Below are 54,504 nucleotides of genomic sequence, written 5' to 3'. Positions count from 1 at the left end.
CCGACGCCGACGCGTGCCGAGCGCGAAGCGGCGCGCCGTCGCCCGCTCGTCCCCGACACCAAGGAGGCGCGTGCCGCCGCCCGCGCCGACCTGCAGGCCAAGCGCGAGCGCGCCCGCGTGGGCATGGCCAACGGCGAGGAGAAGTTCCTGCCGACGCGGGACCGGGGCCCGCAGCGCCGCTGGGTGCGCGACCGCGTCGACGCCGGCTGGCACATGTCCGAGTTCGTGATGCCGTTCATGCTCGTCGTCGTGATCGTCTCCCTGTTCCCGAACCCGACCATCGCCTATTACGGCTTCGTCGCGCTCTGGCTCTTCGTGATCATCGCGGTCATCGACATGGTGATCCTGTCCGCGCGGACCAAGAAGAAGGCGGCCGAGAAGTTCGGCGAGGAGCGGATGGAGAAGGGGCTCGGCTGGTACGCGGCGATGCGCTCCCTGCAGATGCGCTTCATGCGCCTGCCCAAGCCGCAGGTCAAGCGCGGCGAGTATCCGGAATAAGGGCCTTCGGATGTGACCACGTTTCGACTCGGTCAGGCTTCGCCCGTCCTCGCTCCACGTTGAGTCGATCTCGCATCAACGCCGCGGAGCGGCATTGCTCCGAGCCAACTCAAGGTTGATCTGCCGGGCCCAGAGCGGACCGCGATAGAGGAAGGCCGTGTAGCCCTGCACGAGCGTGGCTCCGGCATCCGTGCGCTCGCGCACATCGGATGCCGTCTCCACGCCCCCGACGGAGATCACGCAGAAGTCTGCGGGGACGTGCGCGCGGATGGTGCGCAGAACCTCGAGGGATCGTTCCTTGAGCGGCGCCCCGGAGAGACCGCCGGCGCCGATGTTCTCGACGACGGATGCCGGTGCGCGCAGACCTTCGCGACTGACCGTCGTGTTCGTTGCGATGATCCCCGCCAGCCCTTCGGCCACGGCCAGCTGTGCGATCGCGATGATCTCGTCGTCCGGGAGGTCCGGGGCGATCTTGACCAGCAGCGGGGTGTCGTCGGCCGCGACCTTCACCGCGCGCAGCAGCGGCGCGAGCGTCTCGACGGCCTGCAGCCCACGGAGTCCGGGCGTGTTGGGAGAGGAGACGTTGACGGCCAGGTAGTCGGCCAGCGGCGCGAGTCGGACGGCCGAGGCGACGTAGTCGCCGGTCGCGTTCTCGACGTCGACGACGCGGCTCTTGCCGATGTTGACGCCGATGACGGCATCCGAGGCCCGCCTCCGCAGTTTCCGCAGGCGCCGCTCGGCGGCCTCGGCGCCGGCGTTGTTGAAGCCCATCCGGTTGATCACGGCGCGGTCGGCGACGAGCCGGAACAGGCGCGGCTTGGGGTTTCCCGCCTGGGCGAGCGCGGTGACGGTCCCGACCTCGATGTGCCCGAAGCCGAGCGCCGCCAGTCCGCGGACCCCGACCGCGTTCTTGTCGAAGCCGGCGGCGACGCCGAATGGCGAGGGGAAGTCCAGCCCGAGCGCGTGCACGCGCTGGTCCGGGGCGGGAGCCGTCAGGCCGCGCGCGATCCAGGCGAACGGTCGGATGCCGCACACGCGGATCACGGCCATGCCGAGGTGGTGCGCGAACTCGGGGTCCAGTCGCGACAGGACGGTGCGGAAGAAGAAGGGATACATCCCCTTCAGATTAGCGCTCGGCGGGCTCCGTCTCGGACGCGGCCACGCGCTCCTGGTCGGCACGCAGCTCGGAGATCGCGCTCTCGAAATCCTCCAGCGTGTCGAACGCCTGGTAGACGCTCGCGAAGCGCAGGTAGGCGATCTCGTCGAGCGCGCGCAGCGGGCCGAGGATCGCCAGGCCGATCTCGTTCGTGTCGAGCTGGGAGACGCCCGTCTGCCGCACCGCCTCCTCGACGTCCTGCGCGAGGACGGCGAGGTCGGCCTCGGTCACCGGCCGGCCCTGACAGGCCTTGCGGACGCCGGAGATCACCTTGTCGCGGCTGAACGGCTCCATGACGCCGGAGCGCTTGATGACGCTGAGGCTCGCCGTCTCGATCGTCGAGAAACGGCCGCCGCACTCCGGGCACTGCCGTCGCCGACGGATGGAGAGGCCGTCGTCGCTCGTGCGCGAATCGATGACGCGGGAGTCGGGATGGCGGCAGAACGGGCAATGCATGGTTGATAAGACTACGCGCTCGGCACGTCGCCGGCACCGGTGAACCGCGCCTCGATCGCCTCGCCGTGCGCGGGCAGCGCCTCGGCCGCGGCCAGCGCGACGATCTGGGAGCGCACGGCCGCGAGGGCGTCGCGGTCGTAGGCCACGATCTGCTGCGGACGCAGGAAGGTGTACGCGCCCAGTCCTGCGCCGTACCTCGCCTGCCCGCCCGTGGGCAGGACATGATTGCTGCCGGCCAGGTAGTCGCCGAGGCTGACGGGGGTGTGCGATCCGAGGAAGACCGCACCGGCACTCGTGAAGTCCGCGACGGCGGTCTCGGCATCCGCCAGGTGCAGTTCCAGATGCTCGGGCGCATAGGCGTTGCTGAACGCCGCCGCCGTGGCTCGGTCGTCCACGAGCACGAGAGCGGACTGAGGACCGTCCAGCGCTGCTCGCACCCGCTCGCTGTGCCGGGTCCGCGCAGCGCTCGCGGCGACCTCCTCGGCCACGCGCTCGGCGAGAGCCGGGGAGTCGGTCACGAGCACCGCGGAGGCCTGCTCGTCGTGCTCCGCCTGGCTCACGAGATCGACGGCGACGAGGCGCGGATCGGCGCTGTCGTCGGCGACGACCAGGATCTCGGTGGCCCCGGCCTCGGAGTCGATGCCGACGATGCCCGAGACGGCGCGCTTGGCGGAGGCTACAAAGTTGTTCCCCGGCCCGGAGACGACGTCGACGGGATCCAGACCGAGCGCATCCACGCCCCAGGCGAAGGCGCCGATCGCCCCGCTCCCCGATCGCGTACACCTCGGAGACGCCGAGGAGGCCGGCGGCGGCGAGGATCGTCGGGTGGATCCGCCCCCGTGCTCGGCCTGCGGCGGGGACGCCAGAGCGATCTCGGAGACACCGGCCACCTGCGCGGGCACGACGTTCATGATCACGCTCGAGGGGTACACGGCCTTGCCGCCGGGGATGTACACCCCGACGCGGCGCACCGGCTGCCAGCGCTGGACGATGCGCGCGCCGGGGCCGAGCAGCGTCACCTGCTCTTCGGGGACCTGCGCGGCCGAGCCTGCGCGCACCCGCACGATCGCCTCCTCCAGCGCGGATCGGATGCGGGCGTCCAGCCCCTCCAGCGCCTCCTGGAGGTGCGCGGTGGGCACACGGATGGCGTGACCGCTCACGCCGTCGAAACGCTCCGCCTGCTCCCGCAGCGAGTCCTCGCCGCGGGCACGCACGTCATCGACGATGCGCTGAGCGGTGGCCAGCGCCTCGGCACGGGCCTGCGTGGCCCGAGGCACGGCCGCGAGCATCTGCGCCGACGTCAGGGCACGCCCGCGCAGGTCGATGGTCCTCATGCGGTCACCCCTTCGTGAGATCGTCGATCTCGTGCAGCAGTCCTGTGCGGCCGTCCTCGTGACGGACGACATAGGCGCCGTCGCGCTCATCGATCACGAGCGCCCAGGCGGTCGGTCCGATGCCGAAGACCGCGAGGCCCAGCTCGTCGACGACGTCGCGCTCGGTGGGTGCGAGCACCCAGAACGGCTGGGGCACGGCATCCGAGGTCGTGGGACGGTCGTCCGTGGCGGAGCGGTCGTTCGTCTGCTCGTCGACCTCGCCGTCTGCCGCGTCGTCGTCTTCGCCCGTCGGCGCCTCGAGCCATTCCTCGCCGCTCTGTTCGGCGTTCTCCGCCTCGACGAACGCCGGCGCCACGACCGCGGGCCGCGGGTGCGCCACGACCGGCCGGATCGGGTTCGCCGCCCGGTGCGCCGGGCTCTCCGGGCGCCCCTCGAAGTCCTCGCGCAGCCCGGGATGAGCGGGGCGAAGACCGTCGCCGCGACGAGCACGAGCATGAGCACGGACTCGACCCAGAACACCCACGAGGAGCCGCGGCCGTGCGCGATCATCGCCGCGACCGAGTCCCAGAGGACGGGGATCCAGTAGGCCAGCGCGACCGTGAAGGCGACGGAGGCGAACTGATCGATGCTCAGGGAGCCGACTCGGCGGATGCCCTGCGGCGAGAGACGGCGCAGCACGAGCAGGAACACGGCCACGGTGGGCACGCCGATCGGCACGATCCACTGCAGACCCAGGCCCCAGATCGAGGGCTGGGAGCCCCAGTACAGCGGGAAGAACGACACGACGAAGGCGAGGAGCCACACTCCGACGATGATGAGCTCACGCAGCGTGAACCCGAGATAGCCGTACTGCGCGGCGGATGCGGCATCCGGCTCCGTGACCTCGTCCGCGACCGCCGTCTCCGCACTCTGCTCGCGGGGGTTTCGTCGTCGATGGTCATCTCATCCTCTCCGGCCACGGCGATTGCCGACGACCTGTGTGTGCGTCCTGATCCTACCTGCGGCAGGCTTCGCGACCGGTGCCCATGAGAAAACCCTCACGGTGCGCACAGGCGCGTTCAGCCGAGGCAGTTGGGTCCCAGCAGGGACTTGAGCTCCCCGAAGAGGTCGGCCGTCACCGACACCGGCATCGGGACCTCGAAGACCTTCGCGGCGCTGCCGCGGTGCACGCGAAGGAGCACCTCGGTATCACCGGTGTGGCGGCGCAGCACCTCGGCGAGCTCGGTCATGAGGCGTTCGGTGGCGCGCTGCTCGGCCACGACGAGCGAGAGGGGACCCGCCGCGTCGAAGCTTCCGATGTCGGGGGCGAACGCCGACTGCGCGTGCAGATTCAGCCCGTCGTCGCGCCGCGAGACACGCCCGCGGATCGCGAGGATCGCGTCGGACTGCAGCAGCGGTTGGAACTCCGTGTAGGTCTTGCCCATGAACATCACGGTGACCTCGCCGTTGAAGTCCTCGACGGTGACCATGCCGTAGGGTTGCCGCTGGCCTTGGCCACCCGGTGCTGCACGCTCGTCAGAAGTCCGGCCACGGTGACCTGCTCGCCGTCCTGGAGGTCGTCGGAGGCGAGGAGGTCATGGATCGAGATCGTTGCATGCTTCGCCAGCGGCACCTCGAGCCCGGCGAGCGGGTGGTCGGACACGTAGAGGCCGAGCATCTCGCGTTCGAAGGCGAGCTTGTCCTTCTTGATCCACTCCGGCCGCTCGGGCACCTTCTGGTCGTGCTGAGGCTCGTCCCACAGGCTGTCGAAGTCGAATCCGACCTCTCCGTGCGCTTCACGCCGTTTGTCGAGCACCGCCTGCTCGGTCGCGTCCTCGTGGATCTCCATGAGCGCCCGGCGCGTGCTTCCGAGCGAGTCGAACGCCCCGCTTTGATGAGCGACTCGACGGTCCGCTTGTTCGCCACGTGCAGCGGCACCTTGCCGAGGAAGTCGTGGAACGAGGTGAAGGGCTCCTTTTGTCGTGCCTTGATGATCCCGTCGACCACGTTCGCCCGACGTTGCGCACGGCGCCCAGTCCGAAACGGATGTCTTCGCCGACGGCGGCGAAGAAGTTGATCGACTCTCCCACATCGGGCGGAAGCACCTTGATGCCCATGCGGCGGCACTCGTTGAGGTAGACGGCGAGCTTGTCCTTCGAGTCGCCGACGCTCGTCAGCAGCGCCGCCATGTACTCGGCCGGGTAGTGGGCCTTGAGGTACGCCGTCCAATAGGAGATGAGGCCGTAGGCCGCCGTGTGCGCCTTGTTGAAGGCGTAGTCCGCGAAGGACTCGAGAACCTTCCACAGGGCGTTCTGCGCATCCGTGGAGTAGCCGTTGGCCGTCATCCCCGCGAAGAAGTCCGCCTGCTGCTTGTCGAGCTCGGACTTCTTCTTCTTGCCCATCGCCCGGCGCAGGATGTCGGCCTGTCCGAGGGAGAAGCCGGCGAGCTTCTGCGCCGCCTCCATGACCTGCTCCTGATAGACGATGAGCCCGTAGGTCCCGCCCAGGATGTCGCGCAGAGGCTCTTCGAGCTCCGGATGGATCGGCACGATCTCCTGCTGCTTGTTCTTGCGCAGCGCATAGTTCGTGTGCGAGTTGACGCCCATGGGTCCGGGGCGGTACAGGGCGAGCACCGCGGAGATGTCTTCGAAGTTGTCGGGCCTCATGAGCCTCAGCAGCGACCGCATCGGCCCGCCGTCGAGCTGGAAGACGCCGAGCGTGTCGCCGCGCGCGAGCAGCTCGTAGGAGGGCCCGTCGTCGAGGGTCAGCTCCTCCAGGACGAGGTCTTCCCCGCGGTTGGCCTTGATGTTGTCGAGGGCGTCGTCGATGATCGTGAGGTTGCGCAGCCCCAGGAAGTCCATCTTGATGAGTCCGAGGGACTCACATGCCGGGTAGTCGAACTGCGTGACGATCTGGCCGTCCTGCTCGCGCTTCATGATCGGGATGATGTCGATCAACGGCTCGGACGACATGATCACGCCCGCCGCGTGCACGCCCCACTGACGCTTGAGGTTCTCGAGTCCGAGGGCCGTGTCGAAGACGGTCTTGGCCTCGGGATCGGTCTCGATGAGCGTGCGGAACTCCGACGCCTCCTTGAAACGGGGGTGGTCCTTGTCGAACATCCCGTCCAGCGGCATGTCCTTGCCCATGACGGCCGGCGGCATGGCCTTGGTGAGCTTCTCACCCATGCTGAAGGGGAAGCCGAGCACGCGCCCGGCGTCTTTCAGAGCCTGCTTCGCCTTGATCGTTCCATAGGTGACGATCTGGGCGACGCGCTCGTCGCCGTACTTCTCGGTGACGTACTGGATCACCTCGCCGCGGCGACGGTCGTCGAAGTCGACGTCGAAGTCGGGCATGGACACGCGGTCGGGGTTGAGGAAGCGCTCGAAGATGAGACCGTGCTCGAGAGGGTCGAGGTCGGTGATCTTCATCGCGTAGGCCGCCATGGAGCCGGCACCGGAGCCGCGACCCGGACCCACCCGGATGCCGTTATCCTTGGCCCAGTTGATGAAGTCGGCGACGACGAGGAAGTAGCCGGGGAAGCCCATCTGCACGATGACGCCGGTCTCGTACTCGGCCTGCTTCCGCACGGCGTCCGGGATCCCCTGCGGGTAGCGGTCGTGCAGGCCCTTCTCGACCTCCTTGACGAACCAGCTCTCCTCGGTCTCGCCGTCGGGCACCGGGAAGCGCGGCATGAAGTTCGCGCTCTCGTCGAAGGCGACGTCGCAGCGCTCGGCGATCAGCAGCGTGTTGTCGCACGCCTCGGGGTGGTCGGCGAAGAGCTGGCGCATCTCGGCGGCCGACTTCACGTAGTAGCCGTCGCCGTCGAATTTGAAGCGGTTCGGGTCGTCGAGGGTCGAGCCGGACTGCACGCACAGTAGGGCCGCATGACTGGTGGCGTCGTGCTGGTGCGTGTAGTGGAGGTCGTTCGTGCCGACGAGCGGGATGTCGAGGTCCTTCGCGATCTTCAGCAGATCGGGCATGACCCGCCGCTCGATCGACAGGCCGTGATCCATGATCTCGGCGAAGTAGTTCTCCTTGCCGAAGATGTCTTGGAACTCGGCGGCGGCGGCGCGCGCCGCATCGTACTGGCCGAGGCGCAGTCGCGTCTGGATCTCACCCGAGGGCAGCCCGTCGTCGCGATGAGCCCCTTGCTGTACTTCTGCAGCAGCTCGCGGTCCATGCGCGGCTTGAAGTAGTAGCCCTCCAGGCTCGCATAGGAGGACAGCCGGAAGAGGTTGTGCATCCCCTGGGTCGTCTCGCTCAGCAGCGTCATGTGCGTATAGGCGCCGGATCCCGAGACGTCGTCGCCGTTCTGCTCCGCGGTGCCCCAGCGCACACGTGTCTTGTCGCTGCGGTGGGTGCCGGGCGTGACATAGGCCTCGATGCCGATGATCGGCTTGATGCCGGCGGCCTTGGCCGTGCGGTAGAACTCGAAGGCGGCGAAGGTGTTGCCGTGGTCGGTGACGGCCACCGCCGGCATCCCCTGCTTCACGGCCTCTTGGATGAGCGGTCCGACGCGCGCGGCGCCGTCCAGCATCGAGTACTCGCTGTGCACATGGAGGTGGACGAAGGAGTCGGATGCCATGCCTTCGAGTCTACGTTCGGCCGCCGACATGCGATCGCTGATTTCGGGGAGTCGCGCTCCGCCGACCACGCCGCATCAGATGCTGTCCTCCAGGACGTAGGTGCGGACCCAGGAGTCGGGAACCGGGAGCGGCAGTGCGTAGAAGTAGCGGATGAGCTGGCCGTGGTGCTGGGTCTCGTGCTCGAGCAGACGCACGGCGAGTCTGCGCGCCTCGTCGTCGGGCATGGGGGCGCTCAGCCAGTCGGAGATCTCGGCGCCGGTGCGCAGGAGAGCCGCCCGCACGGCGGCCGGATCCTCGTCCTCGTCGCCCTGGAGAGAGCAGGAGAAGCCCTGCCACGAGCCGGCAAGCGCCGCGCGCCGATAGCTCTCGCGGGCACCGACGACGCACCAGAAGTGGTTCGACACCGGGCTCGATCGCACTCTCGGCAGCCGGGAGCGGAGCACCTCGGGCGTGAGCGTGCCGATCAGGTCGAGGTACAGCTCGTTCGCGGCGGCATGCCGCTCGCGCAGCAGCCCTGTCCAATCGATCATCGCCTCGCCCCTTCCGCACGTCGTCGCTCCGGAAATCCTGCCCACCAGGGTACGCCCGCCCCTGCGTTCCCGGATGCCGCGGCGAGAGCCGGATGCGCCCGGGTTCCGGGCCGCATCCGGCTCTGCCTCTTCGCGCCCTGGCCCGTCAGGGCGCCTCATCGACGATCGACACCGTCACGCCGCGTCGCTCGTCCGGGACATCGTCCGGGACGAGCGACCCGTCCGCGGGGATCGACGCATCCGTGACCGCGGTCACGAGCGCGTTCGCGGTGTCGACCGTGAATGTCGTCGTGCGTGTCCACCCGTCGAAGGCCGCCTCATAGGAGAACTCGGTGACATCGCCGGCCCGCTCCGCGATCTCCACGCCGTCGATGAGCGCGAGGGTGCGGAACATCGCCGCCCGCAGATCCGCGGGAGCCAGGTTCATGCTCAGCGTGCTGCTGAGCGTCCAGACGATCCAGCCATCGGTGAGGTCCTCGGCGGTCTCCGAGCGATCGCGGTACCACTGCAGCAGCTCCTGCGGATCCCGCGGCATCTGGGCGAACTCCTCACGATTGTCCAGCGTCGCGGACCCACCCTCGGGTGCCCGGCCGCCGGGAAGCCGCCAGAGCTCGGGCGTGTCGCCGCCGGACATCCGTTCCCAGACCTCGACCGCTTCATCCGCGCGATCCCCGAAGGTGTCCGTCACGCTCCACGGCCCGCGGAGATCCCACACCCATTCGTCCTCGCGGTCGGCCGGCACGTACAGCTTCGTCGTGCGCTCGATCGCGAACGCCGCCTCGGCGTTTCCGCGATTGCCCATCGGGGCGAGCTCGCCGGTGGCCGCATCCTCGATGGCGAACTCCAGGAAGCCCTGCGTCTCCTCGATCAGCAGGAACTGTCCGGCCCGGATGCCGGCATCCACCGAGCCCTCGCTCTGCTCCGCTGTCTGCTCGAGCAGTTCCGCCGCGGAGGCGGCGCCAGGGCCGAAGTGCGGGGCGAGCCCGGATCCGACGGCCCACCGGGAGGATGCTCCCACCACGAACACCGCGGCGGCCACGGCGGCCGCTGAAGCGCTGATCACTCCGACCCGGAACCACGGCCCGCGGCGGCGGGACACCGCTGCCCTGCCCGTCGCCGGCCGGCCTGCGATCTCGCTCATCAGCGCATGCCGCGCGCCGGCGACCTGCGCCTCTGTGGGCGCCGCGTCGTGCGCGATCTCACGAACCCGATCCAGAACGTCCATGGTCATCCCCTTCCCCTGCCTTCGGCTTCCTCTGCCATCCATGTCAACCGGCCCGCCCCGCGCGAGTCGGGTGGGCGAGCTTGCGACGCACGCGGTTCAATCTCGAGCGCACCGTCCCGACGGGAACTCCGAGCACACCGGCGATCTGCTCGTAGGTGAGATCGCCCCAGGCGTACAGCAGGAGCGTGTCGCGGTCCTTGGCCGACAGCGCGGCGATCCTCGGGCCCAGCTCCCGCAGCGCGAGCGCGGCGTCCATCCGGGAGTCCACGGAGGACTGCGGCTCCCCGTCCGGCACGATCGCATCGGCCTGCGCCTGGAGAGACCGCCATTGCCGGGCCTCGTCGGCACGGTGCCGCGCGATCAGCCGGGTCGCGATGCCCAGAAGCCACGGCCGCGCGCTGTCGAAGGCGTGATCGAACGAGCCCCGGCGTCGGAACGCGACGAGGAAGGTCTCGCTGAGGACGTCGTCGACGGCGTCCGGCCCAGGCGTCGCCGGATGTAGGCGCCCACCGGCCGCACGTGCCGCTCGAAGATGCCGGAGAACGCCTCCGGCTCCTCGATCGCCCGCGCGATGATCTCGCTGTCTGTGCTCACATCAGGTGTTGCCCGATTCCGGGCATCCGGTTCACGCTTCGCTCCGGCATCCGGAATCGGATGCCGGAGCGCGGATGCCGTGCGTCCGAGTCTAGAGCGATGATCGCGCTCACTCGCCGCGCAGGATCTCCAGCGCGTTCTCGAAGTCCGCGGGGTAGGGAGAGGCGAACTCGACCCGCTCCCCGTCGCAGGGTGCGCGAAGGCCAGCCTGTGGGCGTGGAGCCACTGCCGGGTCAGCCCGAGCCGGGCGGACATCGTCGGGTCGGCGCCGTACAGCGGATCGCCGACGCAGGGATGCCGGTGGGCGGCCATGTGCACGCGGATCTGATGCGTCCGGCCCGTCTCCAGGTGGATCTCCAGCAGCGACGCGCCCCGGAAGGCCTCGAGCGTCTCGTAGTGGGTCACCGACGGCTTCCCGCTCGGCGTGACGGCGAACTTCCAGGAGTGGTTCGGATGCCGGCCGATGGGTGCGTCGATCGTCCCGGCCAGGGGTCGGGGTGCCCTGCACGACCGCGTGGTAGATCTTCTCGACCTCGCGCTCCTTGAAGGCGCGTTTGAGCGCCGTGTAGGCGTGCTCGGACTTCGCGACGACCATGAGGCCGCTCGTTCCGACATCAAGCCGGTGCACGATGCCCTGCCGCTCTGCGGCACCCGTCGTGGCAATGCGGAAGCCGGCGGCGGCGAGGGCGCCCAGCACCGTCGGCCCTTCCCAGCCCAGCGAAGGGTGGGCTGCCACGCCGGAGGGCTTGTCGACCACGACGATGTCGTCATCGTCGTGCACGATCCCGAGATCGGGAACCGCGGTCGGCACGACCCTCGGCTCCTCCTTCGGCGTCCATTCGACATCGAGGAGGCCGCCCGCGTGCAGTCGGTCGGACTTGCCGAGCACCGCCCCGTCCAGCCGCACCCCGCCGGCCTCGGCGACCTCCGCCGCGAAGGTGCGCGAGAAGCCGAGCATCTTCGCCAGCGCCGCATCGACGCGCACGCCCTCGAGCCCGTCGGGCACGATGAGACTCCGCGAGTCCACCGTCAGGCCTCGCTCGGGCCGGGCGTCCCGGGTTCCGTGGCGGCGGCATCCGAGGCGTGATCGCGCTCACGAGTTCCGTCGAGCCGGATGCCGAGCACGATCAGGAGGGCGACGGAGATCATGCCGGAGACGATGAAGATGTCGGCGACGTTGAAGACCGCGGGCATCATCCAGGGCATCGAGATCATGTCGACGACATGGCCGACCGGAAACCCGGGTCGCGGAAGAGACGGTCACCGAGGTTGCCGAGGACACCGCCAGCAGTCCACCCAGCACGACCGCCCAGAGACGGGAGTGCACGCCCAGCGCCTTCCAGGCGATGACGACGGCCACCGTGGCCAGGGCGATCGTGAACACCCAGGTCACGCTCTCGCCCAGTGAGAAGGCGGCTCCGGGATTGGTCGTGTGGTACAGCTGCAGGAAGCTCCCCACACCGGAACGACCTCCTGCCAAGGAAGCCGGGTCACGGTGAGGTGCTTGACGAACTGATCGGCGGCCAGCACGACCACCGCGAGAACCGCGATGATCGCACCGGCCGCCGACCGACGAAGGGGGCGACGTCTCAAGTGGACGCCTTACTGACCGAGTGAGGGCACGGAGTCCGCCTGCGGCTGCTCCGAGTTGAGCTGACGCAACTGACCCTCGAAGTATCCGCGCAGCTGCGAGCGGTAGGAGTTCTCGAACTCGCGCAGCTCGCCGATCTTCTGCTCGAGGCCCGAGCGCTCGGTGTTGAGCCGGTCGAGCTCCTCGCGCTGGCGCACCTCGGCCTGCGAGATGATCTGCTGTGCGCGGGACTCGGCCTCGGCGAGGATCTGGTTGCTCTTGGCCTGGCCCTCGGCGACGTACTCGTCGTGGACGCGCTGCGCCACGGCGATGATGCCGGTCGAGGCGTCGAGCGGCGACTCGCCGCCGGCTGCGGGCGCGGCCGTGACGACCGGGGCCGGGGCAGCGGGACGGGAGCCGGCGCGGCGGCGGCCTCGCCGGACTCGAGCGCGGCGATCTTCGCCTTGAGCTCGTTGTTCTCGTCGATGGTCTTGCGCCACTCGACGACGATCTCGTCGAGGTAGTCATCGACCTCGTCCGGGTCGAACCCGTCCTTGAAGCGAACGTGCTGGAACTGCTTGTGGACGACGTCATCCGGGTCAATGCCATGAGTGGCTCCTTTTTCGATGATTTCTCGGTCGGTGGCCAGGTGTTCTATGGGCGCGTACCCGGGGCGCGCACCGCTCGTTCTGTGCAAGCATAGCCGCCGCCGCGAAGAGTGCTTACCCCGGAGAGGTTTGTCCCGATTCCGTGGCGATGTCAGATGGGGGTGTCAGATGAAGGCCCTCGTGATCGACATGAGCACGAACACGAGGAGCATCGTGAGCATGAAGCCGAAGTCCAGTGAGAGCTCGCCGATCCGCAGCGGCGGGATGATCCGCCGGAAGAACTTCACGGGAGGGTCGGTCACGATGTACACCACCTCGGCGGCGACCAGGCCCGCACCTTTCGGCCGCCACTGAGGGTTGAACATCGGGATGTACTCGAGCACGAGACGGGCGAGAAGCACGAACACGTACAGGAGCAGCAGCAGATTGAGGATCGCTGCGATCGTCGAGATGAGAGGTGCCACGCCGATCTAGTGGTCGAAGCCCGCCGACTCCGGGTCGGCGCTGGCGATGCCACCGTGACCCGAGACCGCGATGTTCTCCGGCGAGAGCAGGAAGACCTTGCTCGTCACGCGCTCGATGCGTCCGTAGAGGCCGAGGGAGAGACCGCTGGCGAAGTCGATGAGACGTCGCGCATCGGCGTCGCTCATCTGCGTCAGATTGATGATGACCGGAACGCCTTCGCGGAAGTTCTCGGCGATGATCTGCGCGTCGCGGTACTGCTTGGGATGCACCGTGAGGATCTCGTTCACGGCGCCGGCAGCGGGCTGGCGCACTGCGGTAGGACGGCGCAACGGTGTCACAGGAGCCGCCACCTCCTCACGATCGCGGTCGCGCGAGACGCGCGCAGGCGTCTGCGCAGCGGGCTCGTCGTAGACCTCTTCTTCATCGGCGAGGCCGAGGTAGACCATGGTCTTCTTCAGCGGGTTTCCCATGCTTTCCTCCGGATCGGTGCGGGATCGGCTGTTTCGAGGTTAACCCCGGTCGGGGCGCGGACCGGTGATTGCCGAGCCGATCCGCAGGTGTGTCGCACCCGCGGCGATCGCCTCGCGGAAGTCGGCGGTCATCCCCATCGAGATCCACCCGGCGTCGGGGACGATGCTCCGGATCCGTTCGGAGTAGCCTCCCACCCGGGCGAAGGCGCGCGCAGGCTCCTCGTCCAGCGGGGCGACGGCCATGACGCCGCGCAGACGCAGGGTGTCGAGTCCGGCGATGTGCTCGGCGAGCTGCTCGATCTCGCCCGGAGCCGCGCCGCCCCGACCGGGATCGTCGGTGAGGTTGACCTGGAGGAGCACGTCCAAGACGTCGTCGGATGCCGCGGCGCGCTCGAGCGCGTCGGCGAGCCTCATCCGGTCGACCGAGTGCACCGCCGTGGCGACCCTGCGGATGGCTCCGGCCTTCTTCGTCTGCGCCTGGCCGATGAAGTGCCAGCGAAGCCCCTCCAGGTCTCCGGTCTCGGGGACCTTGGCCGTCAGCTCCTGCTGGCGGTTCTCGCCGACGTCGCCCACCCGAGTGCGTGCAGCTCGCGGACGAGCGCAGCCGGATGGAACTTCGTCACGACGATGCGCGTGATGCCGGCCGGGTCGCGCCCCGCGGCCCGCGCGGCTTCCGCTATCCGCGCATCGACCGCCGCCAGTCTCTCCGGAAGAGTGGACAACTCGGTCCCTGAGCCTGTCGAAGGGTTACTTGAGGAACTCGGGGATGTCGATCTCGTCGTCCTCGAGCGCGGGCTCCAGGCTCGTGGGAGCCAGGATCGGTGCGCGTTCCTCCGTCGCTTCGGGAGCTGCGTCGTCGGATCCCCTGCCACCACGTCTCCCGGATACGGCGGCAGCTCGGGAGCGGATTCTCCCGCTTCGTCGGAGCGGCTGCTGATGAGCAGGTTCTCCGCGGAGCGCGGCAGGGGCTCGCCGCCGTCGAAGCCGGCGGCGATGACCGTGACGCGCACCTCGTCGCCGAGGGTGTCGTCGATGACGGTGCCGAAGATGATGTTGGCCTCGGGGTGCGCGGCCTCCTTGACGAGGTCGGCGGCGTCGTGGATCTCGAAGATGCCGAGGTTCGAGCCGCCCTGGATCGAGAGGAGGACGCCGTGCGCACCCTCGATCGAGGCCTCCAGCAGCGGGGACTCGACCGCGAGCTCGGCGGCCTTGATCGCCCGGTCGGCGCCGCGCGCCGAGCCGATGCCCATGAGCGCGGAGCCGGCCCCCTGCATGACCGACTTGACGTCGGCGAAGTCGAGGTTGATCAGGCCCGGCGTCGTGATGAGGTCGGTGATGCCCTGCACACCGGCCAGGAGCACCTGGTCGGCGGTCGCGAAGGCCTCGATCATCGAGATGCCGCGGTCGCTGATCTCCAGGAGACGGTCGTTGGGCACGACGATGAGCGTGTCGACCTCCTCCTTGAGCTTGGTAACCCGACCTCGGCCTGGGTCTGACGGCGACGGCCCTCGAAGGAGAAGGGCTTCGTGACGACGCCGATGGTGAGGGCGCCGATGGACTTGGCGATGCGGGCGACCACGGGGGCGCCGCCGGTGCCGGTCCCTCCGCCCTCGCCGGCGGTCACGAACACCATGTCGGCGCCGGTGAGCGCCTGCTCGATCTCCTCCGCGTGGTCTTCGGCGGCGCGACGACCCACCTCGGGGTCGGCGCCGGCGCCGAGGCCCGGGTGAGTTCGCGCCCGACGTCGAGCTTGACGTCGGCATCGCTCATGAGGAGCGCCTGCGCATCGGTGTTGATCGCGATGAACTCGACTCCGCGGAGGCCGAGCTCGATCATGCGGTTGACGGCGTTGACGCCGCCACCACCGACGCCGACGACCTTGATCACGGCGAGGTAGTTCTGGTTGTGGCTCATGCCGGCCTCCGTTGTTCGAGCCTGCACCGGCGAAACCTTAAACTTCAACTAGAAGTAGAAAGAATTTCCCGGTATTGTTTTCCTGCTCTCGACGGTAAGCGCCACCCGCTCCCCGCCGCAGGAGCGACACGCGCGTGTCGGACAAACACACGGCATCCGGTACCCGGACACGCGGTCAGCGGACGACCACGGCCTCCGGCGAGGAGACGTCGTAGTTGCGCGCATCCGGGCGGCCTGCATCGTGCGATCGAGCACGACCGCCTTCAACGCCGACTGCTCCGCGCTCCCCACACGACGGTCGTGCGAGAGCCCAGGTGCAGCGTCACGTCGTCGGGCGAGGAGGCGGTCACGCGGGTGAGTTTCTCGCGGACGCCTTCCGGTACCGAGCGGACCACCAGACCGGCCGCGGTGAACGCCGCCGAGTCCACTCCGCCGTCGATGTCGAGCAGCGGCTCGCCCTTCGGCCTGTTCTGCGTGGTCGCGAGCGCGACCCCGGCCGCATCGACGATCGTGAACCCCGCGCCGGACTCGATGACACCGACCGGCGTGCGCTCGACGATGCGCACGGTCAAATCGTGCGGCGGACGCGCCTCGAGCGCGTAGGTCTCGATGAGGGGGAACGGCATCAGCGCCGCCTTGATCTCGCTCTCGTCCACGAGCGCGAGCGGCGTGCCCAACTGCCCGGACAGCGCCGCCTCCACGGTGGCGGCGTCCAGCGCCGACGTGCCCACGACGGTGATCCTCTCCAGCGCGAACAGCGGGCTGTAGGCCGCGACGACGCAGCCGAGGATGAGCGTGACGACCGCGCCGATTCCGCCGAGCCAGGCGAGGCGACGACGACGCGAGGCCTTCGTGAACCGCCGGATCTCAGCGCGCAGCGCCTTACGGCGCGCCCGGGCCGCCCGCCAGACGTCGCGGGACGAGACAGGCGCGGGCGCGTCCGGCTCCGGCGCGCCCTCCGGCGTCGGTGCCACCGGATCGGAGACGGGATCCGCCATGGGCTGCTCCTCGGCGGCGCCCCGCTCTTCCGTGCGGGGCGCCGGTGCACGCGTTCGCGAGGGCCGCGGCGTCTCCGGCACGACGGGAAGGGGCGTGGGCCGACGCATCCGCTACTCCTCGGCGGTCCCCGCAGCGCCTCGAGCACCTGCGGGATCATCAGGTACACGTTGCCGCAGCCGAGGGTGATGACGAAGTCGCCCTCTCGGGCGATGCCGGCGGTGTACTCCGCCGCCTCCTGCCAGTCCGGGACGTAGTGCACGCGCGCCGGGTCGGCGAAGGCATCGCTGACGAGCTCCCCCGTCACCCCGGGCACGGGATCCTCGCGCGCGCCGTAGACGTCGAGCATGACGGTGTGGTCGGCCAGCTCCTCGAGGACCTCGGCGAACTCGCGGTACATGTGCTGGGTGCGCGAATATGTGTGCGGCTGCTGGATCGCGATGATCCGGCCGTTCCCGACGACCGTGCGCGCCCCTCCAGGGCGGCCCGCACCTCGGTCGGGTGGTGCGCGTAGTCGTCGTAGACGTGCACGCCACGCTCGATGCCGTGCAGCTCGAAGCGGCGCACCGTGCCGGCGAAGGACTCGACCGCCCGCGCGGCATCCGGCAGCACGAAGCCCAGCGTGAGGAGCACGCCGACCGCGCCCGCGGCGTTGATCGCGTTGTGCGCGCCGGGGACGGCCAGGCGCAGCCGCACGGTCTCACCGCGATGGCTCAGCGTGGCCGAGACCGGACCGTCGGTGACGATGTCGCCCACGCGCAGGTCCGCACCCTCGGAGACCCCGAAGGTCAGCACGTTCGGATGCCGCAGATCCGCGCGCACGCGCCGGGCGCCCGGATCGTCGGCGGAGATGACGACCGCTTCGCGGGAGGCGTCGGCGAAACGGACGAAGGCGTCGTGGAAGGCGTCTTCGGTGCCGTAGTGGTCGAGGTGGTCGGGGTCGACGTTGGTGATGAGCGAGACCGAGGTGTCGTACAGCTCGAACGTGCCGTCGGACTCGTCGGCCTCGATCACGAACAGGTCGTCGCGGCCCGAGGCGCTCGAGGCGTCGAGGCCGGCGATCACGCCGCCGTTGACGAAGTGCGGATCGGCGCCGAGCGCCCGCAGGCCGGTGACGATCATGCCCGTCGAGGTCGTCTTGCCGTGGGCGCCCGCGACCGAGACGAGCCGACGACCGCGGATCAGCCAGAAGAGCGCCTGCGAGCGGTGGATGACGTGCAGTCTGCGCTCCTTCGCCGTGACGTACTCCGGGTTCTCCGGCCAGATCGCCCCCGTGTGCACGACCGTGTCGGCATCCCCCAGGTGCGCCGCGTCATGGCCGACGTGCACGGTCGCCCCGAGCGCCTCCAGGGTGCGCAGCGCCTCGCTGTCGGCACGGTCGGATCCGGAGACGCGGATGCCGGCGTCCAGGAACATCCTCGCCAGCCCGCTCATGCCGGATCCACCGATGCCGATGAAGTGCGCAGCGGTGATCGATTCGGGGATCGGCAGGGTGAGGTCGGGTCTGATCATGACCCGTCAATCTTAGATCGGCGGAGGGATGCCGCGGCCCAGGGCGCGCGGGCTTGCGCCGCGCGGTCACCGCTCTCCGCCCTTTTGTATTGACACATTGGCGCAGAGGGCGAACAATGGCCGCATGCCCTTCTGGTCCTTCGAGATGTCCGTCACGGTCTTCAACACGATGCTGCTGCTCGCCTCCGCGGCCGTGCCCATCGGATTCCTGATCGCGACGAGGAAGGCGGACTGGGGAGACGCGCGGGCGCACGAGACGTCGATGCGCGCGCGACTGCCCTTCGGCACCGACGCCGTCCACCGCGGCGTCCGTGTGCGCCTGCGGACGATCACGCGTGTCAACATGTGGGCGCTCCTCGGAGCGATCCTCCTGATGGGCGGGCTCTTCCTCTGGACGCCGCTCGTCTCCAGCTCTTACGCGATGTGGATCCTGACGCTCGTGATCGTCGTCGCCGTGGTCACCGCCGGGAGCGTCGTCGCCCAGGTGCGCGAACGCCTCTTCTCGCCCACCCCCGCCGCGCCACGCATCGCTCGGGCGACGGTTCTGCGCACGCCCGACTACCTCGGCGCCTGGCGTCGCCTCACCCCGTCGTGCTGCTGGGCGGCGCCACCGCGTCGACGGCGGTGCTGCTCTTCGCGCCCGGCCGCACGAGTGGCCGGGCCGTCTTCGCCACAGTCGCCGCGCTCGCGCTGGCGCTCGTGGTCACCGTTGCCACCCGCCTCGCCGAACGCCGCATCCTCGACCAGCCCAGCCCGCCTCCGACACGCTCGAGCTCGCCTGGGACGACCTCTTCCGCGCCGATGCCCTCGGGTCGCTGCGGATGAGCGCCGCGATGGTGTGCTGGCTGCCCTTCGGGATGGCGGCCACGCTTCTGCTGTCCGCGTGGTTGTCGCCGCGGACGTCCGATCTCCCGGCGCTCATGGATCTCTTCCCCTGGTGGGGCATCCCGCTCCTGCTCGTGCTGTACTCGCTCGGCAGCGGGAAGCTCCCCGCCGCGCTGCATCCGCTCTCCGTGCGGGCGACGCCGGTCGGGAGCCCGTCATGATCGTCATCGATCCCTCCTCGCCCGTCCCTCCGTTCGAGCAGCTGCGCGCACAGATGGTGGACGCCGTGTCGTCGGGCGCGCTCACACCGGGCGAGCGGCTTCCCCCGTGCGGCGCCTCGCCGACGACCTCGGCCTCGCGCCCGGCACCGTGGCCCGCGCCTATCGGGAGCTCGAGGCGGCGGGCTTCATCGAGACGCGAGGACGCCACGGCAGCTTCATCGCGCCGCAGGGCGACCCCGCACGTCAAGAGGCGCAGCGCGCCGCGACGGCGTTCGCCGAGCGGATGCGGACGCTGCGCGTCGATGCAGACGAAGCACTCGCCCTCGTCGCGTCCGCCCTGCGCGCGGGCGACGCCCGTCCCGGTGGCGCGGAGCTCCCTGAAGGTCCGGCCGCAGGCGAGGAACGCGCCGCTGTTCAGTCCCGCGCGGCGAGTGCCCGGTCGAGCTGCGCGATGACGTTCTCGGAGCCCGTCCGGATGCCGGTGCGTTCGGCGGCCGCGGCCATCTCCGCGATCTTTGTCCGATCGGCCAGCAGCGGCACCACGACGCGGCGGATCACGTCGCCGTCGAAGCCGGCGTCGTCGAGGAGGAGGGCCGCCCCCGCGTCGACGGACGGCGCGGCGTTCAGCCGCTGCTCGCCGTTGCCGACGGCGTAGGGCACGTACACGGCGGGAAGCCCCAGCGCGGCGATCTCGCTCACCGTCGCCGCGCCGGCGCGCGAGAGCACGAGGTCGGCCAGCGCGAAGGCCAGATCCATGCGGTCCACGTAGCGGCGCAGGGCGTATCCCTCGGCACCGGGGTCGGCGAGATCGCTGCGCTCGCCCGTCACGTGCAGGAGCTGCCAGCCGGCGGCGAGGACGTCCTGCCAGGAGCCGGCGAGGGCCTCGTTGAGGCGCTGGGCGCCCAGCGAGCCCCGAAGACGAGCAGCACCGGCCGCGCCGGGTCCAGGCCGAAGGCCGCTGCCGCCTCCTGTCGCAGCGCCGCACGATCCAGTTCCACGATCTCGCGGCGCAGCGGCATCCCCACCACCTCGGCGCCCGGCAGCGGGGTGCCGGGAAGGTGACGCCGACAGCGGCGGCGCGGCGGGCGCCGAACTTGTTCGCGAGCCCAGGAAGCGCATTCGCCTCGTGCACGACGAAGGGCACGCGCTCGCGACGGGCGGCGACGTACGCGGGCGCCGAGGCGTATCCGCCGAAGCCGACGACCGCGTCCACCCCGTGCGTGCGGATGTGGTCCCGCACCTGCGCGACCGCGCGACGGAACCGTGCCGGGAAGCGGAGCGCATCCGCGTTCGGACGACGCGGGAAGGGCACCTTGTCGACGACGAGCAGCTCGTAGCCGCGCTCGGGACCAGACGTGCCTCCAGCCCTTCCTTCGTGCCCAGGACCCGCACCTGCGCGGCGTCGTCCCTGGCCCGGAGGGCGTCGGCGACGGCGAGCAGGGGTTCACATGACCGGCGGTGCCGCCGCCGGCGAGGAGGTAGGTGGTCACCTGGCGACTTTACCCGGTTCCTCGGGCGCGGTGAGCGTGCGCGCGAACGCCAGGAGCACCCCGCTGGCCATGAGGACGGCCAGGAGCGCCGTGCCGCCCTGCGACATGAACGGGAGCGGGATGCCGAGCACCGGCACCAGACGCAGGACGACGCCGATGTTGATGAGCGCCTGCCCGATGATCCAGACCGTGATCCCGCCCGCGGCGACCCGGATGAACGGATCCCGCGTCTTGCGGATGATGTGGAAGGCGCCCACCGCGTAGAGGGTGAACAGCGCCAGGACTACGAGGCATCCGATCAGTCCCAGCTCCTCTCCCACTATCGCGAAGATGTAGTCGTTCTCGGCGTGCGGCAGCCAGCCGTACTTCTCCTTGGAGTTGCCGAGCCCCAGCCCGAAGATCCCGCCGCTGGCCAGCCCCACACCCCGTGCGTGGCCTGGTAGCACTCCCTCTGGATGTCGCACTCGTCGCTGAAGAGGTCCATGATGCGCCGCATCCGGTTCTCGCTCGTGTACGCGTAGGCGGCGACGACGGCCACGCCGATGAGCATCGGCAGGATGAAGATGCGCAGCTTGGCCCCGGAGAAGAACAGGCAACCCAGCACGATGAGCACGAGCACCATCGCCGTGCCGAGGTCGTCGCCACCCATGACCGTGGCGATCACGAGCGCCGAGACCGGCACGACCGGGATGAAGACGTGATGCCAGATCGCCAGCCGCGTGCGCTTGCGGAGGAGGACGAAGGCGATCCACAGGGCGAGCGAGAGCTTGAGGAACTCGGACGGCTGCATCGTGAAGCCGGCGATCCTGATCCAGTTCTGGTTTCCGCTGGAGGACACGCCGAGTCCGGGGACGAACACCAGCATCTGCATCATGACCGAGCCGATCAGGGCCGGCCAGGCGAGCCGGTGCAGGAATCGCAGGGGAAGCGGCTGATGAGGAACATCAGCGGCACGCCCACGACGGCGAACATCCCCTGACGGAGCGCGGCGTCCAGAGGACCGTTCGACGATGCGCTCGTCGCCGAGAGCACCATGATGATGCCGAAGATCGTCAGCAGCAGGGCCGTGGAGGCGATGAGGAGGAACTCGGTCGAGACCGGAGTGAAGAACCGGCCCAGCGAGACACGGGCCGCGAGCCCGCGCGTCTTGCCCTCAGAGGCCTCGGGAGGGCGATCCACCTGCGTCATGTGCGCTCCCCCGCCCGATCCAGTCACGCACCGCCTCGGCGAAGCGGTGGCCACGATCCTCGTAGCTGCGGAACTGGTCGAAGGATGCCGCGGCGGGGCCAGCAGAACCGTCCCGCCTCCGCGCGCAATCCCCGCGGCGAGTTCCACGACACGGATCATGACGTCTTCAGTGTCGCCAGAGTCGACCTCGAACACCGGCACCGACGGCGCGTGTCGTTCGAATGCCGCGACGACCGCGGTTCGCTCGACGCCGATCACGAGGGCCGCCTGCGCCCTGCTTCCGGGACCGGCGATGAGATCGGAGAGGTCCACGCCCTTCAGGTCGCCGCCGACGACCCAGACGGCACCGGGATGCGCGCGCAGCGACGAGGCCGCCGCATGCGGGTTGGTCGCCTTGGAGTCGTCGACCCAGACGATGCCCGCGTGCCTGGCCACGACCTCCGCACGGTGCGGGTCGAGCCGGAAGGTCTTCAGCGACGCGCTGATCGCCTCGGGCGCCACGCCCAGCGAGCGGGCGAGGGCGCCGGCGGCCAGGATGTTCTGCACCAGATGCGGGCGGCCAGGCCCACCGCGTCGAGCTCGTCGACCGTGGTCAGCTCCAGCGCCGTCCGCGCCCGGTCGTCGAGGAACGCCCGGTCGACGAGGATCCCGTCGACGACGCCCAGGTCGCTCGGACCGGGGTGCCGAGATCGAACCCGATCGCGCGCGCCCCCTCGACGACGTCGGCCTCCTCCACCATGTGCATGGTCGCGGCATCCGACTTGTTGTACACACAGGCGACGCGCGTGTTGCGGTACACCGTCGCCTTCGCGGCCCGATAGGCCTCCGCGCTCCCGTGCCAGACGAGGTGGTCGTCGGCGATGTTCAGACAGACCGAGGCGTGCGGGACGAGCTGTCCGGCGGGCTCGCTCAGCGAGAGATACCAGAGCTGATGGCTGGAGAGCTCGACGACGAGTGCGTCGAAGCCCTCCGGGTCGCGCACGGCGTCCAGGACCGGCACGCCGATGTTCCCGCAGGGCGCGGCGCGCAGTCCCGCCTCGACGAGCATCGACGCGGCCAGGCGCGTCGTCGTCGTCTTGCCGTTGGTCCCGGTGACCAGCACCCAGGGGCCGGTTCGCCGTCCTCGCGCACGACCTTGTCGCGCACGCGCCAGGCCAGTTCCACATCGCCCCAGAGCGCGGCATCCGACTCCTGCGCCCAGCGGATCACCGGATGACTCGGAGGGAAGCCCGGCGAGGCCACGACGACCTCGGGGCGAAGTCGGTCAGCACCTCGGGCACGGGATCCAGCGGCCCAATGTGCAGTCCTGCGCCGATCACGGGCACGAGGCGCCGATACTCCTCCGAGGCGGACTCCGTCAGCACGAGCACCTCCGCACCGAGCTCGGTCAGGGTGTCGGCGACGGAGAAGCCGGTGACCGAGAGGCCGAGCACGGCCACGCGCAGACCCGCCCAGTCCGCATGCCAGCTCGTGAGCGCATCGAGACGGACGTTCACAGCCTGGTCAGCCATTCGACGTAGAACAGTCCGACGCCGGAGATCGCCAGGAGCCCTGCGATGATCCAGAGGCGCACGACGATGGTGATCTCGGGCCAGCCGCGCATCTCCAGATGGTGATGGAACGGGCTCATCAGGAACAGGCGCTTGCCGCGCGTGATCTTGAAGTAGAGCCGCTGCAGGATCACCGACCCGGGAGCGATGATGAAGACGCCCGCGACGATGATGAGCAGCAGCTCGGTGCGGGTCAGGATGGCCATCGCCGCGATGACGCCGCCGATGGACATCGAGCCGACATCCCCCATGAACACCTTGGCCTTGGGCGCGTTCCACCACAGGTAGCCGATCAGGCTCGCCGCGAACGCCGCCGAGATCGTCGCGAGCGACAGCGGGTCGCGCACCTCGTAGCAGGCGGAGAGCACCGAGGGATCCACACCGATGCAGGACTGCTTGAACTTCCAGAAGGAGATCAGGCTGAAGGCGCTGACGACGAACACGCCCGCACCGGCGGCGAGACCGTCGAGGCCGTCGGTGAGGTTGACCGCGTTGGAGACGGCGACGCCGATGAGTGAGAGCCACAGCAGGTACAGGGCCCAGGCGAGCACGGGAGTGAGCGCGAAGAACCAGAGTGCGGGGATGTCGCGGAAGAGGGAGATGTACTCGCCGGCGGGGTCGTGCCCCACTGATTCGGGAACTTCAGCGCGACGATGCCGAAGGGGATGATCACGAGGATCTGGCCGACGATCTTCCAGCGACCCGACAGCCCGCCGCTGCGCTGGCTGCGCACCTTCATGTAGTCGTCGATGAACCCGACGATGCCGAAGCCGACCATGAGCCAGATCACCAGAAGAGCCGACAGCGACGGCGTCGCACCCCCGGCGAGCACGCCTGCGAAGTAGCCGACGATCGTCCCGGCGATGAAGATCGTCCCGCCCATCGTGGGCGTGCCGCGCTTGGCGCCGTGACTGGGGTTGGTGATGTCCTCGGGGTGCGGATGACCTGCCCCAGCCCCACTTGCGGAACAGCCGCAGGAACGCGGGAGTCAGGAAGAGGGTGAAGGCCAGCGATATCGCCGACGACATCAAGAGTGCTCTCACGAGAACGATTCTCCCAGACGATCGCCGAGGAACCGGAGTCCGGCGGCATTGGATGATTTGACGAGCACGCGGTCCCCGGGACGCAGCTCGTCACGGAGATACTCGAAGGCGGCATCGGCATCGGGCAGGTGCACGGCCTCGCCGTCCCAGGAGCCCTCGCCGACGGCCGCCAGATACAGGCGACGCGCCTCGGCGCCCACGACGACGATGCGCTGGATGTTCAGCCGCACGGCGAGCAGCCCGATGCGGTCGTGCTCCTCGCCGTGGACCTCGCCCAGCTCGCTCATGGCACCGAGCACCGCGACCGTGCGCTCCTCGGGACCGGTGATCTGCGCGAGCGTGCGCAGGGCTCCGGCCATGGAGTCGGGGCTGGCATTGTAGGCGTCGTTGTAGATGCGCACCTCGTCGCCGCCCATCGGCTGCATCCGCCAGCGCTCGGCCAGCTCCACCCCTTCGAGGCGGGCGATCGCATCCGCGGGGTCGACGCCGACCGCGCGGGTGAGGGCGATCGCGGCGAGGGCGTTGGACACGTGGTGAGCGCCGAGCACCTGCAGCCGCAACGGCAGCTCGCGCTCCCCGATGTGCACGGTGCAGGTGGTGCCGCTCGCCGTGACCTCGATGTCCGAGGCGCGGATGTCGGATGCCGGCGACTGCCCGAACGCGACGACCTCGAGACCGCGCTCCTCGGCCCGACCGCGCATGGCGGCCACTCGTGGGTCGTCGGCGTTGAGCACGGCGACGCCGCCCGGGCGCGTGACGTCGATGAGCTCGGCCTTGGTCGCGGCGGTCTGCTCGATGCTGCCGAAGCCGCCGGCGTGGGCGAGGCCGACCATGAGCACGGCCGAGACATCGGGTCCGACGAGTCCGCCGAGGCGCGCGATGGCGCCCGGCGCGCTCGCCCCGAGCTCGCTGACGAGGAAGCGCGTGCTCTCGGTGACCCGCAGCATCGTCACCGGCGCGCCGACGGCGTTGTTGTAGGAGCCGATGGGGCGATCGTCTCGCCCTCGGGCTCGAGGATGGCGCGCACGAAGGACTTCGTCGTGGTCTTGCCGTTGGAGCCCGTGATGCCGATGACCGTGAGTCCGCCTGCGGCACGGGCCTTCGCGACCACGGCGCTGCCCAGCGCGGCGAGAGCCTCGAGGACGTCGGCGACGACGATCTGCGTGACGGCGTCGTCCACGGGCCGCTCCACGACGGCCAGCACCGCGCCGTTCTCCACGGCCGCGCCGACGAAGAGGTGCCCGTCGGTGACCTCGCCCGGCTTGGCGAAGAAGACGCCCCCGGGGTCATCTTCCGCGAGTCCGTGTCGACGACGCCGTCCACCGTCGTCTCGGTCGTGTGGTCCCCCGCGAGCCGCAGTTCGCCACCGGTCAGGGCGGCGATCTCGGCCAGCGACAATGCGATCATGACTACTCCGGGTCGGCCTGCGCCGGCTACTTGGTCTTGGGAAGCGAGGTGTCCGTCGGGGTGTCCGAGGGGAACACCCGGTACGTCTTGAGCACCTGCGTCATGGCCTTCTGGAAGGCGGGCGCGGTGGCCGCAGACGATCTTACCTTTCTCGGCTCGTCGAGCGTCACCACGACCACGTACTCCGGATCGTCGGCGGGAGCGAAGCCGACGATGCTCGTGAAGCGCTCGACCGCCTTGTACCGGCCGTCGGCGCCCGGCTTCTGCGCGGTGCCGGTCTTGGCCGCGATCCGGTAGCCGGGGACCGCGGTCTGCTTCGCGAGGCTTCCCTGCGAGGCGACGTTCTCGAGCATGAGGGCGAGCTGGTCGGCCGTCTTCTTCTTGATCACCCGGGTCGGCTCGCCGGCATCCGGCTCGACGACGGTGCCGTCGGCGCCGGTGCAGGATTCGACCAGGCGCAGCGGCACCTTCACCCCACCGTTGGCGATCGTCTGGTAGACGCCGGCGAGCTGCGGCGTGGTCACCGTGAAGTACTGCCCGAACGTCGTCGTGTACCGGGACTGGTTGTCCCAGGCGCTGACCGGATGCAGCAGCCCCGAGCGCTCGCCGATGAAGCCGACCGCGGTGGGCTCCCCCACACCGAAGGCGGCGAGGTAGTCGTGCCGCGTCTGCATCGAGACCTTGTCGCCGAACTTCGACATCGCCACGTTCGAGGAGTCGATGAGCGCGCCCGCCAGCGTGTACTCGAGCGTGCCGTGGGGAGTGAAGTCGGTGATCACGGCGCCGTTGGGGAAGACCTCGCGTCCGGCGGCCGACACGGTCGACAGCGGCGTGACGCCACCGGCTTCCATCACGGCCGCGGCGGTGACGATCTTGTAAGTGGACCCGGGCTCGAAGGCGTCGGTGAACATCCGCGAGGTGCGGTCCGAGACGCGGGACGCGGCGGGTTCGTTGGGATCGACGACCGGGTACTCGGCCGCGGCGCGGATCTTGCCCGTGGCGACCTCGACGACCAGCACGGAGCCGGAGAGCGCACGCTGGGTCTTGACCTCTTCGGCGATCATCTGCTGCAGGTACCAGTTCAACTCGCTGTTGATCGTCAGCTGGAGGGTACCGCCGTCGATCGGCTCTGTGACCTCCTCGCTTCCGGGGATCGCCACGCCGGTCGTGCCGCGCAGGTAGGTCTGCTGGCCATCGATCGGAGCGAGGCACTCCTCGGCCATGAGCTCGTATCCCGCGAGGGGCACGCCGTCCGAGCCGACGAAGCCGATGATGTTCCCCGCCACAGCCCCGTTCGGGTAGATCCGCGTATTCTGCGCAGGCATGTGCAGGTAGGGCAGCGAGAGGTCGCGCAGTGCGAGGAACTGATCGGTCGTGAGCGACTTCGCCAGGGCAGGTACTGCGAGTCCGGGTTCGTCTCGATGGCCTCGGCGACCTTGGCGCGGATCTCCTCGCCCGGCACGCCGATGATCTCGGCGATCTGCTCGGAGGCCTCCGCCCAGGGGACCTTCGGCGGACGCTTCGTGTCCGTCTCCAGCCCGTGGATGAGCGAGGGATCCAGCTGTGCGTCGTAGACCAGCACGGAGGAGGCGAGCGTCGTGCCGTTCTCGTCGACGATCGGCCCTCGCGTCCCCGGGAGCGTCCGCTCCACCCCGAGCCGTCCGGTCTGCTGCGCGTCGGCGACGTGACCGCTGGCGTTGACGACCTGGATGTCGACGAGGCGCACCACGAAGGCAGCGAAGACGGCGAGCACGACGGCGAGAGCCACGACCGTGCGACGGCGCGGACTGCGTGTGGCCCTGGTCGTCATGTCTCCCCCGTGTCGTTGTTCATGTTCAGTGCGTGTTCGGGCTGGGCAGCCCATCGGTGATCGCCGGCGGCAGATCTATGACAGGCTCCTCCACGACGGTCGGGCCCGCCCCGGCGACCGGCACCGCGCCCTGGATCGTGGCCCTCGGATTCGTGATCAGCGGCGTGTCGGCGACCAGTGCGTTGCTCACGTTCGTGCGGCTGTTGGGCCGGACCGTCGATTTCCCGGTCGCCGAGGCGCCCGGGCCGAGGATCGTCGCATCGCTCAGCCGCAGATAGCCCGGCGTGCCGGCGACGACCATGCCGAGCGCGTCGGCGTTGGCGGCCAGGTACTGCGGCGAGCTGAGGCCGGTCAGCTGCGCCTGTACGGACTGCGTCTGCAGCGTCAGTTCGCGCTGCTCGGCACGGAGGCCCGCGAGCACGAACGAGTCCTGGGTCGTCGCGATCGACAGGGTCATCTGCGCAGCGGCGACGAGGCCGGCGAACAGCACCGCGATGAGAGCGGAGGCGAGCGTGGGCCGGCGCCGTCGGGCAGGTCGATCGACGACCCGCAGCCGAAGCCCGGGCGCCTCTGCCGGAGCCTCCCGCTCGGGCAGGTTCACGAAGGCGAGTTCGGCGCTCATGCGGCATCCCTCAGCTTCTCTGCGGCACGCAGGCGCACCGGGATCGCCCGGGGGTTGCGCGCGCGCTCCGCCTCGTCCGCGAGCTCGGCACCCTTGGTGAGCGCGCGGAAACGCGGTGCGTGCTCCGGGAGCTCCATGGGCAGCCCGGCAGGGGCCGTCGAGGAGGAGGCCGCGGCGAACGCCTGCTTGACGAGGCGGTCCTCCAGCGACTGATACGACATCACGACGATGCGCCCGCCGACGCGGAGGGAGTCCATGGCGGCGGGAATCGCGTCGGCGAGGACGCTCAGCTCGGAGTTGACCTCGATGCGCAGAGCCTGGAAGACCCGCTTCGCGGGGTGCCCGGCGCGCTGGGCGGCAGCGGGCGTCGCGGCGACCAGGACGTCGACGAGCTGACCGGAGCGCTCCAGCGGCGCCTCCCGACGCGCGGCCAGGATGGCGCGCGCATAGCGGCCGGCCAGCTTCTCCTCGCCGAAGCGCTCGAAGATGCGGCGCAGCTGCCCCTCGCTGTAGGTCGCCAGCACGTCGGCGGCCGTGATGCCGCCGGTCTGGTCCATGCGCATGTCCAAGGGTGCGTCCTTGGAGTAGGCGAATCCGCGACCGGCCTCGTCGAGCTGGAGCGAGGAGACGCCGAGGTCGAACAGGATCGCCGAGGCGCCGGCGGCGTGCCGTCCGATCGCGTCGTACACCGTGTGCACGAGAGCGGTGCGATCCGAGAAGCGCGCCAGTCGCTCCCCCGCGATGCGCAGGGCGTCGGTGTCGCGGTCGAGTCCGATGAGGCGGATGCCGTCGAAGCGCTCGAGGAAGGCCTCGGCGTGGCCGCCCATGCCGAGGGTGGCGTCGACGAGGATCGCGCCGGGCTCGGAGAGGGCGGGCGCGAGCAGCTCGACGCAGCGGTCGAGCAGGACAGGGTGTGGATGTCGCGGAGGCTCATGGTCTTCTCGGGTGGCCTTCGGCTCCGATCCCCTCCGTCCGACCCGGCACAGGGGAAGGATGCCGGGGCAGCGGCGGGGCATCGCAGCCGAAGGTCAGAACAGTCCCGGGATCACCTCCTGCTCCATGTCCGAGTAGCTCTCTTCATTGCTTTCCAGATAGTCGTTCCAGGCCTGCGCGTCCCAGATCTCGGCGTGGGCGCCGACGCCGGTGACGACGAGCTCCTTCTCCAGGCCGGCGTAGGTGCGCAGGTGCGCGGGGATCGTGATGCGGTTCTGGCTGTCGGGCATCTCTGCGCTCGCTCCGGAGAGGAACATGCGCATGAAGTCGCGCGCCTGCTTGTTGCTGAGGGTGCCTGCCGGATGCGCTCGTGCAGCGACTCGAACTCCGCGGAGCTGAAGACGTAGAGGCAGCGCTCCTGTCCGCGCGTGACGACGATGCCACCGGCGAGATCCTCGCGGAACTTCGCGGGGAGGATGACGCGCCCTTTGTCGTCGAGCTTCGGCGTGTGCGTTCCCAACAGCATCTGGCCATCACCCCTCTTCGGCCGGCCACTCCCGAGGTGTGCCCCACTTTACTCCACAATCCTCCACTTTCCTACGACAATGCAGACAACTCTCAGCAGAGGTCGTGACCGACGCGAGAGGAGAGGAACCGAAACCCGCAGAAAATCAAGGCTCTTCGCGGGTGGAGCGCGGTGGAGGGAAAGTGGAGGGAAATCGCCGACCGGCGTACGACGAGCCCGCTTCAGGGCATGAAAAAAGGCCCGGATGCCGAAGCATCCGAGCCGAGAGGAAAGCGGCGGTCAGCGACCGTCTTGACGGCGATCCCAGCGTTCGTTCATGTGGTCCATGAACGCCGCCTGCGAAGGTCCGCCGGACGAAGAGGGGCGAGGTGGGCGTGTCGCCTCGGGCGAGACGCGACGCGACGGGGTGATCGCGAACATCACGCCGGCGAACATCGCGGCGAAGCCGACGACGCCGACGACGATGCCCACGACATCGCCGATGATGACGCCCGCGACGAGAGCGCCGATGCCCACGATGAGCAGCAGCGCGCCATAGACGAGGTTGCGGTAGCTGAGCGTGCGGTCACCCGAGGGCGCGCTGACGACATCGGCGTCATTGCGGAGGAGATGGCGTTCCATCTCGTCGAGCAGACGCTGCTCCTGTTCAGACAGCGGCATGGCGACCCCCTCGGGTAGAATTCGTCTCTCCATTCTAGTCCCGCACGAGGCCGGAGGCTAGGTTCCCGCTGAATGCTCGTAGGCTGGAGAGGTGAGCACCCCCTCCCCTGTGATCGGCGCGGTCGAGCAGCGCCTGCGCCGCTTCGTCGAGGAGATGAGACGATCGGGCTCCGAGTACGGGCCGGATGCCGGCATCCTCTTCGATGCGGCCGAATCCGCGTTGAACGGCGGCAAGCGGATGCGGGCCCGCTTCTGCCATGCCGGGTGGAGCGCCGTGGCGCGCCGTGCCGCCGCGCACTCCCCCGAACCGGACGCACTGTGGGCCGTGTGCGCATCGCTGGAGGCCTTCCAGGCGGCCGCGCTCGTGCACGACGACATCATCGACAACTCCGACACGCGCCGTGGGCGACCGGCGGCCCACCGCGCCCTCGAGAGCCGCCACGAGGAGCTCCGCTGGCGTGGAGACGCAGAGGGCTTCGGCCGCTCCTCGGCGATCCTGCTCGGCGACCTGCTCCTGGCCTGGAGCGATGATCTGCTCGAGGAGGCGCTGACCGAGCACGCCCATGCGGCATCCGTGCGGGCCTCTATGCGCAGATGCGCCGGGACGTCACGGTCGGGCAGTTCCTCGACATCGCCGAGGAGTCGGCGTGGACCCTGATTCCCGACGACGAGCACGCCGCGCGCGCTCTGCGCATCGTCTCGCTCAAGTCCGCCCGCTACAGCGTCGAGCACCCGTTGCTTCTGGGCGCTGCGCTCGCGGGCGCGGATGCGGAGCAGCACGCGGCGCTGAGCGCCTTCGGCAGGCCGCTGGGCATCGCCTTCCAGCTTCGCGACGATGTCCTGGGCGTGTTCGGCGACCCCGAGGTGACGGGGAAGCCGGCCGGCGACGACCTGCGAGAAGGCAAGCGCACGCTCCTGGTGGCGCTGACCCGCGCCGCGGTGCCCGCCGGCATCCGTCAGGCGATCGACGAACTGCTCGGAGAGCCGGGGCTCGGCGACGAGCAGATCGGACTGCTGCGGGCGACGATGCGCGACTCGGGCGCTCTGGAGCGCGTCGAGGAGATCATCGCGACGTCGGCGAAGGAGGCGGAGCGGGCACTGAGCGGCGCCGCACTCGACAACGCCTCGGTCAGCGAACTGCGCGAGCTCGCGCGCGCGGCGACCGTGCGCACCTCATAGGCGGCGGATCATGCCAGAGCACGCGCGACGCGCCGCACCTCGCTCTTGTGCCCCGCGAGGAGCGCCTCTATGGGCGCACGCCCCAGGGACTCCTCGGCGGTCAGCAGCCAGTCGATGAGCTCGTCATCATCGAAGCCGGCGTCCTGGAGGGCGATCACCGTCCCGCGCAGCGAGGCGAGCGGACGCCCGCCGACGATGAAGACGGAGGGCACGGTGAGCGGGCCGTTGCGCCGGGAGCCGACCAGATACCTCTCGGCCAGCAGACGGCGCACGCGCCCTTGCGATTCGCCGAGGATCTCGATCAGCTCGGGCATGGTCAGCCACTGCGTGGGCACGGTCGGAAGTTCTTGCTCAGCCACCTAGCAACTATCTCAGGTCGTGATCGACAGCGCTATTCACACCAGCCACTTGAGTCACTCTTATTGACTTGAATTTACTTTCGTGACACCGTGTTCAGGGTCAGAGGGGGCGATCTTGATACACCACAATCCAACCCGAAGCCTGTTGCGACGCGCCGTTCCTGCACCGATCGCCGTGATCGGCACACTCGCCGCAACGCTGATTCCCACGTCGGCCGCGGCCGAGACCGAGCCTGTCCGGCACCATGCATCGGTGCCCAGCGTGCCGACTGTGGCACAGCTGGCCGCCATGCGAGCGGCTGTGCCCGCGACATCGTCGTACGTGAGTATGGCGTCCGAGAACATCGCCCAGTCGGCATCCGCACGGCCGACGACCTACACGGTGCGCAGCGGCGACACGATCTCGGGGATCGCCTCGCGCTTCGGCCTCGCGACCGCCGATGTACTCGACTGGAACACCCTCGGCTGGCGCAGCGTGGTCTACCCCGGACAGACCGTGCGTCTGACCGCGCCTCCCTCGTCAGCGGCCGCGGCAGGCGGCACCTCCGCGACGCAGAGCACGCCACCCGCATCGAAGACGGCTACGGCCAAGACGCACACCGTCGTCCGCGGCGACACCGTCTACGCGATCGCGAAGAAATACGGCAGCACAGTCAGCGCCATCCTCACCGCCAACAAGATCGGCGGCAACGCGCTCATATTCCCGGGACAGAAGCTCACCATCCCGGGGACGACCTCGACCACGTCTTCGTCGAGCAACTCATCCAGCAGCTCGTCCAGCAAGACCTCGACCTCGGCACCGAAGACCTCCGCCTCGGCGAAGACGCACACCGTCGTCCGCGGCGACACCGTCTACGCGATCGCGAAGAAGTACGGCAGCACTGTCAAGGCCATCCTCACCGCCAACAAGATCGGCAGCAACGCGCTCATCCGTGTCGGCCAGAAGCTCACCATCCCAGGGACGACCTCGACCACGTCCTCATCCAGCAGCTCGTCCAGCAAGACATCGACCTCCGCACCGAAGACCTCCGCCTCGGCGAAGACGCACACTGTCGTCCGCGGCGACACCGTCTACGACATCGCCCGGAAGTACGGCACGACCGTCAACGCGATCCTCACCGCCAACAAGATCGGCAGCAACGCCATCATCTACGTCGGCCAGAAGCTCACCATCCCCGGCGGCACGTCGTCGGGATCGTCGTCGGGATCGTCCTCCGGCTCGTCGTCGGGTTCGTCCTCCGGATCCTCCGGCGCGCCGGCAGGCAGCGCGAGCCCTCCGCAGCGGACGGCGACGCTCAGCGGTGCGCAGATCGACAACGCCCAGCTCATCATCCGGATCGGCCGCGAACTCGGTGTCTCCGAGCGCGGCATCGCCATCGCCCTGGCCGCAGCCATGGTGGAGTCCTCGATGCGCAACCTCGACTATGGCGACCGCGACTCGCTCGGCCTGTTCCAGCAGCGTCCGAGCACGGGCTGGGGAACACCGGAGCAGATCATGGACCGGGACCGCAGCATCCGGGCCTTCTACGGCGGTCCGGGCAACCCGAACGCGGGCAAGACCCGCGGGCTGCTCGACATCGCCGGCTGGGAGTCGATGGCCTTCACTGTCGCCGCACAGCGGGTGCAGATCTCGGCCTTCCCCGACCGGTACGGCCAGTGGGAGACACAGGCCTATCAGTGGCTCGCCCTCCACGGCTGAAACACGGCGGAATCTCGCGCCTTCAGGGGTGCGCCTCCCCTGCAGGTTCGCGGTTTCTCCATAGACTCGCGATGTGACTTCGAATCAGCAGGCCGACCCTCTCATCGGGCAGCTTGTTGACGGCCGCTACCGGGTGCGCGCGCGCATCGCCCGGGCGGGATGGCCACCGTGTACGTCGCCACCGACCTGCGCCTGGAGCGCCGTGTCGCGCTCAAGGTGATGCACGGGCATCTGAGCGACGATTCGGTCTTCCAGAGCCGCTTCATCCAGGAGGCCCGCGCCGCCGCGCGCCTGGCGGATCCGAACGTCGTCAACGTCTACGACCAGGGGCAGGACGGCGAGCTCGCCTACCTCGTCATGGAGTACCTTCCCGGCATCACCCTGCGAGAACTCCTGCGCGAGCAGCGGCGGCTCACGCTCGAACAGGCGGTGACGATCATGGATGCCGTGCTCTCCGGCCTCGTCGCCGCGCACAAGGCCGGGATCGTCCATCGCGATGTGAAGCCCGAGAACGTCCTGCTCGCCGAAGACGGGCGCATCAAGATCGGCGACTTCGGCCTGGCGCGCGCCTCCACCGCGAACACCGCCACCGGGCAGCAGTTGCTGGGCACGATCGCCTATCTCGCCCCGAGCTCGTCACCCGCGGCACCGCAGATGCCCGCAGCGACATCTACGCCCTCGGCATCATGCTCTACGAGATGCTCACCGGCGAGCAGCCCTACAAGGGCGAGCAGCCCATGCAGATCGCCTTCCAGCATGCGACAGAATCGGTGCCCCGTCCCAGCATCCGGAACCCGTCGATTCCCGAGCCTCTCGACGAGCTCGTGCTGTGGGCGACCGAGAAGACGCCCGACGAGCGCCCGCGCGACGCCAAGGAGATGCTCGACCGTCTGCGCCAGATCGAGCGCGAACTCGGCATCAGTCCGCTGACTGCTCCCCCGATCGCGCCGCCCGCGACGACGAAGGCGTTCAGCGACTCGGTCGACATCACGAAGGTGCTCCCCGGGACGTTGGCCTCCACCGCGCCGACCGTCACCGTCGAGCGGCAGGAGGACAACGCCTCCCGTCTTCGACGACGCACCCGCCGCCGCCGTTCCCGCGGCGGTTGGCTGCTCGCGCTCGTGCTGCTGCTGGCCGTGCTCGCCGGCGGCGCCGGCTGGTGGTTCGGCTCCGGTCCCGGAGCGCTCATCGCGGTTCCGCCGCTGGCCGGCCTCAGCAGCTTCGAGGAAGCCGAAGACGTCCTCGCCGAGGTGGGGCTGCGTGCCGCCGAAGAGGGCGAGCATACCCGTGAGGTCGCCGAGGGCGTCGTCATCCGCTCCGACCCCGAGGAGGGCGAGCGGCTCGAGGCGAACGAGCTCGTGACCGTGTTCGTCTCCCTCGGACCGCAGCTGCACAGGGTCGAGGCGCTCCGTGGTCGGGATGCGGCCGAGGTCCGCGCGCAGCTGGAGTCGCTCGGCGTGACCGTCGACGACGACGAGTCCATCTTCTCCGACCAGACCGCGCGCGACGCCGTCGCCCGCGCGACCATTCATCCGGCATCCGGTGCGGACTCCTACCGCTGCAACGACGGCTGCGAGCTCTACGACGGCGACTCGGCCACCCTGTTGGTGTCGGTCGGTCCCGTGCCCGACGTCAGCGGGCTCTCTGTGCCGGACGCCACACGGGTGCTCGAGCAGAGCGGCCTCGACGTGGACGACGAGCTGACCCGCCGCCATCACGAGTCGGTCGCCGCGGACCGCGTCATCGGCATCGCCGACCGCAGCAGCGAGGGCAACTGGCGCCCGGGCGAGACGGTGCGGCTCATCGTGTCGGACGGCCCCGCGCCCATCGAGATCCCCGATCTCAGCGACGGGTCGGTCCGCAACGCCATGGACACGCTCACGGGTCTCGGCTTCCGACCGACGACCCTCGTGCCCGAGTTCTTCTGGGACATCTTCTCGGTGCAGCGCACCGATCCCCCGCCGGCGAGTGGCGTGTGCGCGGCACCGAGGTGCGGGTCATCGCCGTAGGCTGATCGGCAGCGTCCCACCGCGAGAACGACGAATCGCCCTTCAGCAGCGGCTGCGCGCTTCTCGACCGAGACGACGGGCAGCCAGACGGATGCCGCGGCATCCGTCGTCCGCGCTCAGCGGCGCTCGAGCTCCTCGGCGACGAGGAAAGCCAGCTCCAGGCTCTGCATGTGGTTCAGGCGCGGGTCGCACAGGCTCTCGTAGCGGGTCGCGAGGCCTGCCTCGTCGATCTGCTCGGATCCCCCCAGGCATTCGGTCACGTCGTCGCCGGTGAGCTCGACGTGGATGCCGCCGGGAACGTGCCCACGGCGCGGTGCGCCTCGAAGAATCCGCGCACCTCGTCGATGACGTCGTCGAAGCGGCGCGTCTTGTAGCCGGTGGGCGTGGTGATGCCGTTGCCGTGCATGGGGTCGGTGACCCACAGCGGGGTGGCGCCGGAGTCTTTCACCGCCTCCAGCAGCGGTGGCAGGGCGTCGCGGATCTTGCCCGCGCCCATGCGCGTGATGAACGTCAGACGCCCGGGCTCGCGCTCGGGGTCGAGCTTGTCGATGAGCGCCAGCGCCGTCTCGGGCGTGGTCGTCGGGCCGAGCTTGACGCCGATCGGGTTGCGGATCTTCGAGAAGTAGTCGACGTGTGCGCCGTCGAGCTCGCGCGTGCGCTCCCCGATCCACAGGAAGTGCGCGGAGGTGTTGTACGGCGTGTCGGTGCGCGAGTCGATGCGGGTCATCGGGCGCTCGTAGTCCATGAGCAGGCCCTCGTGGCCGGTGAAGAACTCCACGCGCCGCAGCTCGTCGAAGTCGGCGCCGGCCGCCTCCATGAACTTGATGGCGCGGTCGATCTCGGCGGCCATGCGCTCGTAACGCTGGTTGGCCGGGTTCTGCGCGAAGCCCTTGTTCCACGAGTGCACCTCGCGGAGATCGGCGAAGCCGCCCTGGGTGAAGGCGCGGATGAGGTTCAGCGTCGAGGCCGCCATGTGGTAGCCCTGCAGCAGACGCCCCGGATCGGCGGTGCGGGAGGCCTCGGTGAAGTCGTAGCCGTTGACGATGTCGCCGCGGTAGGCCGGCAGCGTGACATCGCCGCGGGTCTCGGTGTCGCTCGAGCGCGGCTTGGCGAACTGCCCGCCATGCGGCCCATCTTCACCACGGGCATGGAGGCGCCGTAGGTGAGCACGACGGCCATCTGCAGCACCGTCTTGATGCGGTTGCGGATCTGGTCGGCGGTGGCCCCGGCGAAGGTCTCGGCGCAGTCGCCGCCCTGCAGGAGGAAGGCCTGACCGGATGCCGCACGCGCCAGGCGATCGCGGAGATTGTCGACCTCGCCGGCGAAGACGAGGGGCGGCAGCCCAGCGAGCTGCTCGGAGACGGCGGCGACGTGCGCCGTGTCCGGCCACTGCGGCTGCTGCTTGATCGGGAGCGAGCGCCACGCGTCGAGGGCATCGAGGTGCTTGAGCATTACTCCAGCTTAGTGCGGTCGGCGAGGTCCGAAGACCCCGGTGACGAGCGGGTGCCGCAGCGCCGGCCGCGGCACGCGAGTGCTCAGCCGCGCCGCGCCGGGAGCCGGTCTTTCACGGTAGAGGCGTAGACGTCGTCGTACTCCTGCTCCCCCAGCCGCTGGAGGGCGACCATGATCTCGTCGGTGACCGAACGGAGGATGTAGCGGTCGTTCTCCATCCCCTCGTAGCGGGAGAAGTCCAGCGGCTCCCCGATGACGATGCCGACGCGGACGATGCGCGGCATCCGCGTTCCGATCGGCATCATCGTGTCGGTGTCGACCATGACCAGCGGACCACCGGCACCTTCGCCTCCAGCGCCATGCGCGCGATGCCCGTCCGGCCCCGGTAGAGCTTGCCGTCGGGGCTGCGGGTGCCCTCCGGGTAGATGCCGAGAAGGTCGCCGCGCCCGAGCACCTGCAGGCCGGTGTTCAGCGAGGCCTCCGAGGCCTTGCCGCCGGAGCGGTCGATAGGAAGCTGTCCGGTCGCCTTGAAGAACACACGTGTGGCCCACCCCTTGAGCCCTTTCCCGGTGAAGTAGTCGCTCTTGGCGAGGAACGAGACCGGACGATCGATCATGAGCGGGAGGAAGATCGAGTCGACGAAGGAGAGGTGGTTGCTCGCGAGGATCGCGGCGCCTTCGGAGGGACGTGCCCGCGCCCGACGATCCACGGCCGGAAGATCGCCTTGACCACCGGGCCGATCACGACGTACTTCATCAACCAGTAGAACACCCTCGTGATTCTAGCCCTCGACCGCCCCGGCACAGGGTGCTGTCCGGCGGGCCGGAGACTGCGGCATCCGACTGCGTCTGGGTCTCAGAATCAGTGCGACTGGATCCCAAAAACGACCGTCGCAGTGACGCCCTGTGCCTTAGACTCGGAGGAATTACCGCACTGTCCGGTACCGAAGGAGTTGCCGTGTCCCAATTTGACATCCCCGCGATCGTGCCCGCCGATCCCGAGGCGAACATCACCGATCTGCTGGTCCAGCGCGTGGAGAAGACGCCGAACCTGGCTCTGTTCTCCGTGCCCGAGGCGAGGGTGGCGCGACGTGAGCGCGGCCGACTTCCAGACCGCCGTGATCGCCCTGGCCAAGGGATTCGCCGCCGCCGGCATCCAGCCCGGCGACAAGGTCGGCTTCATCGCCCGCACCACCTACGAGTGGAGCCTCGTCGACTTCGCGCTCTTCTATGCCGGCGCGGTCATGGTGCCGATCTACGAGACGAGCTCGCCCGCGCAGATCCAGTGGATCATGGAGGACTCCGGGCCATCGCGCTCATCGTCGAGTCCGCCGAGCACAACGCCCGCGTCGACGAGGTCCGCAGTGAACTCCCGCTCGTGCGCGAGGTCTGGCAGATGCACCTCGACGCGCTGAGCACGCTCACCGCGCAGGGCGCCGACGTCGACGACGCCGAGATCGAGCGCCGCCGCAATCTCGCGATCGGCTCCGACATCGCGACCCTCATCTACACCTCCGGCTCCACCGGCCGCCCGAAGGGATGCGTGCTCACGCACAGCAACTTCGTCGAGCTCGTGCGCAACTCGGCCAAGGCCCTCGACGTCGTCGTCTCGATGCCGGGCGCCTCGACGGTGCTGTTCATCACGACCGCACACGTCTTCGCGCGCTTCATCTCGATCCTGAACATCCACGCCGGCGTCCGCACCGGGCACCAGCCCGACACCAAGCAACTGCTGCAGGCGCTCGGCTCGTTCAAGCCGACCTTCCTGTTGGCCGTACCCCGCGTGTTCGAGAAGGTCTACAACTCGGCCGAGCAGAAGGCCGAGGCCGGAGGCAAGGGCAAGATCTTCCGCGCCGCCGCGTCCGTCGCCATCGAGCATTCGCGCCGCCTGCAGGACGGCGAGAAGATCCCGCTGGGCATGAAGATCAAGTTCGGGCTGTTCGACAAGCTCGTCTACAGCAAGCTCCGCACGGCCATGGGCGGGAACGTCCGCTACGCCGTCTCGGGCTCTGCTCCCTCGGCCCGCGTCTCGGCCACTTCTTCCACAGCCTCGGCGTCCACATCCTCGAGGGCTACGGCCTGACCGAGACGACGGCGCCGGCGACGGTGAACCTCGCCGACAAGTCGAAGATCGGCACCGTCGGGCCCGCGATCCCCGGCGTCGGCATCCGCATCGCCGAAGACGGCGAGATCGAGGTCCGCGGCATCAACGTCTTCAAGGAGTACTGGCGCAACCCCGAGGCCACCGCCGAGGCCTTCGACGGCGAGTGGTTCAAGACCGGCGACATCGGCACGATCGACTCCGAGGGCTTCCTCACGGTCACCGGCCGCAAGAAGGAGATCATCGTCACCGCCGGCGGCAAGAACGTCGCCCCGGCCGTGCTCGAGGATCCGGTGCGCGCGAACCCGATCGTCAGCCAGATCGTCGTCGTGGGCGACCAGAAGCCGTTCATCTCGGCACTGGTGACTCTCGACAGCGAGATGCTGCCGACCTGGCTGGCCAACAACGGTCTGCCCGAAGACCTGTCGCTGTCGGATGCCGCGACGCACGCGGCTGTGCGAGACGAGATCCAGACGGCGATCGACCGGGCCAACAAGGCCGTTTCGCGCGCCGAGTCGATCCGCAAGTTCACGATCCTCGACACCGAGTGGACGGAGGCCTCGGGTCACCTGACGCCAAAGATGTCGATCAAGCGCGGCGTCATCCTCGACGACTTCGCCGACGAGATCGAGGCGATCTACAGCGAGCCGGTCACGACCACGAACACGCCGGTCGGCTGAGCTTCGAGTCTGAGAACGGCCTGGCGTCAACCGCAGAGACGCCAGGCCGTTTCGACTCGCTCGCGCCGCGCGCGGGCTCGCTCAACGTTGATATGTTCCCGCCTCAACGCTGCTTCGCAGCGGTGACCCCGGGCCATATCAGAACCAGCTGCTCTCGCGCACCTCGCGCATCGCCTGGCGGCGCGTCTCCGGCGCCAGGCGCGAGAGGTAGACCTTGCCGTCGAGGTGGTCGGTCTCGTGCTGCAGCGCCTGGGCGAGCAGCCCTTCGCCCTCGAGGACGACCGGGTTCCCGTCGAGGTCGATGCCCTCCACCCGCGCCCAGGGATGCCGGAGCGCGTCGTGCCAGAGCCCGGGCACCGAAAGGCACCCCTCGCCGGTCGGGACGGGGTCGCCCCGCACCTCGACGAGCTCCGGGTTGAGCACGTAGCCGATGTCGCCGTCGATGTTGTAGCTGAACGCCCGCAGCGCGACGCCGATCTGCGGGGCGGCCACCCCGGCACGCCCCGGCAGCTCCACGCTGTCGAGCAGGTCCTGCACGAGGGCGCGCACGCCGTCGTCGATGTCGCCGATCGGCGTGCAGACCGTGCGCAGCACGGGGTCGCCGAAGAGCCGGATCTCGCGAACCGTCATCAGGCCGACCGGGCGCGCAGGCTCTCGACGACGAGCGCGGCGAGGCTCCGGGCCGCCTGCCGGGTCTCCGGCTGCAGCTCGGCGAAGGCGATCTCGCCGCCGGCGGCGATCTGCGGGTCGTAGGGCATGCGCACGACGTGGCGCACGCGCGAGGCGAAGTGCTTCTCCAGCTCGTCCTCCTGGACGATGGGCTTGCCCGGCACCGCCTTGTTGAGCACGACGATCGCATCACGGGCGAGATCGGCGCGGTCGTTGGTCTCCAGCCAGGTGAGGGTCTCCGAGGCCAGACGCGCCTCGTCGACGCTGAGCCCGGCGACGATCACGACCTGGTCGGCCTGGTCGAGCGTCTCGGTCATCACCGAGTGCACGATGCCGGTCCCCGTGTCGGTGAGGACGACGGAGTAGTAGTGCGCGGCGACCTCGGCGACACGGCGGTAGTCGACGTCGCCGAAGGCCTCGGCGATGTGGGGGTCGGCATCCGAGGCGATGACGTCCAGGCGCGTGGCGTCGCGGCCGACGATTGCCGAGATGTCCTGGTAGCCGTGCACCTCTTCGCTGATGCGGGCCAGCTCCCGCACCGACTTCGTGCCCTGGTGGGCGATGCGGTCGGCGAGCGTGCCCCGATCGGGATTCGCGTCGACGGCGACGATGCGGTCGTCGCGGGCGTCGGCCAGCGCCATCCCCAGGAGGGTGGTCACGGTCGTCTTGCCCACGCCGCCCTTGCGGGAGAGCACGGCCACGAAACGTGCGCCGCCGGGGAGGCTTCCGGCGATGCGCGCCGAGAGCTGTTTGCGGGCACGGGCCGGCTTGCTGTCACCGATGTTGATGAGGCGGCCCGAGACCGTGTACAGGAAGTGCGGCCAGGCGCCCTCGGGCTCGGGCTTGGCGCGATGGCTCGGCTCCAGCAGACGGTCGGAGGTGAGCAGGTCCGCCGACTCGCGAGAGGGCTCGCTCAGCTCGCCCAGCCGCTTGGAGGTGAGCGTCACGTCCGTGCGCGGCGCGACTCGGGCGGAATCGGATGCCAGACGAGCCGTCTCGACGGCCTTGTCGTCCTTGGATGCGTTCACAGGAGGGTCTTCTTCCTCGTCCTCGGCGGATGCGACGCCGTCGGCGGCGCCGACATCCGTTGCGGTGTCGTCGGGTGCGGTCCGGTCGAGCTCCGGCTCATCGATCTCGATCTCGTCGAGGTTGACGATGTCGTCGTCGAAGGCGGCCTCCGCCTCGGGCGACTCCTCGGGCGACTCCTCGATCGGGGTCTCCACGACGACCTCCGGCGCGATCTCCGGCTCGGGCTCCGGTGCGACCTCGATCACGATGACGGAGTCGTCGGCGAAGGCCGCCGTGGAGTCGACGGGCTCTGCGGGATCCGCCTCCGCGACGTCGGAGTCCTCCCCGGACGCAGCGCTGATCTCCCCCGCAGCCGCGTCCTCGGAGCTGCCGTCGAGGAGTTCCCCGACCACGGCGTCGTCGTCGACGACATCGTCATCGGAGTCGTCGTCCGTCATCGGCAGCGAGACGCTGACCTGCGCCGTGCCGCCGAGGATGCCGATGCCCATGGTGTCGACCGACGCAGCCTCGTCGAGCACACCCAGGGACTCGTCCTCTGTATGCGCGTCGTCCTTCTTGCCGCTCATGCCACCTGACTTTCTCGATCGTGCTGACCGGTCAAGGTTAGTGTGCCGGGCGGATCACGACCAAAAGATCACCGGCGTCGACCTGCTGGGTCGGGCCGATCGCGAGGCGCTCGACGACCCCGTCGACGGATGCGGTGATGGCCGCCTCCATCTTCATCGCCTCGATCGAGGCGATCGGTTCGCCGGCGCGCACCCGGGCTCCGACCTCGGTCTTGAGCGTGACGACGCCGGAGAACGGGGCGGCGATCTGACCGGGCACCGAGGTGTCGGCCTTCTCCACCTCGACGCTGTCGACGGCGACGGCCTCGTCGCGCACCGAGACGGGGCGCAGCTGGCCGTTGAGCGTGGTCATGACCGTGCGCATGCCCTTGTCGTCCACGTCACCGATCGCGACGAGACCGGCGTAGAGCTGGACGCCGCGGTCGATCTCGACGACGTGCTCCTCACCGGCGGTGAGCCCGTACAGGTAGTCGCCCGTGTCGAGCACGGAGACGTCGCCGTAGCGCTCGCGCACTTCGGCGAGCTCCTTGGTCGGTCCGGGGAACAGCAGCCGGTTCAGCGCGTCGCGCCGGGTCTCGCTGTCGCCGCCGAGAGCCGCATCGTCCTCTGCCGACACCTCGGTCACGCCGACGCGCACCTCGCGCCCGGCGAGCACCTTGCTGCGGAAGGGCTCGGGCCAGCCACCCGGAAGGTCGCCGAGCTCGCCGGCCATGAAGCCCACGACCGAGTCGGGCACGTCGAAGCGCTCGGGGTTGGCCTCGAACTCCGCCGGGTCGGCGCGGACGGCGGCCAGGTGCAGGGCGAGATCGCCCACGACCTTCGAGGAGGGCGTCACCTTCGGCACGCGTCCGAGGATCGCGTCGGCCGCGGCATACATGTCCTCGATGAGCTCGAAGTCCTCGGCGAGGCCCAGCGCCTTGGCCTGCTGGCGCAGGTTCGAGAGCTGCCCGCCCGGGATCTCGTGGTGGTAGACGCGGCCGGTGGGGCCGGGGAGACCCGACTCGTAGGGTGCGTACTGATGGCGCACCGCCTCCCAGTAGGGCTCGAGGCTCGAAACGGCGTCGAGATCCAGTCCGGTGTCGCGCGCGGTGTGCGACAGCGCCGCCACGAGCGCCGAGAGCGAGGGCTGGCTGGTCGTGCCCGAGAGCGGGGCGGATGCCGCATCCACCGCATCGACACCGGCCTCGCTGGCCGCGAGCAGCGTCGCGAGCTGGCCGCCGGCGGTGTCGTGCGTGTGCAGGTGCACCGGCAGGTCGAAGCGCTCGCGCAGCGCGCGCACAAGCGTGGAGGCGGCACCGGGTCGCAGGAGCCCGGCCATGTCCTTGATCGCGAGGACGTGGGCCCGGCGTCCACGATCTGCTCGGCCAGGCGCAGGTAGTAGTCCAGCGTGTAGAGCGACTCGGCGGGGTTGAGCAGGTCGCCGGTGTAGCAGAGCGCCACCTCGGCGATCGTCGTCCCGGTATCGCGTACGGCGTCGATCGCCGGCCGCATCTGCGAGACGTCGTTGAGGGCGTCGAAGATGCGGAAGATGTCGATGCCGCTGTCTGCGGCCTCGCGCACGAAGGCGTCGGTGACCTTCGTCGGGTACGGCGTGTAGCCGACCGTGTTGCGCCCCCGCAGCAGCATCTGGATCGCGACGTTCGGCAGCGCCGTGCGCAGCTTGTCCAGGCGCTCCCAGGGGTCCTCGCCGAGGAAGCGCAGCGCGACGTCGTAGGTCGCCCCACCCCAGGCCTCGACCGAAAGCAGCTCGGGGGTCAGCTGCGCGACGGCGGGCGCCGCGGCGACGAGGTCGCGCGTACGGACGCGGGTCGCCAGCAGCGACTGATGCGCGTCGCGGAAGGTGGTCTCGGTGACGGCCAGGGCGTTCTGCGCGCGCAGGTCGGCGGCGAAACGCTCGGGACCCAGCTCGAGCAGGCGCTGACGCGAACCGGGCACGGGCTCGGCGGCCGCGTCGAGGGCGGGGAGCTTGCTGAGCGGGTCGATGCTCAGCGGTCGCGGCCCGTTCGGGGCGTTGACCGTCTTCTCGACGAGCCAGGTGAGCAGCTTGGTGCCGCGGTCCTTGGACTCGCGGCCGCGCAGGAGCTCGGGGCGCTCGTCGATGAACGAGGTGCTGACGTCGCCCGAGATGAACGCCTCGTCATCCAGGAGCGCCTGCAGGAAGGGGATGTTCGTGGCGACGCCGCGGATGCGGAACTCCGCCAGCGCGCGACGGGCACGCGCGACTGCGGCGGGGAAGTCGCGTCCGCGGCAGGTGAGCTTGGAGAGCATCGAGTCGAAGTGCGGGCTGATCTGGGCACCCTGGTGCACGGTCCCGCCGTCGAGGCGGATGCCGGCACCGCCCGGCGAGCGGTACGTGGTGATCTTGCCGGTGTCGGGCCGGAAGCCCTGCGTGGGGTCCTCGGTGGTGATGCGGCACTGCAGCGCCGCACCGCGCAGGCGGATCGAGTCCTGCGTGAGGCCGATCTCGGCGAGCGTCTGACCGCTGGCGATGCGCATCTGCGCCTGGACGAGGTCGACGTCGGTGACCTCCTCGGTCACCGTGTGCTCGACCTGGATGCGCGGGTTCATCTCGATGAAGACGACCTCGCCGGTGCGCTCCCCCGCCGTCTCGAGGAGGAACTCGACCGTGCCGGCGTTCTCGTAGCCGATCGAGCGGGCAAAGGCGATCGCGTGGCGGTGCAGGGCGTCGCGGATGTCGTCGTCGAGGTTCGGCGCCGGGGCGATCTCCACGACCTTCTGGTGACGACGCTGCACCGAGCAGTCGCGCTCGAACAGGTGCACCGTCTCGCCGCTCTTGTCGGCGAGGATCTGCACCTCGATGTGCCGGGGGCGCACGACCGCCTGCTCGAGGAACATGCGCGGGTCGCCGAAGGCGCTGCCGGCCTCGCGCATCGCCTCGGCGAGGGCGGGAGCGAGCTCGTCGCGGCTCTCGACACGGCGCATGCCGCGCCCGCCACCGCCGGCGACGGCCTTCGCGAACAGCGGGAAACCGATCTCGTCGGCCTGCGCGACGAGCGCGTCGACGTCATCCGACGCCTCCGTCGAACGCAGCACCGGCACCCCGGCCTCGATGGCGTGGCGCTTGGCCTCGACCTTGTTGCCGGCCATCTGCAGGACGCCCGCGGGCGGTCCGATGAACACGATCCCGGCCGCGGCGGCCTTCTCCGCCAGATCGGGGTTCTCCGAGAGGAACCCGTAACCGGGGTAGATGGCGTCGGCGCCGCTCTCGACCGCGACCCGGACGATCTCGTCGACGTCGAGATAGGCGCGCACCGGGTGACCCCGCTCGCCGATCTCATAGGCCTCATCGGCCTTGAGCCGGTGCACCGAGCCGCGGTCCTCCCACGGGAAGACGGCAACGGTCCGAGCCCCCAGTTCGACGGCGGCACGGAAGGCCCGGATGGCGATCTCTCCGCGATTGGCGACAAGGATCTTCGTGAACATGCACACCTCTTCGTAGGGACGGTGCAACGGGGATAACTGCGCGCACGCGCGGCAGGTTGACGTTTCTCACAGCCTAAGGGACGGTAACGTGGTCTCCGTGCACGTACTCAGCGTCAGCTCCCTCAAGGGGGTGTAGGAAAGACCACGGTCACCCTCGGTCTCGCCTCCGCCGCCTTCGCCCGCGGCATCCGCACTCTCGTGGTCGACATCGACCCGCAGTCGGACGTCTCCACCGGCATGGACATCCAGGTCGCCGGCAGGCTCAACATCGCCGACGTCCTGGAGAACCCGAAGGAGAAGACCGTCCGCCAGGCGATCACCGCCTCCGGCTGGACGAAGGTGCACCCCGGCACGATCGACGTGCTCATCGGCAGCCCCTCCGCGATCAACTTCGACGGCCCGCATCCGAGCGTGCGCGACGTGTGGAAGCTCGAGGAGGCCCTGGCCTCCGTCGAGGCCGACTACGACCTCGTCCTCATCGACTGCGCCCCCTCCCTCAACGCCCTCACGCGCACCGCGTGGGCCGCGAGCGACCGTGTGGTCGTGGTGACCGAGCCCGGCCTGTTCTCCGTTGCCGCCGCCGACCGCGCCCTCCGCGCCATCGAGGAGATCCGCCGCGGCCTCTCGCCTCGGCTCCAGCCGCTGGGCATCATCGTCAACCGGGTCCGCCCCCAGTCGATCGAGCACCAGTTCCGCATCAAGGAGCTGCGCGACATGTTCGGTCCGCTCGTGCTCTCCCCGCAGCTGCCCGAGCGCACCTCACTGCAGCAGGCGCAGGGCGCCGCGAAGCCCCTGCACGTGTGGCCGGGTGAGTCGGCGCAGGAGCTGGCGTCCGACTTCGACGAGCTGCTCGACCGCGTCGTGCGCACCGGCCGCGTCCCGGTTCCCGAGCAGTAGGCCGGGCTCCCGATTCAGGAGGCGGACGCGCGAGCGTCCTTCGGACAGGGTGAAGCGTTCGGGATCCGACGCAGATCCGGATGGATCCCGGATGCCGCGATCAGGCGCTGCGGCGTGCGCGGCGCGCCGCGAGCTCGTCGACGGGGTCGGGCACCGTCGCATCGAACTCGACGAGCGTGGACTCGACCTCGCGCAGCACCTTGCCCACGGCGATCCCGAAGACGCCCTGACCGCGGCTGAGCAGGTCGATGACCTCGTCGTTCGAGGTGCAGAGGTAGACCGAGGAGCCGTCGCTCATGAGCGTGGTTCCGCTGAGATCCCGGATGCCGGCGGCACGGAGCTCTCCGACCGCGGTGCGGATCTGCTGCAGTGAGATGCCGGTGTTCAGGAGCTCTTTGACGAGCTTGAGGACGAGGATGTCACGGAAGCCGTACAGCCGCTGCGAGCCGGAGCCCTTTGCCCCGCGCACGGTGGGCTCGACCAGCTCGGTGCGCGCCCAGTAGTCGAGCTGCCGATAGGTGATGCCGGCGGCCCGCGCCGCGACCGCCCCGCGGTAGCCGACCTCGTCGTCCATCGCGGGCAATCCATCGGTGAAGAGGAGTTCCGTCACGAAAGATGCCCCATCGGACGGAGTGTTCGCATCCATCGTCTTCCCCTCCTCAGAACCAGTACTTCCACGGTAGAGCAGCGCTCCCCCTCCGGCAACGACATCCGACCCTCTGCGAGGGTGTGTCGCAATCTCTTCGTTACCGAACGTCGTCAAGACAGCATTCGACCGAGCGCCTCTTTCACGAAGACGGCCCGCACCTCGTCGATCTGGGCGGCCAGCTCAGGGGCGAGCTCGCCGGCCTTCTCGCGCGAGATGGCGTCGGTGCGGCGCAGAAGTGCGGAGAGCGCCGACTCGATGAGGGCGACTTCGCGCTCCGCGCTCTGACGCAGCGTACGCAGGTGCCGCGGCTCGATGCCGTGCCGGTCGAGCGCCACGAGCCCGCGCAGCAGCGCCACGGTCGACTCCGGATAGCTGTCGGCCGGGGTGATGACACCGGTGCTGATCGCGTCGTTGAGGAGCTGCGGCGCGGCTCCCGCGGCGGCGAGCAGATCCTCGCGCCGATAGCGCCGGGAGGCCGGCGTGATCGACGGCGGCGGGGCGAGCGGAACGGATGCCGTGTCGCGTCCGGCGTCGATGTCGTCCAGATGCGCCCGGATCACATCCAGCGGCAGGTAGTGATCGCGCTGCAGCGTGAGGGCCAGGCGCAGCCGCTCCACGTCGGCGGCGGAGAACTTGCGGTAACCCGACTCGGTGCGCGAGGGCGTGACGATCCCCTTCGACTCCAGGAAGCGCAGCTTGCTGGAGGTCAGGACGGGGAACTCGGGCGACAGGCGCGCGAGCACCTGGCCGATGCTGAGCAGCCCCGTGGGCGCGGAGCGCTCACGGGCTGAAGCGGACACCATCACTCACCCGCCGCCTGGCGGTCGGCAGGAGAGGCGAAGAAGTGGAGCCGGAACTTTCCGATGCGCAGCTCATAGCCGGTGGAGAGGGCGCTGCGATCCACCCGCTCTCCGTTGACATAGGTGCCGTTGAGCGAGCGCTGATCGACGATCTCGAAAGCGGCGCCGGTGCGGGTGATCTCGGCGTGACGGCGCGAGACGGTGACGTCGTCGAAGAAGATGTCGGCCTCGGGATGACGCCCGACGGTGGTCACATCGCGGTCGAGGAGGTAACGGGCGCCGGCGAGGGCGCCGGAACGGACCAGCAGGAGCGCCGACCCCGAGGGCAGCGCCGCGATCGCGGACTGCTCGACGTCGCTGAGCTCGGTGCCGAACGGCACGAACGACAGATCGGAATCGTGCCCGAAGGTCTGCGTCTCATCGTGGCCGATCTCACCGTCACGGTGGATCGCTTCACCACCGGCCGGTCGCTCGTCGCCCTGTGTCACTTTCGGCCCTCCTTCTTGGACGTCCAGACTAACGGATGCGTGGCCCGGTGGGGAGAGCCGATCTGCGCCGAGGCCGTGCACCGCGCGATTGCATAGGGTGGAGGCATGCTCACCCGCTCCCTCCCTCGCGTCTCCCCTGCCCTGGCCGCCGGTGCGGCCCTCCTCCTGGCGGCTGCCGCCGTCCTGGCCGCGCCGTCGGCCGCATCCGCCCACGATTCGCTCGTGGCCAGCGATCCCGCCGACGGCTCTTCGGTCGAGACCCTGCCCGCCGAGCTCGTCCTCACCTACAGTGCGGCCCTGATCGACGGGGAGGGGCGACGGTCGTCGAGGTCACCGACCCCGAGGGCGCGGAGGCCGGCGCGGGCGAGCCCGTCGTCGACGGAGCGACCGTTACGGTGCCGCTGGCGGCGGAGGCGCCCGCCGGCGCGTACCGCGTCGAATGGCGCGTGGTTTCCAGCGACGGCCACCCGATCGCCGGCGACTTCACCTTCGAGGTGCTCACGAGCACGGTCGTCGAGGCACCGGAACCCGAGGAGGAGCCGTCCGAGGAGCCCTCCGAAGAGCCCTCTGCGGAGCCCTCGGATGCCGGCGAGCAGCCCGACTCCACGGCATCCGACGCCTTCATGAGCCCGGGCGTCATCGCCGCGGTCATCGTGGGCGTCCTGTTCGTCGCCGGTCTGGCGTTCGTCATGCTGCGGGCGCGATCGCGTCGCCCCGGCGGCGGCGCGGACTCCGCCGCTTCCGACGACTCCGCTGCGCGCTAGGCTGGAAGACATGCCACACTACGACGTCGTCATTCTCGGCGCGGGCCCTGGCGGATATGTCGCCGCCGTCCGCAGTGCACAGCTCGGTCTCTCCACCGCCATCGTCGAAGAGAAGTACTGGGGCGGTGTGTGCCTGAACGTGGGGTGCATCCCCTCGAAGGCGCTGCTGAAGAACGCCGAGATCGCCCACACGCTCACCCACAAGGCCGACTTCTTCGGCATCTCGGGAGAGTTCTCGCTCGACTACGGCAAGGCGTTCGACCGCTCGCGCGACGTGGCCGACGGGCGTGTCAAGGGCATCCACTTCCTGATGAAGAAGAACAAGGTCACCGAGTACGAGGGGCGCGGCACCTTCACCGGGCCCAAGGCCATCTCGGTCGCGAAGTCCGACGGGACGACCGAAGAGGTCACCTTCGACAACGTGATCATCGCCACCGGTTCAAAGGTGCGCCTGCTCCCGGGCGTCGAGCTCAGCGAGAACATCGTCACCTATGAGGAGCAGATCCTCAGCCGCGAGCTGCCCGAGTCGATCGTCATCGTCGGCGCCGGCGCCATCGGCATGGAGTTCGCCTACGTCCTGACCAACTACGGCGTGAAGGTCACGATCATCGAGTTCCTCGACCGCGCCCTGCCGAACGAGGACCCGGACGTATCCAAGGAGATCACGAAGCAGTACAAGAACTACGGCGTCGACATCCTCACCTCCACCAAGGTCGAGACGATCGTCGACAACGGCTCCTCGGTCACCGTCACCTACACCGGCAAGGACGGCCAGCAGGCCTCCATCGACGCCGGCAAGGTGCTCATGTCGGTCGGCTTCGCGCCGAACGTCGAGGGCTTCGGGCTGGAGAAGACCGGCGTGAAGCTCACCGAGCGCGGCGCGATCGACATCGACGACCACATGCGCACCAACGTCGAGGGCATCTACGCGATCGGCGACGTGACCGCCAAGCTGCAGCTGGCCCACGTGGCCGAGGCGCAGGCGGTCGTGGCTGCCGAGACGATCGGCGATCACGAGACCATGACGCTCGGCGACTACCGCATGATGCCGCGGGCGACCTTCTGCTCGCCGCAGGTGGCCTCCTTCGGCCTGACCGAGCAGCAGGCCAAGGACGAGGGGCACGACATCAAGGTCGTCACCTTCCCGTTCATGGCCAACGGCAAGGCGCACGGCCTCGGCGAGCCCGTCGGCTTCGTCAAGCTCATCGCCGACACCGAGCACCTCGAGCTCCTCGGCGCCCACATGATCGGCCCGGACGTCTCCGAGCTCCTCCCCGAGCTCACGCTCGCGCAGAAGTGGGACCTCACCGCGCTCGAGCTGGCCCGCAACGTGCACACGCACCCGACGCTGTCGGAGGCGCTGCAGGAGGGCTTCCACGGCCTCGCCGGCCACATGATCAACTTCTGACACGAGAGGGCTCAATGCGCGCAAGCGCGTTGAGCCCTCTGCGTGTCAGGGTTGAGCAAGCCCGCGCGGAGCGCGAGCGCGTCGAAACCTCACACTGAGTTCCCGATTACGATTCAGTAGTCACATACTCATGATTACGGTAAGGTAGTCAGGGTGACATGATTACGGATTCGTTATCAGGAGGCGTGCATGCAGGCTCTCATCGACTCCCCCGCTGATCTAGGGCGCCTCGTCCGCCACACCCGCGAGGCGCATGGGCTCTCGCAACGCGAGCTGGCCGAGCGCATCGGCGTCACCCAGCGCTGGCTCTCCGAACTCGAATCGGGCAAGGGCAAGCAGATCAACGAGCGCTATTTCTCGGTGCTCGCCGTGCTCGGCATCCGACTCACCGCGAGCGTCGACGATGCCTGATGCACTCATCGTCCGCCTGTCGGGCACGGAGGTCGGCGAAATCGAGCCCGGCGGCCGCTTCCGTTGGGTGCTGGACTGGAGCCGACTCGCTCCACTGAACGCCCCCGTGCTGTCGCATTCGCTCCCCTTCGGGCCCCTGCGCTCGACCCGCAGCCGTTCTTCGGCGGCCTCCTCCCCGAAGGGGCGGGCCTCGAGAGACTCGCCCGCGAGACACGGGTCGCGTCGAACGATCTCTTCGGCCTCCTCTCGGAAGTGGGCGCGGATGTCGGCGGTGCCGTGACCATCGGCGAACCCCGGCCGGCCCTCGATCCGATCGTGATCGAAGAGGACGAGTACGATCGCATCCTGGAAGGCGCCGCCGGCTACATCCGAGGCACGAGCGTCGGCGGAGGAGGCTCGTCGGCGACCGGGATACAACCGAAGGTCGCCCTGACCTGGGACCCGCAGGCCGAACGCTGGTCGATCGGGCGGGGAAGCACGCCCAGCACGCACCTGCTGAAGCCCGTTCCTGTCGAGTATGCGGAGAGGGTGAGCGCCGAGGCGTACCTCAACGACATCGCGCGTGCGCTCGATCTCTCTGCGCACGATGCCCGGGTCGAGCCGGCCGGTGAGCGACTCGTGCTCGTCGTGGAGCGCTACGACCGCATACGCGAGGGATCCGGTCTCCGACGCCTCCATCAGGAGGACGCCGCGCAGGCGCTCGGCCTGCCCTGGGCGGGAACGACAAGTACGAGAGCGTCGATGCCCGTGCGCACTTGCGCAGCATCGCCCGGCTCCTGCCCCACTCGGCGCTCACCGCGGCATCGAGCGAGCGGGAGCGACTGCTCGCCCTGACCGTGCTCAACCTCGCTGCCGGCAACACCGATGCGCACGCGAAGAACTTCTCCTTCCTGCTCCCCGACCTCGCTGACGCCTTCCACGCACGGTCCGGACGGACCCGTCTCGCCGACGCCTACGACGTCGTCCCGCAGGTGCTCTTCGACGCGGAGCCCTCGCCGCTGGCGATGCGCATCAACGGACGGTCCCTCCCGGGCGAGATCACGATGGCCGATCTCGTCGCCGAGGGGCATCCTGGGGAATTGCCCTCTCTCGGGCGAGCGAGGTCGTCGAGAGCACGTTGCGCGGCATCACCGCGGCTGTCGCCCGGCATCCGACAGACGCCGCAGGTTCAGTGCGAGTCGCGTCGCTCCTTCAGGAACGTTCCGAGAACCTGCTCCGCGGCGATCGCGCATGGACGCGCTCTCTGCCGCCGGCGGTCGCGCTCGCGGGTCGTTGAGCGTCGCGGCTCAGGCGCCGAGCGCCCGCGCGAGCTTCGAGTCGGATGCCGCCACGCGCCCGCCCGCGGCGAAGACCGCCCGCTCGACGGCGGCGAACAGGGCCGCACGGCCCGCGGCATCCGTCGGCGCCGCCGGCCCGAGCTCGACCTCCCATTCTCGCCAGGCGCGCTGCGCGCCCCCGCGGAGGTCGGTCGTGCGGACCGTGTCGTCGACGAACTCGGCGACGACTCCCCCGTCGGCGTCGTACAGGTCGTAGGCGCGGCGGGAGTTCTCGATGCGGGCGAGCGGGGTGAACGGGGGCGCGGCCCAGTCGGCGACGGCGTCGAGGACGGCCTGCGGCATCCGCTCGTCCTCGTCCAGCGGCCAGGCGATCTCGAGACGGGCATCGCCCTGGCGGGGCCCTTGATGTGCCAGCCGGCGTCGGGCCCTCCGGTGCGACGGCGCAGCGCCACCCCGGCGCGGGAGAGCGCGAGGTCGGCGGTGTCGAAGTAGCGGGCGTCCAGTTCGCGGTCCTCGGCGGAGCCGACCCGGGCCACGCCGGGAACATCGCCCCAGTCAGGCAGGGGCGTGCCGGCATCCGCGTCGTACTTGCGCTCCACCTCGAGCGCGCGCGTCGGCTCCGGCTCAGTCGTCACTGGGGACGATGTCGTCGCTGGCGTCGGCGAACCAGAACTGCACTTCGGTCGGACCGTCGCCCTGACCGGTGCCTGTCGGTTCGCCGCTGCGCTGGTAGATGACCTGGGTCGTGCCGTAGGGCACGATCAACTCCTCCTGCTCGGTGTCGTCGAGAGGGAGGATCTGGCCGTCCAGAGGACCGCCGCGGAGACGTGCGAGTGCCATGCCCACCACCATAGCCGCCTCGGTCTCAGGAGGCGGCGATTGCCAGCACCGCGCCGACGATCATCCACGGGCCGAAGGCGATGCGCGTCTTGCCCGTCGCCCGGCGCAGGAGCATGAGCACGAGCGCGTAGAGCGAGGCGAGGAGGAAGGCGGATGCCGCCCCCAGCGCCAGCGCCGTCCAGCCGTGCCAGCCCAGCACCGCCCCGAGCACCGCGGCGAGCTTGACGTCGCCGCCGCCCATGCCGCCCCGGCTGAGCAGCCGCAGCGCGAGGAAGAAGCCGCCGAGCAGGAGCATGCCCGCGAGGGAGCGGAGAAGGCGGGTCGCATCGAGAAGGAGCAGGGCCTCGAGCGCGACGAGGAGGAGGACGCCGGCGAGGGTCGGCAGCACGATGCGGTTGGGCAGCCGGTGCGTGCGCGCGTCGATGACCAGAAGCCGGGCGCCCACGCAGAGCAGCGCGAGGTGCGCGGCGAGCACGAGAGCGCTGTGAAGGGCCATGAGGGAAGGCTAGGGGCCTGCGGACATCCGCGGCGGACGCCTGTGGACAACCTGTCGGGCGCGATGTCGGATGTACGAATTACCCTCTAGTCATCCACTTGATTTGTTCGTAGATACTTTCGAGAATGGTGACATGGGAACATCGGTGATCGAGGCCTCTCGCCTGCAGGAGCTGCATCGCCTGCGCGGCGAGATCAGTCGCATGCAGCGCCGCCGAGCCGAAGTGCCGCTGCTGCCGCTCGATCCCGCGCTCGCGGATCTCCTCCCCGATGGCGGGTTGCGCGTCGGCTCCGCCTACTCGATCGAGCCCTCCCCGAGCCTGCTGGGTGCCCTGCTCGCCCCGCCCTCGCAGAAGGGCACCTGGTGCGCGGTCATCGGCATGCCCACGATCGGTCTCGAGGCCATGGCGGGGTTCGGGGTCGATCTCCGGCGCCTCATCCTCGTGCCCGCCCCCGGCCCGCGCTGGCTCACGGTCGCCTCGGCGCTGAGCGAGGTCACGCCGCTCGTCGCCGTGCGTCCCCAGACGCCCCTGCGGGAGCCGGATGCCGCGCGGCTGAGCGCCCGCCTGCGCGACCGCGGCTGCACCCTGCTGGTGACCGCACCCTGGCCGCAGAGCGAGGCGACGCTGCGGCTGGAGGAGCCCGAGTGGCACGGGCTGCACGACGGCTGGGGTCTGCTCGAGGGGCGCACGGTGACGGTCTCGGCGAGCAGCAGACGACACGCGGCCCCTCAGCGGGTGCGGGTGCGACTGCCGGGGCCTGCGGGCACGGTCGCACCCGCGGTGCGTGTTCCCGCGCCGATCCCGCTGCGACCGGATCTGCGCCGGGAGGAGAGGTCCGCAGGAGCCGAGCCGGGCGATCGCCTGCGGAGGGCTGCTGGATGACCCCGCTGCGCAGCATGGTCCTCTGGGTGCCGGACTGGCCCGTGTTCGCCGCCTTCGGAGCGGAGGGCGCGAAGGAGGCGGTCGCGGTCGTCCACGACAACACCGTGATCGCCTGCTCCGCCGCCGCACGCGCACAGGGGTGCGGCGCGGGCAACGCCGCAGGCAGGCGCAGTCGCTGTGCCCGGCGCTGCGGTTCCTCCCCGCCGATCCGCAGCGTGACGAGCGGGCCTTCCT

The 54,504-nt window shown here is 69.6% G+C and carries 46 protein-coding genes and 22 pseudogenes (3 of these 68 cut by a window edge); 23 read left to right on the top strand and 45 right to left on the bottom strand.

Translation table 11 applies throughout. The annotated features are described in order from the left end of the window. Positions 1-498: the 3' portion of a DUF3043 domain-containing protein gene (locus KAE78_RS15420; RefSeq protein ID WP_317451976.1), read on the top strand. The gene continues 204 nt to the left of window position 1, outside the view; 498 of the gene's 702 nt are visible here — the last part of the coding sequence; its start codon lies beyond the left edge, outside the window; the stop codon is at positions 496-498. Positions 499-573: 75 nt separating this feature from the next. Here KAE78_RS15420 and KAE78_RS15415 read toward each other — a convergent pair whose 3' ends face one another. The 4 genes from KAE78_RS15415 to KAE78_RS15400 are packed head-to-tail and all read right to left on the bottom strand — an operon-like array spanning position 574 to position 3,799. Further along, a complete protein-coding gene (locus tag KAE78_RS15415; RefSeq protein ID WP_223172772.1) occupies positions 574-1,614 on the bottom strand; it encodes a quinone-dependent dihydroorotate dehydrogenase in 1,041 nt (346 codons plus the stop codon). A 10-nt stretch (positions 1,615-1,624) separates the two neighbouring features. Continuing rightward, the gene (gene nrdR / locus KAE78_RS15410) at positions 1,625-2,110 is read right to left on the bottom strand and encodes a transcriptional regulator NrdR (RefSeq protein WP_223172771.1); all 486 of its coding nucleotides are present in this window, start codon (positions 2,108-2,110) and stop codon (positions 1,625-1,627) included. Positions 2,111-2,121: 11 nt separating this feature from the next. Then, positions 2,122-3,444: a histidinol dehydrogenase gene (gene hisD / locus KAE78_RS15405; RefSeq protein ID WP_223172770.1), complete on the bottom strand. Its 1,323-nt coding sequence runs from the start codon at positions 3,442-3,444 to the stop codon at positions 2,122-2,124. A gap of 4 nt (positions 3,445-3,448) precedes the next feature. After that, on the bottom strand, positions 3,449-3,799 hold the full coding sequence (locus KAE78_RS15400) for a hypothetical protein (protein WP_223172769.1): 351 nt from the start codon (positions 3,797-3,799) through the stop codon (positions 3,449-3,451). 99 nt (positions 3,800-3,898) lie between these two features. Here KAE78_RS15400 and KAE78_RS18060 point away from each other — a divergent pair, with 99 nt between their 5' ends. Both KAE78_RS18060 and KAE78_RS15395 read left to right on the top strand, forming a co-directional pair. Further along, the gene (locus KAE78_RS18060) at positions 3,899-4,030 is read left to right on the top strand and encodes a hypothetical protein (RefSeq protein WP_262927907.1); all 132 of its coding nucleotides are present in this window, start codon (positions 3,899-3,901) and stop codon (positions 4,028-4,030) included. Positions 4,031-4,093: 63 nt separating this feature from the next. Beyond that, positions 4,094-4,288 carry a hypothetical protein gene (locus tag KAE78_RS15395; protein WP_223172767.1) on the top strand — a complete coding sequence of 65 codons (195 nt, stop codon included), beginning with the start codon at positions 4,094-4,096 and terminating at the stop codon, positions 4,286-4,288. 214 nt (positions 4,289-4,502) lie between these two features. Here KAE78_RS15395 and dnaE read toward each other — a convergent pair. From dnaE to KAE78_RS20050, 6 genes and pseudogenes are all read right to left on the bottom strand, one after another. Further along, positions 4,503-8,011: pseudogene (gene dnaE, locus KAE78_RS15390) on the bottom strand (DNA polymerase III subunit alpha). Positions 8,012-8,086: 75 nt separating this feature from the next. Beyond that, entirely contained in the window at positions 8,087-8,542 is a 456-nt protein-coding gene (locus tag KAE78_RS15385) for a hypothetical protein (RefSeq protein WP_223172766.1), read from the bottom strand. 145 nt (positions 8,543-8,687) lie between these two features. After that, complete coding sequence (locus KAE78_RS15380) at positions 8,688-9,773, bottom strand: hypothetical protein (protein WP_223172765.1); 1,086 nt, start codon at positions 9,771-9,773, stop codon at positions 8,688-8,690. Between the two features lie 37 nt (positions 9,774-9,810). Next, positions 9,811-10,245, bottom strand: a pseudogene (locus KAE78_RS15375) (RNA polymerase sigma factor); the annotation flags it as partial. Positions 10,246-10,470: 225 nt separating this feature from the next. After that, positions 10,471-11,388 (bottom strand): annotated as a pseudogene (locus KAE78_RS15370) (RluA family pseudouridine synthase). Between the two features lie 2 nt (positions 11,389-11,390). Beyond that, a complete protein-coding gene (locus tag KAE78_RS20050; protein ID WP_411156041.1) occupies positions 11,391-11,576 on the bottom strand; it encodes a hypothetical protein in 186 nt (61 codons plus the stop codon). 131 nt (positions 11,577-11,707) lie between these two features. Here KAE78_RS20050 and KAE78_RS20045 point away from each other — a divergent pair, with 131 nt between their 5' ends. Further along, the gene (locus KAE78_RS20045) at positions 11,708-11,860 is read left to right on the top strand and encodes a hypothetical protein (RefSeq protein ID WP_411156040.1); all 153 of its coding nucleotides are present in this window, start codon (positions 11,708-11,710) and stop codon (positions 11,858-11,860) included. Between the two features lie 103 nt (positions 11,861-11,963). On the opposite strand, the gene KAE78_RS15360 is transcribed toward KAE78_RS20045, so the two are convergent. Beyond that, positions 11,964-12,431 carry a cell division protein gene (locus tag KAE78_RS15360; RefSeq protein ID WP_317451981.1) on the bottom strand — a complete coding sequence of 156 codons (468 nt, stop codon included), beginning with the start codon at positions 12,429-12,431 and terminating at the stop codon, positions 11,964-11,966. Continuing rightward, a pseudogene (locus KAE78_RS19035) lies at positions 12,431-12,535 on the bottom strand (DivIVA domain-containing protein); the annotation flags it as partial. The gene KAE78_RS15360 and the pseudogene KAE78_RS19035, both read right to left, overlap by 1 nt. Between KAE78_RS19035 and KAE78_RS15355 the strand changes: the two are divergent. Continuing rightward, positions 12,497-12,634 carry a hypothetical protein gene (locus KAE78_RS15355; protein ID WP_223172848.1) on the top strand — a complete coding sequence of 46 codons (138 nt, stop codon included), beginning with the start codon at positions 12,497-12,499 and terminating at the stop codon, positions 12,632-12,634. The pseudogene KAE78_RS19035 and the gene KAE78_RS15355 overlap by 39 nt on opposite strands. Before the next feature lie 69 nt (positions 12,635-12,703). Here the strand turns inward: KAE78_RS15355 and KAE78_RS15350 are convergent, their stop codons facing one another. The 7 genes and pseudogenes from KAE78_RS15350 to KAE78_RS15320 all read right to left on the bottom strand — a co-directional run bounded on the left by KAE78_RS15350 (position 12,704) and on the right by KAE78_RS15320 (position 18,241). Beyond that, on the bottom strand, positions 12,704-13,003 hold the full coding sequence (locus KAE78_RS15350; RefSeq protein ID WP_223172763.1) for a YggT family protein: 300 nt from the start codon (positions 13,001-13,003) through the stop codon (positions 12,704-12,706). A gap of 6 nt (positions 13,004-13,009) precedes the next feature. After that, a complete protein-coding gene (locus tag KAE78_RS15345) occupies positions 13,010-13,474 on the bottom strand; it encodes a cell division protein SepF (RefSeq protein WP_223172759.1) in 465 nt (154 codons plus the stop codon). 39 nt (positions 13,475-13,513) lie between these two features. Beyond that, a pseudogene (locus tag KAE78_RS15340) lies at positions 13,514-14,196 on the bottom strand (YggS family pyridoxal phosphate-dependent enzyme). A gap of 234 nt (positions 14,197-14,430) precedes the next feature. Then, a pseudogene (ftsZ, locus tag KAE78_RS15335) lies at positions 14,431-15,388 on the bottom strand (cell division protein FtsZ); the annotation flags it as partial. A gap of 263 nt (positions 15,389-15,651) precedes the next feature. Next, entirely contained in the window at positions 15,652-16,494 is an 843-nt protein-coding gene (locus KAE78_RS15330; protein WP_223172816.1) for an FtsQ-type POTRA domain-containing protein, read from the bottom strand. Between the two features lie 2 nt (positions 16,495-16,496). Then, positions 16,497-17,896, bottom strand: a pseudogene (gene murC / locus KAE78_RS15325) (UDP-N-acetylmuramate--L-alanine ligase); the annotation flags it as partial. Between the two features lie 66 nt (positions 17,897-17,962). Further along, positions 17,963-18,241: a hypothetical protein gene (locus KAE78_RS15320; protein ID WP_223172847.1), complete on the bottom strand. Its 279-nt coding sequence runs from the start codon at positions 18,239-18,241 to the stop codon at positions 17,963-17,965. Between the two features lie 246 nt (positions 18,242-18,487). On the opposite strand from KAE78_RS15320, the gene KAE78_RS15315 reads away from it, so the two are divergent. The 3 genes and pseudogenes from KAE78_RS15315 to KAE78_RS20040 all read left to right on the top strand — a co-directional run. Continuing rightward, positions 18,488-18,721: a hypothetical protein gene (locus KAE78_RS15315; RefSeq protein ID WP_223172846.1), complete on the top strand. Its 234-nt coding sequence runs from the start codon at positions 18,488-18,490 to the stop codon at positions 18,719-18,721. Then, the gene (locus KAE78_RS15310) at positions 18,718-18,942 is read left to right on the top strand and encodes a hypothetical protein (protein ID WP_223172845.1); all 225 of its coding nucleotides are present in this window, start codon (positions 18,718-18,720) and stop codon (positions 18,940-18,942) included. Before KAE78_RS15315 ends, KAE78_RS15310 begins: the two co-directional genes overlap by 4 nt. A gap of 106 nt (positions 18,943-19,048) precedes the next feature. Continuing rightward, positions 19,049-19,096, top strand: a pseudogene (locus KAE78_RS20040) (hypothetical protein); the annotation flags it as partial. 260 nt (positions 19,097-19,356) lie between these two features. Here the strand turns inward: KAE78_RS20040 and KAE78_RS15300 are convergent. From KAE78_RS15300 to KAE78_RS15255, 13 genes and pseudogenes are all read right to left on the bottom strand, one after another. Beyond that, positions 19,357-20,432, bottom strand: a pseudogene (locus KAE78_RS15300) (UDP-N-acetylglucosamine--N-acetylmuramyl-(pentapeptide) pyrophosphoryl-undecaprenol N-acetylglucosamine transferase). Next, entirely contained in the window at positions 20,429-20,854 is a 426-nt protein-coding gene (locus KAE78_RS19030; RefSeq protein ID WP_317451967.1) for an FtsW/RodA/SpoVE family cell cycle protein, read from the bottom strand. Before KAE78_RS19030 ends, KAE78_RS15300 begins: the two are co-directional and overlap by 4 nt. Next, a complete protein-coding gene (locus tag KAE78_RS19025) occupies positions 20,752-21,306 on the bottom strand; it encodes an FtsW/RodA/SpoVE family cell cycle protein (protein ID WP_317451966.1) in 555 nt (184 codons plus the stop codon). Before KAE78_RS19025 ends, KAE78_RS19030 begins: the two co-directional genes overlap by 103 nt. 11 nt (positions 21,307-21,317) lie before the next feature. Continuing rightward, positions 21,318-21,620 (bottom strand): hypothetical protein, encoded by a 303-nt coding sequence (locus KAE78_RS19020; RefSeq protein ID WP_317451965.1) that lies wholly within the window; start codon positions 21,618-21,620, stop codon positions 21,318-21,320. Continuing rightward, positions 21,586-23,131, bottom strand: a pseudogene (gene murD / locus KAE78_RS15290) (UDP-N-acetylmuramoyl-L-alanine--D-glutamate ligase). The gene KAE78_RS19020 and the pseudogene murD overlap by 35 nt, the downstream one beginning before the upstream one ends. Further along, positions 23,113-24,213: pseudogene (mraY, locus tag KAE78_RS15285) on the bottom strand (phospho-N-acetylmuramoyl-pentapeptide-transferase). Before mraY ends, murD begins: the two co-directional pseudogenes overlap by 19 nt. Next, a pseudogene (locus KAE78_RS15280) lies at positions 24,210-25,620 on the bottom strand (UDP-N-acetylmuramoyl-tripeptide--D-alanyl-D-alanine ligase). The pseudogenes mraY and KAE78_RS15280 overlap by 4 nt, the downstream one beginning before the upstream one ends. A 26-nt stretch (positions 25,621-25,646) precedes the next feature. Beyond that, entirely contained in the window at positions 25,647-26,684 is a 1,038-nt protein-coding gene (locus KAE78_RS19015; protein WP_317451975.1) for a peptidoglycan D,D-transpeptidase FtsI family protein, read from the bottom strand. 35 nt (positions 26,685-26,719) lie between these two features. Next, positions 26,720-27,430, bottom strand: coding sequence for a hypothetical protein (locus KAE78_RS19010; protein WP_317451964.1), 711 nt, complete (start codon positions 27,428-27,430; stop codon positions 26,720-26,722). A gap of 25 nt (positions 27,431-27,455) precedes the next feature. Then, positions 27,456-28,052 carry a hypothetical protein gene (locus KAE78_RS15270; protein ID WP_223172757.1) on the bottom strand — a complete coding sequence of 199 codons (597 nt, stop codon included), beginning with the start codon at positions 28,050-28,052 and terminating at the stop codon, positions 27,456-27,458. Next, positions 28,049-29,068, bottom strand: a complete 1,020-nt coding sequence (rsmH, locus tag KAE78_RS15265) for a 16S rRNA (cytosine(1402)-N(4))-methyltransferase RsmH (RefSeq protein ID WP_223172756.1) — start codon at positions 29,066-29,068, stop codon at positions 28,049-28,051. The genes KAE78_RS15270 and rsmH overlap by 4 nt, the downstream gene beginning before the upstream one ends. 12 nt (positions 29,069-29,080) lie before the next feature. Then, a pseudogene (gene mraZ, locus KAE78_RS15260) lies at positions 29,081-29,511 on the bottom strand (division/cell wall cluster transcriptional repressor MraZ). Between the two features lie 279 nt (positions 29,512-29,790). Next, a complete protein-coding gene (locus KAE78_RS15255) occupies positions 29,791-30,171 on the bottom strand; it encodes a DUF3040 domain-containing protein (RefSeq protein WP_223172754.1) in 381 nt (126 codons plus the stop codon). A gap of 91 nt (positions 30,172-30,262) precedes the next feature. Between KAE78_RS15255 and KAE78_RS19005 the strand changes: the two genes are divergently transcribed. Next, the gene (locus KAE78_RS19005) at positions 30,263-30,829 is read left to right on the top strand and encodes a polyprenyl synthetase family protein (RefSeq protein ID WP_317451963.1); all 567 of its coding nucleotides are present in this window, start codon (positions 30,263-30,265) and stop codon (positions 30,827-30,829) included. Beyond that, on the top strand, positions 30,766-31,350 hold the full coding sequence (locus KAE78_RS19000; RefSeq protein WP_317451962.1) for a polyprenyl synthetase family protein: 585 nt from the start codon (positions 30,766-30,768) through the stop codon (positions 31,348-31,350). Before KAE78_RS19005 ends, KAE78_RS19000 begins: the two co-directional genes overlap by 64 nt. Positions 31,351-31,358: 8 nt before the next feature. Here the strand turns inward: KAE78_RS19000 and KAE78_RS15245 are convergent, their stop codons facing one another. Continuing rightward, positions 31,359-31,664 (bottom strand): Rv2175c family DNA-binding protein, encoded by a 306-nt coding sequence (locus tag KAE78_RS15245; RefSeq protein ID WP_223172815.1) that lies wholly within the window; start codon positions 31,662-31,664, stop codon positions 31,359-31,361. A 373-nt stretch (positions 31,665-32,037) separates the two neighbouring features. On the opposite strand from KAE78_RS15245, the gene KAE78_RS15240 reads away from it, so the two are divergent. Continuing rightward, the gene (locus tag KAE78_RS15240; RefSeq protein WP_223172753.1) at positions 32,038-33,408 is read left to right on the top strand and encodes a LysM peptidoglycan-binding domain-containing protein; all 1,371 of its coding nucleotides are present in this window, start codon (positions 32,038-32,040) and stop codon (positions 33,406-33,408) included. Positions 33,409-33,481: 73 nt separating this feature from the next. Further along, positions 33,482-35,417: pseudogene (gene pknB, locus KAE78_RS20035) on the top strand (Stk1 family PASTA domain-containing Ser/Thr kinase). Between the two features lie 116 nt (positions 35,418-35,533). Here pknB and KAE78_RS15230 read toward each other — a convergent pair. Together KAE78_RS15230 and KAE78_RS15225 are read right to left on the bottom strand one after the other, a co-directional pair. Continuing rightward, a pseudogene (locus tag KAE78_RS15230) lies at positions 35,534-36,869 on the bottom strand (class II 3-deoxy-7-phosphoheptulonate synthase). Positions 36,870-36,952: 83 nt separating this feature from the next. Continuing rightward, a pseudogene (locus KAE78_RS15225) lies at positions 36,953-37,640 on the bottom strand (lysophospholipid acyltransferase family protein). 186 nt (positions 37,641-37,826) lie between these two features. Between KAE78_RS15225 and KAE78_RS15220 the strand changes: the two are divergent. Beyond that, positions 37,827-39,649: pseudogene (locus tag KAE78_RS15220) on the top strand (AMP-dependent synthetase/ligase). Positions 39,650-39,787: 138 nt separating this feature from the next. Here KAE78_RS15220 and KAE78_RS15215 read toward each other — a convergent pair. The 3 genes and pseudogenes from KAE78_RS15215 to KAE78_RS15205 all read right to left on the bottom strand — a co-directional run bounded on the left by KAE78_RS15215 (position 39,788) and on the right by KAE78_RS15205 (position 45,357). Next, on the bottom strand, positions 39,788-40,279 hold the full coding sequence (locus KAE78_RS15215) for a peptide deformylase (RefSeq protein ID WP_223172752.1): 492 nt from the start codon (positions 40,277-40,279) through the stop codon (positions 39,788-39,790). Continuing rightward, positions 40,279-41,913, bottom strand: coding sequence for a MinD/ParA family protein (locus KAE78_RS15210; protein ID WP_223172751.1), 1,635 nt, complete (start codon positions 41,911-41,913; stop codon positions 40,279-40,281). Before KAE78_RS15210 ends, KAE78_RS15215 begins: the two co-directional genes overlap by 1 nt. Positions 41,914-41,950: 37 nt before the next feature. Then, positions 41,951-45,357, bottom strand: a pseudogene (locus KAE78_RS15205) (pyruvate carboxylase). A 97-nt stretch (positions 45,358-45,454) separates the two neighbouring features. Between KAE78_RS15205 and KAE78_RS15200 the strand changes: the two are divergent. Next, positions 45,455-46,254 (top strand): annotated as a pseudogene (locus KAE78_RS15200) (ParA family protein). 100 nt (positions 46,255-46,354) lie between these two features. Here the strand turns inward: KAE78_RS15200 and KAE78_RS15195 are convergent. The 3 genes from KAE78_RS15195 to KAE78_RS15185 form a co-directional block, all read right to left on the bottom strand. Next, positions 46,355-46,900 carry a MerR family transcriptional regulator gene (locus tag KAE78_RS15195; protein ID WP_223172750.1) on the bottom strand — a complete coding sequence of 182 codons (546 nt, stop codon included), beginning with the start codon at positions 46,898-46,900 and terminating at the stop codon, positions 46,355-46,357. Positions 46,901-47,013: 113 nt separating this feature from the next. After that, positions 47,014-47,706: a MerR family transcriptional regulator gene (locus KAE78_RS15190; RefSeq protein ID WP_223172749.1), complete on the bottom strand. Its 693-nt coding sequence runs from the start codon at positions 47,704-47,706 to the stop codon at positions 47,014-47,016. Further along, positions 47,706-48,191, bottom strand: coding sequence for an FHA domain-containing protein (locus KAE78_RS15185; protein WP_411156039.1), 486 nt, complete (start codon positions 48,189-48,191; stop codon positions 47,706-47,708). The genes KAE78_RS15190 and KAE78_RS15185 overlap by 1 nt, the downstream gene beginning before the upstream one ends. 35 nt (positions 48,192-48,226) lie before the next feature. Here KAE78_RS15185 and KAE78_RS15180 point away from each other — a divergent pair, with 35 nt between their 5' ends. The 6 genes and pseudogenes from KAE78_RS15180 to KAE78_RS20025 all read left to right on the top strand — a co-directional run. Beyond that, complete coding sequence (locus KAE78_RS15180; RefSeq protein WP_223172748.1) at positions 48,227-48,955, top strand: copper resistance protein CopC; 729 nt, start codon at positions 48,227-48,229, stop codon at positions 48,953-48,955. Positions 48,956-48,965: 10 nt separating this feature from the next. Then, entirely contained in the window at positions 48,966-50,363 is a 1,398-nt protein-coding gene (gene lpdA, locus KAE78_RS15175) for a dihydrolipoyl dehydrogenase (protein WP_223172747.1), read from the top strand. Positions 50,364-50,552: 189 nt separating this feature from the next. Next, positions 50,553-50,774, top strand: a complete 222-nt coding sequence (locus KAE78_RS15170) for a multiprotein-bridging factor 1 family protein (RefSeq protein ID WP_223172745.1) — start codon at positions 50,553-50,555, stop codon at positions 50,772-50,774. 63 nt (positions 50,775-50,837) lie between these two features. After that, positions 50,838-50,999, top strand: a pseudogene (locus KAE78_RS20030) (hypothetical protein); the annotation flags it as partial. A 27-nt stretch (positions 51,000-51,026) separates the two neighbouring features. Further along, a complete protein-coding gene (locus KAE78_RS18055) occupies positions 51,027-51,608 on the top strand; it encodes a HipA domain-containing protein (RefSeq protein ID WP_262927906.1) in 582 nt (193 codons plus the stop codon). Continuing rightward, a pseudogene (locus KAE78_RS20025) lies at positions 51,530-51,733 on the top strand (HipA domain-containing protein); the annotation flags it as partial. The gene KAE78_RS18055 and the pseudogene KAE78_RS20025, both read left to right, overlap by 79 nt. A gap of 327 nt (positions 51,734-52,060) precedes the next feature. On the opposite strand, the gene KAE78_RS15160 reads toward KAE78_RS20025, so the two are convergent. The 4 genes and pseudogenes from KAE78_RS15160 to KAE78_RS15145 form a co-directional block, all read right to left on the bottom strand. After that, positions 52,061-52,393, bottom strand: a complete 333-nt coding sequence (locus tag KAE78_RS15160; protein WP_223172844.1) for a hypothetical protein — start codon at positions 52,391-52,393, stop codon at positions 52,061-52,063. 110 nt (positions 52,394-52,503) lie between these two features. After that, positions 52,504-52,650, bottom strand: a pseudogene (locus KAE78_RS15155) (adenylate cyclase); the annotation flags it as partial. Between the two features lie 25 nt (positions 52,651-52,675). Next, positions 52,676-52,891: a response regulator gene (locus tag KAE78_RS15150; RefSeq protein WP_223172744.1), complete on the bottom strand. Its 216-nt coding sequence runs from the start codon at positions 52,889-52,891 to the stop codon at positions 52,676-52,678. Positions 52,892-52,916: 25 nt separating this feature from the next. After that, complete coding sequence (locus KAE78_RS15145) at positions 52,917-53,387, bottom strand: prepilin peptidase (RefSeq protein WP_223172743.1); 471 nt, start codon at positions 53,385-53,387, stop codon at positions 52,917-52,919. Positions 53,388-53,520: 133 nt separating this feature from the next. Between KAE78_RS15145 and KAE78_RS15140 the strand changes: the two genes are divergently transcribed. Beyond that, positions 53,521-54,270: a hypothetical protein gene (locus tag KAE78_RS15140; RefSeq protein ID WP_223172742.1), complete on the top strand. Its 750-nt coding sequence runs from the start codon at positions 53,521-53,523 to the stop codon at positions 54,268-54,270. Further along, on the top strand, positions 54,267-54,504 hold the 5' portion of the coding sequence (locus KAE78_RS18980; protein ID WP_317451961.1) for a hypothetical protein. The gene runs 62 nt beyond the window's last position; only the first 238 of its 300 coding nucleotides appear in the window; the start codon lies at positions 54,267-54,269; the stop codon falls past the right edge of the window. Before KAE78_RS15140 ends, KAE78_RS18980 begins: the two co-directional genes overlap by 4 nt. Further along, a protein-coding gene (locus KAE78_RS15135) for a DNA polymerase Y family protein (protein WP_411156043.1) crosses the window boundary here: on the top strand, positions 54,458-54,504 show its start. It continues 1,282 nt past the right edge of the window; only the first 47 of its 1,329 coding nucleotides appear in the window; the start codon lies at positions 54,458-54,460; its stop codon lies off the right edge, out of view. The genes KAE78_RS18980 and KAE78_RS15135 overlap by 109 nt, the downstream gene beginning before the upstream one ends.

It is taken from the genome of Microbacterium sp. NIBRBAC000506063 (assembly GCF_017968845.1).
Classification (GTDB): Bacteria; Actinomycetota; Actinomycetes; order Actinomycetales; family Microbacteriaceae; genus Microbacterium.
This window is presented reverse-complemented; position numbering and strand designations above follow the sequence as displayed.

What these genes read in the sequence shown, in the direction of transcription:
- hisD (WP_223172770.1), bottom strand. Translation starts at nt 3,444, where the DNA reads ATGAGGACCATCGACCTGCGCGGGCGTGCCCTGACGTCGGCGCAGATG.
- KAE78_RS15210 (WP_223172751.1), bottom strand. Translation starts at nt 41,913, where the DNA reads ATGAGCGGCAAGAAGGACGACGCGCATACAGAGGACGAGTCCCTGGGT.
- KAE78_RS15190 (WP_223172749.1), bottom strand. Translation starts at nt 47,706, where the DNA reads ATGGTGTCCGCTTCAGCCCGTGAGCGCTCCGCGCCCACGGGGCTGCTC.
- KAE78_RS20050 (WP_411156041.1), bottom strand. Translation starts at nt 11,576, where the DNA reads ATGATCTCGATGCCCTGGATGATGCCCGCGGTCTTCAACGTCGCCGAC.
- KAE78_RS15180 (WP_223172748.1), top strand. Translation starts at nt 48,227, where the DNA reads ATGCGTGGCCCGGTGGGGAGAGCCGATCTGCGCCGAGGCCGTGCACCG.
- KAE78_RS15385 (WP_223172766.1), bottom strand. Translation starts at nt 8,542, where the DNA reads ATGATCGATTGGACAGGGCTGCTGCGCGAGCGGCATGCCGCCGCGAAC.
- nrdR (WP_223172771.1), bottom strand. Translation starts at nt 2,110, where the DNA reads ATGCATTGCCCGTTCTGCCGCCATCCCGACTCCCGCGTCATCGATTCG.
- lpdA (WP_223172747.1), top strand. Translation starts at nt 48,966, where the DNA reads ATGCCACACTACGACGTCGTCATTCTCGGCGCGGGCCCTGGCGGATAT.
- KAE78_RS15320 (WP_223172847.1), bottom strand. Translation starts at nt 18,241, where the DNA reads ATGTTGACACGCGTGATCGTCCGCAGGCGCACACGGACGCCGCGGTGG.
- KAE78_RS19000 (WP_317451962.1), top strand. Translation starts at nt 30,766, where the DNA reads ATGCGCCGGGACGTCACGGTCGGGCAGTTCCTCGACATCGCCGAGGAG.
- KAE78_RS15345 (WP_223172759.1), bottom strand. Translation starts at nt 13,474, where the DNA reads ATGGGAAACCCGCTGAAGAAGACCATGGTCTACCTCGGCCTCGCCGAT.
- KAE78_RS15145 (WP_223172743.1), bottom strand. Translation starts at nt 53,387, where the DNA reads ATGGCCCTTCACAGCGCTCTCGTGCTCGCCGCGCACCTCGCGCTGCTC.
- KAE78_RS20045 (WP_411156040.1), top strand. Translation starts at nt 11,708, where the DNA reads ATGACGACGGCCACCGTGGCCAGGGCGATCGTGAACACCCAGGTCACG.
- KAE78_RS19015 (WP_317451975.1), bottom strand. Translation starts at nt 26,684, where the DNA reads ATGATCGCCGAAGAGGTCAAGACCCAGCGTGCGCTCTCCGGCTCCGTG.
- KAE78_RS15245 (WP_223172815.1), bottom strand. Translation starts at nt 31,664, where the DNA reads ATGCCCGAGCTGATCGAGATCCTCGGCGAATCGCAAGGGCGCGTGCGC.
- KAE78_RS19020 (WP_317451965.1), bottom strand. Translation starts at nt 21,620, where the DNA reads ATGACGCAGGTGGATCGCCCTCCCGAGGCCTCTGAGGGCAAGACGCGC.
- KAE78_RS15255 (WP_223172754.1), bottom strand. Translation starts at nt 30,171, where the DNA reads ATGCCGCTGTCTGAACAGGAGCAGCGTCTGCTCGACGAGATGGAACGC.
- KAE78_RS18060 (WP_262927907.1), top strand. Translation starts at nt 3,899, where the DNA reads ATGAGCGGGGCGAAGACCGTCGCCGCGACGAGCACGAGCATGAGCACG.
- KAE78_RS15140 (WP_223172742.1), top strand. Translation starts at nt 53,521, where the DNA reads ATGGGAACATCGGTGATCGAGGCCTCTCGCCTGCAGGAGCTGCATCGC.
- KAE78_RS15160 (WP_223172844.1), bottom strand. Translation starts at nt 52,393, where the DNA reads ATGCCGCAGGCCGTCCTCGACGCCGTCGCCGACTGGGCCGCGCCCCCG.
- KAE78_RS15330 (WP_223172816.1), bottom strand. Translation starts at nt 16,494, where the DNA reads ATGCGTCGGCCCACGCCCCTTCCCGTCGTGCCGGAGACGCCGCGGCCC.
- KAE78_RS15270 (WP_223172757.1), bottom strand. Translation starts at nt 28,052, where the DNA reads ATGAGCGCCGAACTCGCCTTCGTGAACCTGCCCGAGCGGGAGGCTCCG.
- KAE78_RS15395 (WP_223172767.1), top strand. Translation starts at nt 4,094, where the DNA reads ATGCCCTGCGGCGAGAGACGGCGCAGCACGAGCAGGAACACGGCCACG.
- KAE78_RS15380 (WP_223172765.1), bottom strand. Translation starts at nt 9,773, where the DNA reads ATGACCATGGACGTTCTGGATCGGGTTCGTGAGATCGCGCACGACGCG.
- KAE78_RS15215 (WP_223172752.1), bottom strand. Translation starts at nt 40,279, where the DNA reads ATGACGGTTCGCGAGATCCGGCTCTTCGGCGACCCCGTGCTGCGCACG.
- rsmH (WP_223172756.1), bottom strand. Translation starts at nt 29,068, where the DNA reads ATGCCCCGCCGCTGCCCCGGCATCCTTCCCCTGTGCCGGGTCGGACGG.
- KAE78_RS15310 (WP_223172845.1), top strand. Translation starts at nt 18,718, where the DNA reads ATGAGCGCCGCGATGGTGTGCTGGCTGCCCTTCGGGATGGCGGCCACG.
- KAE78_RS19025 (WP_317451966.1), bottom strand. Translation starts at nt 21,306, where the DNA reads ATGATGCAGATGCTGGTGTTCGTCCCCGGACTCGGCGTGTCCTCCAGC.
- KAE78_RS15415 (WP_223172772.1), bottom strand. Translation starts at nt 1,614, where the DNA reads ATGTATCCCTTCTTCTTCCGCACCGTCCTGTCGCGACTGGACCCCGAG.
- KAE78_RS15150 (WP_223172744.1), bottom strand. Translation starts at nt 52,891, where the DNA reads ATGGCACTCGCACGTCTCCGCGGCGGTCCTCTGGACGGCCAGATCCTC.
- KAE78_RS15240 (WP_223172753.1), top strand. Translation starts at nt 32,038, where the DNA reads ATGGCGTCCGAGAACATCGCCCAGTCGGCATCCGCACGGCCGACGACC.
- KAE78_RS15170 (WP_223172745.1), top strand. Translation starts at nt 50,553, where the DNA reads ATGCAGGCTCTCATCGACTCCCCCGCTGATCTAGGGCGCCTCGTCCGC.
- KAE78_RS15195 (WP_223172750.1), bottom strand. Translation starts at nt 46,900, where the DNA reads ATGGATGCGAACACTCCGTCCGATGGGGCATCTTTCGTGACGGAACTC.
- KAE78_RS19010 (WP_317451964.1), bottom strand. Translation starts at nt 27,430, where the DNA reads ATGACGACCAGGGCCACACGCAGTCCGCGCCGTCGCACGGTCGTGGCT.